Genomic DNA, 53,916 nt, shown 5'->3' with positions numbered 1-53,916 from the left:
CTCCTCCAGCGCTGCATTGAAGTCGAAGGCGAGCTGGTGGGCAGCGGCCCCGGCTTCGGCGATCAACTGCTCGCGCAGGGGCAGCAGGTCCCGGGCCTTGAGGGTGTCGGGCAGGCCCAGCACCGGCTTCAGCTCCTCGAGCAACCGCAGCTCCTCCTCCAGCAGGATCGGCCAGGCTCCCCGCTCACCCTCTGCCAGCCCCTGCTCCTGGGGGCTGCTGTTCATCGCCTCGAGGTGGAAGGCCAGCCAGCGGTAGTGGGATTTATCCGGCAGGGTCTTCTTCACCGACCCCTTGCCAGTGGTGCGCTTGGGGAGAACGGCCTCGGCTCTACGCAGGAAGGCCCTGTCCTCCGGTTCGAGGTTGATGGCCCCCCAGCGGTGGCGGTAGTCCCAGAGTTCGGCGTAACGACGCACGTCCTCCGGTACCCAGCCCAGGGTCTGCAGCTCGTCGGCTCTGCTGATTTCGTCCTTGGCCACCACTGGCGCTTGTGCAGCTCGCAGGCAGCGTAGGGGTCAGCCCAGGGCCTGCCCCAGGGCCGCCAGGCCGAACAGCAGGAACAGCCCGCCGCTGAGCCGGTACAGCAGGCGTTCGTCGACCCGCTGGCCGATCCAGCGGCCCGACCCCACCGCCAGGGCGGTGACCAGGGCATGGCCGGCCAGGGCTCCGGCCACCAGGCCGGAAAAGGTGAAGGTGGGGGCCGCCGCCAGCACGATCGTGGCGAACTGGGTGCGATCGCCCATCTCGGCCACAAACACCAGGCTGAAGGCTTCCCACGTCACCGGCAGGGGACGGCTGATCAGCCGCTGCCCCTCGGCCGCGTTCACGGCCTGTTCGGCCTCCTCGGCTTCGTCCTGAGCTGCATCGCGTGACAGGCCCCGGGCTTCCAGCAGCAGCTTGATGCCGAAGCCCAGGAACAGCAGCGCAGCCAGCCAGGGCAGCAGGCGCTCGGGCAGCAGTTCACGCAGCCCGAAACCCACCCCCAGGGACAGCAGGGTGACCAGGGCCAGGGCGGCGAAGCTGCCCAGGAACACCCAGCGCCGCTGGTGGCGTGCCGCCAGGATCAACGCCATGAAGAAGGTCTTGTCGCCCAGTTCCGCCAGGGTGATGGCCCCGAAGCTGGACCCGAAGGCCGTGAGGGCTGGATCACTCACCGGAGTTGCCCCGCTCCCTCAGCGCACCACCAGCACCGGAGTGCTGCTGCCGAGCAGCACCCGCTGGGTTTCGCTGCCGAGCAGCAGGCCCTCCAACCCACGGCGGCCATGGGATCCCATCACGATCAGGTCGGCACCGGTGGCGCTGGCCTCTTCCAGAATCGCCTTGTGCGGCAGCGGGTTCATCAGCACTGCCCGCTCGGCCAGCACACCGGCCTTGTCGGCCACGGCCACGGCCTCCTGAAGGATCGCCTCGGCCCGCTTGCCGGCCGCCTCCACCAGGGCCTCGATGGTGCTGGCCTCCACCAGTTCTCCCACCCCCACCAGGCTGATCGGGTAGTTGTTCTGTACGTGGAGGAAGCGCACCCGAGCCCCCAGGGCAGCGGCCAGATCCACGGCCTGGTGCACCGCCCGGGCGGAGATCTCCGAGCCATCGGTGGGCACCAGCAGAAGTTGAAAGGTCACCGCGGCTCCATCCACACACCCGGTTTAATCCACCCGGCCACGCTTGACAGCCACGCCCAGTGCAGGGGATCAGTGCAGGGGATCGCTGATCACCAGCACCGACCCCGTCAGCCTGCGCAGCAGCTGGCTGGTGAGATCACTGGCGGGAATCGGCAGGCCCGCCACCAGCCGCCGCTGGGAGCGCAGGATCACCAGGTCGTGGTTGTGGCTGGCGGCCAGGATCGCGCTCTCCACCCCCTGGTGGCTCTGCAGCACCACCTGCAGGGGCACGGCCGTGGCACTGGGCTGCCACTGCTGCAGCTCCGCCACCAGCGCCTGGCGCTCCACCCGGCTCAGCCGCGGATCGTGCAGGTGGAGCAGGGTGATCTCGCCCCCGAGGGCCAGGGCCAGGCGCTGGGCCAGCTGGAACTGCTCCATGGCGCCGGCCGTGAGGTCCTTGATCGGCACCAGCAGGCGACGCAGCTCCTCGGGCGGGCGGGGCAGGTGGGCCACCACCACCGGACAGGGGGCCTGGCGGCAGGTGGCATCCACGAGATCGCCGAACAGCCACCGCCCCAGGGGGCTGGGCGGGGTGAGTCCCATCAGCACCAGGTCGCTGGCCTGCTCCACGGCCACCAGGGCGATGCCGCCGGCCAGGTCTTGATCCACCCGCAGCAGGCTGCGGCAGGGCACCTGCCAGGGCTTGGAAATCGCTTCGGCCCGTTGCAACAGGCTCCGGGCCTGGACCATGGCGCTGGCCAGGGCGGGCAGGCTCGGGCCCCCGCCCTGGCCCTGGCGGGTGGAGACCACCGCCAGGGGCAGAAGCTCGCCGGGTTGGTCGGCCTCACCGCCCATCAGCAGATGGGCCAGCTGCAGCAGGGGGGCTTCGGTGTCGGGATTGGACACCGGCACCAGCACCCGCAGGGCCCGGCGGGCCAGGGCCCGCTGGCCGCTGGCCGACGCGTTGAGGCCGGCGGCCTTGGCCCGCCCCAGCCGCGGCATCGCCACGGCGGTGAGGTAGGGCCCCAGGGTGGCGGTGACCACCATCAGCGCCAGCACGCTGTTGAGCACCATTTCATCCAGCAGGCCGGCTCGATAGCCCACGAACGTGGCCGCCAGGGTGGCCGCCACCTGGGGAATCGACAGCGACCAGAGGGTGAGCACCTGGGGGGCGCTGTAGCCGTAGAGCCGTCCCGCCCACCAGGAGGCCAGGCCTTTGGCACCCACCAGTCCGGTGATCAGCAGCAGGGCGAACGGCGAACTGAACAGGGTGCTGGCGAAGGCGGGCAGATTCAGGAGCAGGCCGAGGCTGATGAAGAAGATCGGGATGAACAGGGCCGCGCCCACGAAGATCACCTGCTCCTTGACCCGGCCTTCGGGCAGCACGCCGTTCACCGCCAGGCCCGCCAGAAAGGCGCCCACGATCTTCTCCACCCCGGCCAGCTCGGCGCCCAGGGAGGCCAGGAACAGGGCCATCAGCACCACCACGAACAGCTGGGTGTCGTTGTTGACGCTGCGCCGCACCAGGGGTCGGCCCAGGCGACGGATCAGCACCAGCACCAGGGCTCCGAACAGCCCCACCCGCAGGGGCAGGGCCACCAGTTCCAGAGCCGAGGCCTCGCCCCGATGCAGCCCCATGCACAGGGCCAGCAGCACCAGAGCCGCGAGGTCGGTGAAGATCGTGCCGCCGATGGCCACCACCACCGACTCATCGCGCACCTCCCCGTAACTGCGCACGATCGGGTAGCCGAGCGGGGTGTGGGAGGAGAGGATCGAGCCCAGCAACACGCTGCTGAGCAGGGAATAGCCGAATCCCAGTCCCAGCAGCAGTCCGGTGAGCAGGGGCAACAGGAAGGTGAGCAGCCCGAAGCGGAACGAGCGCTGGCGGATGCGGGCGAATTCGGCCAGATCGATCTCCAGGCCGGCGATGAACAGCAGGTACACCACGCCCAGGTCGGAGAACAGGCGCACCACCTCGCCCTCGGCGCTGAGCCAGCCCAGCCCATGCGGACCGATGAGCACGCCCGCCGCCAGCAGACCCACCAGATCGGGCAGCCCCAGCCGCCGGATCAGCGGCGGCACCACCACGCTCAGCCCCAGCAGCAGGGCGAACAGCGCCAGGGGGTTGGTGGCGAGGAAGGCGGTCAAGCGCTGGTGGCGTTCAGGTCGGCCCAGCTTGGCTGCAGCGCCGCCGGCTGTCTGCGCGGTTCAGGGCCAGCCGGTTCAGCGCAGGCCGGTCCAGCCGGCCAGGTGGGAGGCCGCGGTGGATCGCGCCAGGGCCCGGGCCGAGGGCAGCGCCGGCTCCAGACGGGCGGAGCTGAAGGGCGGCAGGGGGCGCCGCCGCAGCCAGGCGCCCCAGCGGAATTCGTGGAAGGGAATCAGCGGTGCCGGCTGCACCACCCCCTCCCGCTTGAGCTTCCACACCAGGCTGCGGTAGGGGTCGTCCTGCAGCCCGAGCAGAGTGGCGGGCAGCACATGGGGATGGAGGGGCCCCAGGCCGCGGCCGTCGTAGAGGTACAGCCAGCCGCGACGCTGCAGCTCAGCCAGCACGGTGCTGCGGTCGTCGCTGTCGAGCTGGAGGGCGATGTAGCCGAAGGCCGTGGCCTGGGGCATCAGCTCCATCAGGGCCCGCAGCCGGTGATGGCGGTCCACCATCCACAGGGCGCCGTCGGCGCTGCGCACCAGGGGCACGGGTTTGCTGCCCAGATAGTCGCGCCGTTCCCGGTTGTTTTCGATGCGGAAATCCGCCTGCCGGCTGCGCACTTCCGCCAGGCCCACGCACAGTTGGGTGGGCTGCAGCTGGGCGATCGACACCTCCAGCAGGGGCTGGCCTTCCGGTGGCGGCGGCGGTGGCAGGGGCTGGAAGGGGGGAAGGCGTAGGGCCATCCCCCCATCCTCGCCTGGGCGTTGTGCTTTTGCAGCGCCCAGCGAACGCTGCTTCCAGGGGCGACCTGGCCGCTGGGCCGGGACACGGCGCCGGGGTCTCGCCTCCTGTCTTGTGGCGACTGCGACGCTGCGGATTTGGCTGTGATCAGGTTTGCTGATCGCTGCGCCGATTCCCCATGGGGCCGAGGTTTTCCCCGGATCTGTCCATGGTTTTCCACAGCCTGGCGTCAGCTCCAGCTGGCGCCGCCGTGCTGTCTGGGGAAAGTGTTCAGCTGGCCCTCGTCGTCTTGACAGCCCCACGCCTCGCCTTTGGCGCCCATCGGCTCGCTGCCGCCCTTCCCCGGAACCCAGTGGCTGGAAGCAGTCTCAGCGATGGCCGGGGTGATTCCGCCGGCGGCGGGTCGCTTTGACGCCACCCCCAACGCTGTGGCGTAGTGGGGGCTACCGAGCAGTACGGAGTGCCATGCCACAGGACCCCAGCGATGCGGCCATCAGCCTTGAGGCCGAGGTGCCGGAGGTGCTGTTTGACGGCATGCGCCAGTTCATCGAGCAGCATCCCCAGTGGGATCAGTACCGCCTGATCACCTCAGCGTTGGCCGGTTTTCTGTTCCAGCACGGCTGCAAGGACGCCTGCGTGCAGCAGCACTACCTCAATGGCCTCTTCCTGCGTTAAGGAGATGGCCTGCGCTGAGCAAGAAAAAAGCGGGGGAGCCATCCCCCGCTCGTGTTCTCCCTTGCCCGACCCGGTTACAGGTCGCCTCGCCATTGTGCGCAGCACCTCCGGGTGGGTTTGTGGCCTCCGACACCGGATCGGTGCTGGCGTCAGGGAGCGCTGACGCCCGCCGGCTGCGCCGTGCTGAGGCCATTGCCACGCCGCAGCCGCTCGGCCGCCCCCGCGCAGGCCCGCCAGGTGATCGCCATTGACGTGAGCGTGGGGCTCTGCCAGCCGGCACTGGGCCAGCAGGCCCCGTCCACCACCAGCAGGTTGGGAGCCTGCCAGCACTGATTCCAGGGGTTCAGCACCCCCTGCTCGGGGGTGGTGGCCATGCGGGCTCCCCCCAGTTCGTGGATGTAATACCCCGGTGGTGGCGCTGCGGCACTCATCGCGTGGCTGGAGCGGATCCAGGGCTCCAGCAACGGCAGCACAAACAGGTCCTCGATCGGCCGGATCGTGCCTCCCGCCGCCGCCACCACCACCGCCATGCGCTCCTGCATGTGCCGCACCATGGCGCGCTCGTTCTCGCCCCAGGCCATGGCGATGTGGGGGATGGGCAACCCCCAGGCATCCCGGCGCTCACGCTCGAGGGTCACCCGGTTGTCGGGGTGGGGCAGCACCTCGCCATGGCCGATCAGGAAGCCGCAGGCCTCGCCGGGCCGGCGGCGCAGCAGCCGGGGCGGATCGAAGCGCTGCACCGCGCTCCAGATTCCGTAGCCACGCTGGAATCCGGCGCCGCCGGGCTCATCCAGATTGCAGGTGTTGGGGATGAAGCAGCTGCCGGCGCCCGAGAGCTCCGCGGGCTGGTCCGGGGGCCGCACATCGCTCAGGGAGAAGAAGCGGCTGGTGGAGATGTGATCCATCAGGTAGCGGCCCAGGCATCCCGAGGGATCCACCAGCCCCCCCCGGCGCTCGCTCTCGGCCGAGTGCAGCAGGATGCGCAGGCTTTCGATCGTGGAGGCGCAGAGCACCACCAGCGGGGCCTCCAGCACCTCCCGCGCACCGCTGCGCGCGTCCACCACCTCCACTCCACGCACCCGGCGCTGATCGGGGTGGAGCAGCACGTGGCTCACCACCACCTCACTGCGCAGCTGGGTGCGGCCCGTGGCCAGAGCCCGGGTCAGGGTGCTGCCGGGGCTGGCGGAGCGTGGCCACCGCCGCCCGTGGGGCTTGGGCAGGCCGTCGTGCAGACGCACGCCGCGGGAGTGGATGAAGGGCAGGCCCAGGCGCTCGCGCACCGCTTGGGCCAGCTGGAGCTCCGCGGGGGTGAAGGGCAGCGGCGGGGCGTAGCGGCCATCCGGGAGCTGGGGCAGGCCATCGGCCTGGCCGTGCACCCCCAGCAACGGCTCCAGCCGGTCGTAGAAGGGGGCCAGATCGGCGCTGTTGATCGGCCAGCTGGGGCTGCGACCATCGCGCTCGCCGGCCTTGAATTCGTAGTCGCTCAGCCGCAGGGTGATGCCGCCCCAGGTGAGGCTGCGGCCGCCCACCTGGCGGCCCCGGGTCCACAGGAAGGGCTGATCCGCCGGCGTGCTGTAGGGGTTGCGGCGCTCATCGACGAACAGATCGGGGTTCTGCTTCCAGAAGCCGGGATGGTGGCGTTGCAGGCGCTGTTTGCCGCTGGCGAGGTTGGCGACGCGGCGCAGGCTGTTCAGAGGTTCGCCGCCATAGGCCTGGGCCGGCTGGAGCTGCGGACCAGCCTCCAGCACCAGCACCCGCAGCCCGGCTTCGGCCAGCACCATCGCCGCCACTCCGCCGGTGGCGCCGGAACCCACCACGATGGCGTCGGGAGCGGGGCCCTGTGCCGCGGCTGAATCTGGGGCCATGGCTGGCGAGGGATCAGCCCGAGAGGCTGGCATCGAGGCGGATCAGGCTGTGCAGCAGTACGTTCACACCCTGCTCGCACTGCTGGGGCGAGGTGAACTCATCGGCGGAGTGCGACACGCCGTCGCGGCTGGGCACGAAGATCATGCCCATGGCCGTGAGCCGCCCCAGTTCCTGGGCGTCGTGGCTGGCGCGGCTGGGCAGGTGGGTGTAGCTGAGGCCGAGGTCGGCGCAGGTCTCACTGATCACCTCCTGCACCATCGGATCGGCTGGGCTGGGATCCACCACGAACTGGGGCGTCATGGCGATGCGCGTGCGTCGGGCCACGGCGATCGTCTCGATGCGGCGCTCCAGCTGGGCCTTCATGTGGTCGATCACGTCATGGGAGAGATCGCGCATGTCGAGGCTGAACTCCACCTGGCCGGGCACGATGTTGGCCGCGTTGGGCCACACCGTGAGCTTGCCCACCGTGGCCACCGGATCGCCGGGGTAGTGCAGGGCCATGTCCTCGATCGCCAGGATGATCTGGGCGGCGGTGGTGAGGGCGTCGCGGCGCATCTCCATCGGCGTGGTGCCGGCGTGGTTGGCCTGGCCGCTGACGCGGATGATGTAGCGCTGCTGACCCACCACCCCCTCCACCACGCCGATCTGCTTGCCCACCGCCTCCAGCACGCCGCCCTGCTCCACATGCAGCTCCAGGAAGGCGGCAATCTCCTGGCGGCTGCGGCGGGCGCCGGGGCGCTGCTGCCAGTCGCCGCCGATGCTGGCCAGCCCCTCCTGGATCGGCACCCCCAGGGCTGTGGCGTAGCTGTCGGGATCCTCGGAGGCGTGCCCCACCATCGACTTGCAGCCCACCATGGTGCTCTCCTCGTCGGCGAAGGCGATCACCTCAATGGGGTGCTGCAGGCGCAGCTGGTGTTCGGCCAGCACCCGCACCACCTCGATACCGCCCAGCACGCCAAGGGCACCGTCATAGAGCCCCCCCTCCGGCACCGTGTCGATGTGCGATCCGGTGGCCATCACCGGGGCCCCGGGGCGGAGCCCGTCGTAGCGACCGATCAGGTTGCCGGCGGCGTCGACGCGCACCGCCATGCCCGCCTCCTCCATCCAGCCATGCACCAGGGCACGGGCAGCCCGGTCCTCCTCGCTGAAGGCCAGCCGCCGCACGGCTCCGGAGGGCAGGCGGCCGATCTGTCCGAGCTCCTCGAGGCTGCGGGCCAGGCGGGCACCGTCAGCGGCCAGGTCGGTGGGTGTGGCGGTGAGGAGCTGGCTCATGGGCGTTGGAGCGGCTGTGCGGGGTTGGGGGCGGAGAGCGAAGAGCGGTGGGTGGAGGAGGCGGAGCGATGGCCGCAGCGGTGTGGCCGGTTTTCCGCCCGTTCCAGCAATGGTGTGCTTGGTGACAGAAGCTGTCCAGGCGTTAGACAATCATCGGCCCTATTAACTTTGAACGGCGGAAGGCCCCGCTGAGCACACCGCGATGACCTTCTCGATCGTGGCCTGGGATGCGGCGAGCGGCATGACGGGCGTTGGGGTGGCCACCAAGCATCTGGCCGTGGGCTCCCTGGTGCCCCATGCCCGCCCCGGGGTGGGGGCTGTGGCCACCCAGGCCAACACCAACCCTTATTTCGGGCCCTGGGGGCTCGATCGCCTCGAGCAACTGCAGCGCCAGAGCGAGGGGGAGCAGGGGGCTGAGGAGGTGCTTGCCTCGCTGCTGCACGACGATCCGGGCCGCGATGGCCGCCAGGTCATGCTGGTGGATGCCGAGGGCCGCAGCGCCGCCTGGACCGGGCCTGACTGCGCTGGCATCGCCGCCCACCGCTGCTATCCCGGTTTCGCCGTGGCCGGCAACTTCCTGGCCTCCGACCTGGTGCTGCTGGCGATGGCCGAGGCCTACATGGCCGCCGAGCGCCAGGGGCTGAGCCTGGAGGAGCGGCTGCTGCTGGCCCTGGAGGCTGGCGAGTCCCACGGTGGTGACCATCGTGGCCGCCAGTCGGCAGCGCTGTTGGTGATGCACCGGGAGAGCTACCCCCACTGCGACTTCCGGGTGGATCACCACCCCGAGCCCCTGGTGGCCCTCCGCGAGATCCTCGACCACACCGAGCACGACTACTACACCGGCTTCCGGGCCGGCCTGCCCACCACCCTGGGCCTGGCTCAGCCGTGCGCTCCTCAACCTGCAGGCGACATGCCGATGCGGGCGTAGGCGGGCTCGGCCTGCTCCTCCTGGTGCAGGCGCCAGCCCAGGGCATCGGCCCGCTGCCGGGCCTGGGCCGGCAGGTCGGCGGCCACGAACAGCCGGTGCATGATCTGCACGCAGATCAGGTGGTTGATCACCGCATCGAGCTGCACCCGCTGGGCGGCGCTTGTGTCGGGGTGGTCGTGGCGCTCGAACAGGGCCTGCACACCGGCCGCATCGAGCAGGCCGGCCCGCTCGATTGCCTCGGTGTTGAGATAGCGATCGGCCAGGGTCTGCATCGCCGCCCGCTTCTGGGCGTCGGCATGGGCCGGGGGGGCCATGAAGGCGAATTTCTCGCGCTTGTAGAGCACCTCCGGCAGCAGGCCGCGCATGGCTTCGCGCAGCACGTATTTCTCGGTTTTGCCCTTGATGCGCAGCTCCGGCGGCACCTGCACGGCCACGGCGGCCAGGTGGTGGTCGAGGAAGGCCGGGCGGGCCTCCATGGCGTGGGCCATGTCGACCCGGTCGCCGCCCCAGGTGAGGATCTGGCCTTCGAGCATCGTCTTGATCCACACGTACTGGGCGCGGTCGAGGGCGTGGCGTCCCTCCAGCTGGGCCGGATCGAGGGTGGCGGCGATGGCGGCGCCGGGGTCGTAACCAGCGCAGGCCTCTCGGTGCTCGGGGGCCAACAGCTCGGGCACCAGCGGTGCGCAGGCCAGCCAGGGCTGCAGGCAGCTGGGGGTGAAGCCCACCACCTGCTCCAGGGCGGGATCGTGCACCTGCTCCTCGGCCAGCATCGCCCCCTGCACCAGGGCGTTGGCCTGCTGCAGCAGCTGCTCCCACTCCTGGCGCTCGGCTGCCGGCAGATCATCGAGGCCGTGCAGGAACATGTCGCGGCGGAAGGCCGGGTAGCCGCCGAACAGCTCGTCGGAGCCCTCACCCGTCATCACCACCTTGTAGTGGGAGCGGTTGACCTCCCGGCTCATCAGAAACTTGGCCACCGCCAGGGTGTTGTAGATGCTGCGCTCGGCGTGCCAGATGGTGTCCTCCAGGTGGCCGTAGAGCTCGTTGCCCGAGAGCCGCATCACCAGCTGCTCGGCGCCGGTGGCCTCGGCCATCTCCGTGGCGATCGGGGTCTCGTCGTAGCGGGCGTCGTCGAAGCCGATCGTGAAGGCCCGCACCGGGTTCTGGCTCACGGCCGCCGCCAATCCCAGGATTGAGCAGGAGTCGATGCCGCCGGAGAGGTAACAGCCCACCGGTACATCGGCCACCATGCGCACCTCCACCGCCTCCAGCAGGGCGGCGCGCACCGCCTCGATGTGGTGGGTTTCGCTCAGGGCCCCGTCCCGTTCCCCCTGGCGGGGGAAGTTCACGTCCCAGTAGGGGCGGTCGCTGATCTCGAAGTCGCCACCACGGCGCCGCACCGTGAGCACGTGGCCCGGCAGCAGCTGGTGCACCTCCTCGAACGCCGTGCTGCCGGGCACCACCGCCTGCATCAGTTGGTGGAACAGGCCCTCGGAGCTGAACTGCCGCTTCACGCCGGGGTGGGCGAACAGCACCTTGAGCTCTGAGCCGAACACCAGGCCCTCATCGGTGAGGGTCCAGTACTGGGGTTTGACCCCGAAGCGGTCGCGCACCAGCAGCAGCTCGTCCCGCGCTCGATCGAACAGGGCGAAGGCGAATTCACCGCGCAGCAGTGGCAGGGTGGCCTCCAGGCCCCGCTCCTGATACAGGCGCAGCAGGATCTCCGAATCGCTCTTGCTGGTGAAGCGCACGCCGCGGGCGCTGAGGTCGGCGCGGATGCGCTGGAAGTCGTAGAACTCGCCGTTGTGGGCCATCAGCACCTGCCCGTCCTCCGACACGAACGGCTGGCGGGCCCGGTTGGCGTCGAGGTCGATGATCGACAGCCGGGCATGGCAGAAGCCCACCCCCTGCCCCGGGAGGCTGCGCACGCCGAAGCCATCGGGGCCGCGATGCACCTGGATCGCCGCCATGTTCACGAGCAACTGCTCGTCGATGGGCTGATCACCGTTGCGTTGGAAGATTCCGCCGATGCCGCACATAGGCCTGGATTCGTGTCGGGTTTGCTGGTCAGATGATGTCCATCACCTGGTCAATGCGCTCCACCATGCAGGTGAGCAGGGCCATGCGGATGAACACCGCGCCCCGGGCCTGGGAGAAATACCAGTTGTGGGCCGTCTCATCCAGGCAGGTGCCCAGTTCGGGGCCACGGGCCAGGGGGTGGAGCACGATGGCGTCGTTGCGGTAGGGCAGATCGGCCGTGAGCCGGAAGCTGCGGCCGTGCACCTCATAGCTGTCGCCCACCCAGGCGATGGCGTTGATGTAGATCACATCGAGATCGGGCACGGCGCCGTGCAGGTCGTCGCTGGTGCTCACCCGCAGTCCGGCCGCCTCCAGCTCCTCACGCTGGCCCGGGTCGAAGTAGCCATCGCCCGGATCGCTGCCGGGATCGTGGAACAGCACCAGCTCCTCCACCATGGTGGGGAACTGGGCCAGGATGCGCAGCAGCGAGCGCACCGTGCGCATGCGGCTGGGAATGCCCACCACACCGATGCGGATGCGCTGGTCGGCGGGCACCTCCCGCTCCACGAGCTGGGGGCGCCACTTGAAGATCGTGTAGAGATCCGCCATCGCCTGGGTGGGATGCTCATCGATCCCGTTGCCGGCATTGATGATCGGGATCCGCAGCGACTGGGTCATCTCGTAGATGGCCTCGGCGTGGGTGTCGCGCAGCACCACACAGTCGCCGTAGTTGTTGAACATCTCGGCCACGTCACGCAGGGTTTCCCCCTTGGCGATGCCGGTGGTGCTGCGGTCGGTGATCGTGATCGTGTCGCCCCCGAGGCGGTGCCAGGCGCTGTCGAAGGACAGGCGCGTGCGGGTGCTGGGCTCGTAGAAGGCGTTGATCAGGATCTTGCCCCGCAGGGGGCTGTTGTGGCGGGTGTAGCGCTTCGGGTTGCTCTCGAACTTGGCCGCCAGGCGAAACAGCTGCAGCAGCGTCACGGCGCTGTACTGGCTGGTGGAGAGCACGTGCTGCTCGGTGAGCTCCCGCAGGGCGTCGCTGTCCTCCCGGATGGAGCGCAGCAGGGCCTGGGGATGGGCATTGCCGTAGACATCCGGCCCCAGGCGGGTGAAGCGGATTCTGGGCTGACAGGTTTGCGGGCTGAACGGCATGGGCAGTGACGTGGCCTCTGGCGGCGGCTGGCGGCGGCTGACGGCGGCGCATGGTGGGCAGCTCGTGGGCAGCTCAGGGTGTGGGCGCCTCCACCACAACCCTCTGTAGGTGCCAGCCATCAAGCCGCCGGAAAGATCTTGCTTTTATTCACCGAGTCAGCAGCTGTAGCCGGCTGACTCGGTGGCAATCGCTACCGAATTGGCTGGCCGGCGTCACCACACCTGCCCCTGCCGCAATTCCTTCAGCCAGATCAGCACGATCACCAGGGTGGCCACCACCAGCCCGATGATGCTGCCCACCACCAGCAGCCGAAACAGGCTGGCGGGCAGCAGCCACTGGGTGGTTGGGGCAGTTGTGGCGAAGGCTGGTCGGTTGGCGGTGATCAGCGCGGTGATCAGCAGGGGCATGGCGGGGGTGCGCAGGGAGAGCGGGCAGATGGAGCCGGGCCGGGGGGCAGTGCCGGGCTGGGGGTCAGCGATCGGCCAGCAGGCGCCACTCGAACCGCTCCGGGTTCCAGTGGCTGCCGAGCCCCATCACCCCGGCCGACACCGCCGCTGACACCAGGGCGGCGCAGTAGGGAGCCACCAGCCCATAGGCCAGCAGACCGGTGATCGAGCCCAGCACCATGGCGGCGGTGGCCGCCTGGCGGTTGGCCTGGGGCCAGTAGAGCCCCATGGCGATCGGCCAGATCGTGGAGGCCACCAGGGCGCCGGTGAACAGCAGCAGCTGGTACATCGAGGTGAAGTACTGCCAGGAGAGCAGCATCGTGAGCAGCCCCAGGCCCACCACCACCAGCCGCGCCGCCTGTCGGATCTGGGCATCGCTGATGCCGGGCCGCAGCCAGTGGGCCACCACGTCCTCGGCGATCAGGTCGGCGCTGGCGGCGAGCAGCGAATCGAGGGTGGAGGTGAGCGAAGCGAAGATGATGATGAACACCACGATCGCGCCGCCGCTGCCCAGCAGCTGGGCGGTGATCAGCGGAAACACCATGTTCACCTGGGGCACCTCCAGGTTCGTGGCCAGGGCCATCAGGGCGATGGCGCCGGTCACGATCGGCACGGTGGTCCAGGCCAGGCCACCGAGAATGAAGGAGCGGAACACCACCGAGGGCCGGCTGGCGAACACCCGGCTCCACCAGATGTTGTTGTGGAACACCTCACCCATGCTGAACAGGCCGGTGTTCCAGGCGAACAGCAGGCCAGCCGGCAACAGCATGTTGAGCCGCGACGGGTGCTCGGCCGCCAGGGCCCCGTAGACCTCATCCACGCTGATGCGCCCGTAGCCCAGCACCGCCACCAGCACCAGCAGGGCCATGATCAGCAGCGACTGGATGAAGTCGGTGCCCACCACGCCGCGCATGCCGCCGAACAGGGTGTAGGTGGTGGAGACACCGATCACGCTGACCATGCCCAGCCGGTAGTCGAAACCGGAGAGGGCCTGCAGCAGCAGGCCTGCCCCCATCCCCTGGGTGATCAGGAAGCCGAGGGTGTAGGCCATGGTGATCAGCAGAAACACCGCCCAGCACACCCGGCCATAGCGGAGGCGCACGAAGTCGCCGCTGGTGCGGGCCGTGGGCATCAGCCGCTTGATGCGGATCGCCAGCGGCGCGAACAGGAACAGCCCCAGGCCCGCCAGGGCGTAGCCGAGCATGCCCCAGAGGCCCAGGGTGTAACCCACCTCCGGTGCCGCCAGGGTGGTGTTGCCGGTGACCCAGCTGGCCATCAGGGTGGCCGTGCTCAGGGCCAGGCCGATGTTGCGGCCGGCCAGCAGGTAGTCGTCGGCATCGCCCTTGCCGCGCTTGCCCCACCACACCCCCAGGGCGATCCAGAGCACCGAGAAGGCCACCAGCAGGAACCAGGCGATGCCGGCGTCGAGCAGCGGAGCGTCAGTCATGGCCAGCGGCTCGGTTGGGGTCGTCGTAGGGATCGCGGCCGTGCCAGCGGGCATGGCCCCGGGCGATCATGATCACCGTGGCCAGGGTGACCAAGGCACCGATCGCGAAGATCAACAGGGCCTGTTGCAGCTCGGTCATGCAGCACTCGATCTGCACGACGCTTAGCAGCGGACCCGGGCCCGTTCAGCGATCGCTCCGCAGATTGCAGCAAAAACCCCAGCAAAACGCTGGCAGCAAAAAACCCCGGCAAGGTGACTGCCGGGGTTGGACGCAATTGGTGGCGGGGGCGAGATTTGAACTCGCGACCTTCGGGTTATGAGCCCGACGAGCTACCAGGCTGCTCTACCCCGCGCTGGTGGGGTAATCATACCAGCGCGGTGTCCCCCGCTACCGATCGCCCCCCGGCGGGTCAGTCGAAGCGCAGCTCGCCGAGCACCTCCAGGCGCAGGTGGGGGGCCGGGTTGAGAAAGCGCTGGCGCAGCTCCTCAATGGTCATCGGGGTGAGCCAGTCGAGCTGCTCCAGCAGCTGCAGGGCCACCGCGTGCTTGGCCCGGGCGGATCCGTCCTCCACCTTGATCGCCAGCCCCAGCCCCTCACCCACCCGGGTGAGGCACTGGATGCCCTCGGCGCCGCCCTTGCTGATCACCTGGCCGTGGCCGCGGCGCATCAGTTCGGTGTCGAAGCGTCCTTCGCCGGCCACCAGGTGGGGGTGGGCAAGCATGGCGCGGTTCAGGCGCTCCAGGTGGGCCTGCTCGCCGGCGCCCAGGTGGGCGAACAGCAGGGCCATCTGCGCCAGGCGCAGGCGCAGGGTGGGAACGCCGCAGTCGTCACGGGCTGTCACCAGCTCAGCTGCCGGCAGGGCCAGGAGTTCGGCCACCCGCTTGAGCACCTCCTGCTGCAGGGGGTGATCGGCGTGCATGTAGCTCTCGGTGCTCCAGCCCATCCGCCGACAGGTGGCCAGGAAGGCCGCGTGCTTGCCCGAGCAGTTGTGCTCCAGCGGGCTGCTGCGGCCCTCGGGCACCGGACACAGGAGCTGGGCGGCGTCCAGTTCAGCGCTCCAGAGCAGCTTGAAGGCCTCGCGCGCGTGCTCCGGCGTGCCGGCGTGGGAAGCACAGGCGATCGCCAGCCCGCGCTCGCCCACCTGCCCCTGATCGGCACTGCCACTGGCCACGAACACCGAGGCCTGGAAGGGTTTGAGGGCCGAGCGCACGAAGGTCAGCCGTTGCGGGTCGCCGGCCCGCATCAGCACCCGACCGCGGGCGTCGCTCACCGCCGCGTGCACGCGATGGTGCGATTCGGCGATGCCCTCGCGCAGCAGCCGTACCTCCAGGGGCGGGATGTCGGTGCGGGTGGCGGCACCGAAGCTGGAGGAGAGGCTCATGGGCAGGGCCTGGGTCCGACGTTCACTGAGCCTGCCAGAGCCCCGCCGCCAGCAGAGCGATGCTGGCCAGCAGCACCAGGGCGATGCAACCGCTCACCGCCTGGCGCAGACGGTTGAGCACCGGCCGCACCTGGTGGCGGGCCACCAGCAGATCCTGCTGGCGCCAGCTCAGGGGTTTTTCCCACACCTGGCCGTCGTACCAGCCGGATTCCTCGTATTCCACCCGCTCGCTCATCAGGCGCTGGTGGATGCTGCGCCATCCCAGCCACTGGCGCAGCAGCAGCAGCATGGGCAGGGCGATGGCTGCCATCGCTCCGGCCAGCAGCAACTGCAGCGGATGGTGGCGCAGTACCCAGCTGCCGCTGCTCACCAGCATCGTGATGGGCAGGATCAACAGCCAGCTCAGGGCCAGGGGCCGGAGCAGGCCACCGAGGCACTCGCGGGGCCAGGCGAAGAACCAGGAATCGCGCAGCTCCTGATACTGCTCCAGGGGGCGCTGGGCGGGCGGCACGGGACAGGACACGGTGGGAGGACCGGGAAAATCGCCGGTGGCGCCTGGGGCGTCGCCCATGGCTCAGCTGCTGGGGGCCGGGGCGGAGCCCAGGTAGCGCACCTGCTGGCCGTGGCCCCAGAACGACTCCAGGTCGTAGTACTCGCGCTCCTTTGGCATGAGCACATGCACGATCAGCTCGCCGTAGTCGAGCAGCACCCAGCGGCCTTCCGCCTGGCCCTCGCGGCGCAGCGGCAGCCTGCCGATCTCGGCCTCCAGCCTGTCCTCCACCGAGCGGGCGATGGCCCGCACCTGCACATCGGAGAGGCCGCTGCAGATCAGGAACCAGTCGGCCAGGGTGGTCACCTCATCCACCCGGATCAGGCGGATGTCCACGGCCTTGCGGTCGTCGCAGGCCTCGGCCGCCAGCCGGGCCAGGGCTTCGCTGGCCGGATCGCCCTGGCTGGCTGGGCTTGCTGGGATGAGGTCAGCCATACACGTTCTCGCTGGTGACCGACTCGCGTGATCCCTGCTGCTGGGCCATTTCGGCCCGGGCCCGGCTGGCACTCTTGCGCAGGGCTTCGAGGCGGTCGTCGTAGAAGGTGCGCTTCTTTTTTTTGCGGGTCTGCTCGGCCAGTTCCTTGAGGGCACCGCCCAGGCTCTTGTAGGCGTTGGGGAGGGTGTAGCCGAAACGACAGGCCAGATCGATCGCCCGCTCGTCGGCAGCGATGGCATCGGCCAGGCGCTTCTCGGTGTTGTTCTTGAGGTAGAGGCGGTAACCGGCGAAGCCCGAAAGCCCCAGGGCCATCAGCAGCAGCAGGCCGTCCTGAACCCAGAGCTCGCCGATGGCACCGCCCAGGCCGATGGCCAGGGCAGCCATCTCCCAGCCATCGCGGGGCACGGCGTCGTTCTGGATGCGGCCCACCTCATGCCAGAACAGCAGGTTGCGGTGGTCGAGTGCCAGGGCATCCCATTTCTCCAGGTCCACCTGGATCTCGATCTCATCCCGCCCGATCTCTTCGATCGCAACCAGGGGTGGATCGATCGAGGCCGCGGCTTCCACGAACACCCAGCTCTGCATTTCCGGCGGCAGCAGCCCCTTGAGGCGCTGGAGTTCGCTCATGGACGCGTGGGAACAATGGGACCCAGGTTAGCGATACGGATCGGGGTCCCCGGGTCGATCGTCACCGCCGCGGGCGGTGGATCGTGCAAGGCTGGCCGCGTTTGGCCGGTTCAACCCATGCCCCGCCGCACGGACCTGCGTCGCATCCTGCTGCTGGGCTCGGGGCCGATCGTGATCGGCCAGGCCTGCGAGTTCGACTATTCCGGCACTCAGGCCTGCAAGGCACTGCGGGCCGAGGGGTTCGAGGTGGTGCTGGTGAACAGCAACCCGGCCTCGATCATGACCGATCCGGACATGGCGGATCGCACCTACATCGAGCCGCTCACCCCCGAGGTGGTGACGCGGGTGATCGAGATCGAGCAGCCCGACGCCCTGCTGCCGACCATGGGCGGCCAGACGGCCCTCAACCTGGCGGTGACCCTGGCGGAGAACGGCACGCTCGACAAGCACGGGGTGGAACTGATCGGCGCCAACCTGGCGGCGATCCAGAAGGCCGAGGACCGGCTGCTGTTCAAGGAAGCGATGGAGCGCATCGGCGTGGCCGTGTGTCCCTCGGGCATCGCCAACACCATGGCCGAGGCCGAGGCGGTGGGGGAGAGCATCGGCGGCTATCCGCGGATCATCCGCCCCGCTTTCACCCTGGGCGGCAGTGGCGGTGGCATCGCCTACAACCCGGAGGAATTCGAGGCGATCTGCAAGAGCGGCCTGGAGGCCAGCCCGGTGAGCCAGATCCTGATCGAGCAGTCGCTGCTGGGCTGGAAGGAGTTTGAGCTGGAGGTGATGCGCGACAGCGCCGACAATGTGGTGATCGTGTGCTCGATCGAGAACCTCGATCCGATGGGGGTGCATACGGGCGACTCGATCACCGTGGCGCCGGCCCAGACCCTCACCGACCGGGAGTATCAGCGCCTGCGCGATCAGGCGATCGCCATCATCCGCGAGATCGGCGTGGACACTGGTGGCAGCAACATCCAGTTCGCGATCAACCCCGCCAACGGCGACGCGATCGTGATCGAGATGAACCCGCGCGTCAGCCGTAGCTCGGCCCTGGCCAGCAAGGCCACCGGCTTCCCGATCGCCAAGATCGCCGCCCGCCTGGCGGTGGGCTACACACTCGACGAGATCGTCAACGACATCACCGGCGCCACACCGGCCTGTTTCGAGCCCACGATCGACTATGTGGTCACCAAGATCCCGCGCTTCGCCTTCGAGAAGTTCAAGGGCAGCCCGCCCCTGCTCACCACCTCGATGAAGTCGGTGGGCGAGGCGATGGCAATCGGCCGCTGCTTCGAGGAGTCGTTCCAGAAGGCCATGCGCTCGCTGGAAACCGGCCATGCCGGCTGGGGCTGTGATCGCCCCGATGGCGCCATCCCCGCAGGCGACCTGGACCGGGCCCTGCGCACCGCCACCCCGGAACGCATCTTCGCCGTGCGCGAGGCGATGGTGGCTGGCCGCTCCGACGCCGAGATCCATGCTCTGAGTGCCATCGATCCCTGGTTCCTGGCCAAGCTGCGGCGCATCCTCCACGCCGAACAGCGGTTGCTGCGGGGCAGGGGGCTGGCCGATCTCGATGCCGCGGCCCTGCTGGCGCTCAAGCAACTGGGCTTCTCCGATCGCCAGATCGCCTGGGCCACCGGGAGCGATGAACTCAGCGTGCGCCGCCACCGCCAGGGCCTGGGGGTGCGGGCGGTCTTCAAGACCGTGGACACCTGCGCTGCTGAGTTCGCCTCCCAGACGCCCTATCACTACTCCACCTATGAGCGGCCGCTGGAGCGCCTCAACGCCGCTGGGGAGCTGGAGCTGGTGCCGCCGGAGGACGAGGTGCAGCCCGAGGGCCGGCGCAAGGTGATGATCCTGGGCGGCGGGCCCAACCGCATCGGCCAGGGCATCGAATTCGACTACTGCTGCTGCCACGCGTCGTTTTCCCTGCGTGAGGCCGGCTTCGCCACGGTGATGGTGAACAGCAATCCGGAAACGGTGTCGACCGACTACGACACCAGCGACCGGCTCTACTTCGAGCCGCTCACCCTCGAGGACGTGCTCAACGTGATCGAGGCCGAGCAGCCCGAGGGGGTGATCGTGCAGTTCGGCGGCCAGACGCCCCTGAAGCTGGCGATCCCGCTGCTGAACTGGCTGGATTCCCCCGAGGGCAAGGCCACCGGCACGCGCATCTGGGGCACGTCGCCAGAATCCATTGACACCGCCGAGGATCGGGAGCAGTTCGAGGCGATCCTGCGACGCCTGGAGATCCGCCAGCCCCGCAACGGTCTGGCCCGCAGCGAGGCGGAGGCCCTGGCGGTGGCCGAGCGGATCGGCTACCCCGTGGTGGTGCGGCCCAGCTACGTGCTGGGGGGGCGTGCCATGGAGGTGGTGTATGGCGAGGCGGAGCTCAACCGCTACATGGCCGAGGCGGTGAACGTGGAGCCCGACCACCCGGTGCTGATCGATCAGTACCTGGAGAACGCCACCGAGGTGGACGTGGATGCTCTCTGCGATGCCACCGGCACGGTGGTGATCGGCGGGCTGATGGAGCACATCGAGCCGGCGGGCATTCACTCGGGCGACTCGGCCTGCTGCCTGCCCAGCGTTAGCCTGGGGGAGGCGGCTTTGGCCACGATCCGCCAGTGGAGCAAGGACCTGGCCCTGGCCCTGGAGGTGCGCGGCCTGATCAACCTGCAGTTCGCCGTGCAGCGGGGTGCCGACGGCCAGGAGCGCGTGTTCATCATCGAGGCCAACCCCCGCGCCTCGCGCACGGTGCCGTTCGTGGCCAAGGCCACCGGCGTGCCCCTGGCCAAGCTGGCCAGCCTGGTGATGGCCGGCCGCAGCCTGGCGGAGCTGGGCCTGACGGCCGAGCCCCGGCCACCGCTGCAGACGGTGAAGGAGGCGGTGCTGCCGTTCAAGCGCTTTCCCGGTTCAGACACGCTCCTGGGGCCGGAGATGCGCAGCACCGGTGAGGTGATGGGCATCGCCGCCGGCTTCGGCATGGCCTTCGCCAAGGCGGAGCTGGCGGCCAACGAGGCCCTGCCCGCATCCGGCACCGTGTTTCTCTCCACCCATGACCGCGACAAGCAGGCCCTGGTGCCGGTGGCCCGGCGCCTGGCCGAGCAGGGCTTCTCTCTGATCGCCACCAGCGGCACGGCCGCCCTGTTGCAGGCCGAGGGCCTCAGCGTGGAGTCGATCCTCAAGGTGCATGAGGGCCGGCCCAACATTGAGGACGCGATCCGCTCCGGCCGCATCCAGCTGATCATCAACACCCCCATCGGCCGGCAGGCCGCCCACGACGATCGCTACCTGCGCCGCGCCGCCCTCGACTACGCCGTGCCCACGGTGACCACCCTGGCCGGCGCCCGCGCCGCGGTGGAGGCGATCACCGCGCTGCAGAGCAACGGCCTGCTGCCGGTGCATGCCCTGCAGGACATCCATCCCGGCGGTGCTGGTTAGGGTTTGGATCCCTTTCCCCGACCGCCCTTGACCGCCACCAGCACCGCTGCAACCAGCACCACCGCCCTCAGCTCAACCCCCACCGGAGCGGCTTCCACCACCGCATCCCAGGCACCTCTGGCCCCCGGCAGCGACTGCCGCGATGCCTTTCGCTCCGCCTACGAGAACCGCTACACCTGGGACCCCGGCTTCGGCGGCTACCGCGGCCGCTGCGTGTGGGAGCAGGCCGCTGACGCCGGCCAGCCGGTCCGCCGCCTGGAGGGTCGCTTCCAGGTGGGTGCCGATCTCAAGGCCCAGGTGGAGGGGATCGACGATGCCGAGGTGCACAAGGCGCTTGCTTCCCAGCTCTGGGAGGTGGCGATCCACCGCGTGCGCCGTGGCTTCGAGCAGACCCACGGTGAGAACACCTTCGCCGCCGGTGACACCGACGCCGTGGGCAGCGAGGTGATCGTGGGTGGGAAAAACGCCGGTGACCGCTATCGCATCAAGGACGACGTGGTGACGATGGTGCACCGACACATCCACGGCACGGTGGTGACGATCTTCACCGAGAGCGTCACCCACACCGGCGCTGGTTATCTCAGCCACAGCTACACCAGCCGCTACACCGACCCCGCCAGCGGCGCACCGCGGGGCGGGATGAGCCGCTTCACCGACACCTTCGTGCCCCTGGTGGGCGGTGGCCCCTGGGTGCTGGCCGAGCGGGTGGTGGACACCGAGGCCTGTGGCGATACCCCCGCCAGCCGCCAGCTGTTCCGCTTCGAGGCGCTCGAGCCCCTGGGCTGAGACTGGCTGGGGCGCCGCTGCCATGGCACCATCGGCGCCAATCACGACGGCCTGCCTTGGAGCTCCTCGACCGGATCAATGGTGTGGTGTGGGGTCCGCTCACCCTCTGGTTGATCAGCCTCACGGGCCTCTACCTGATGGTGGGGCTGCGCTTCATGCCCCTGCGCAAGCTGGGCTACGGGATGCGCCAGGCCATCGCTTCGATTCGCTCCAGCAAGGGCGAGGGCGATGTGACCGCCTTCGAGAGCCTGGCCACCGCCCTGGCCGCCACCATCGGCACCGGCAACGTGGCCGGGGTGGCCAGCGCCATCGCCGTGGGCGGTCCGGGGGCTGTGTTCTGGATGTGGCTGATCGCCATTGTGGGGCTGGCCACCAAGTACGCCGAATCGCTGCTGGCGGTGCACTACCGGGAGGTGGATTCCCTTGGTGAGCATGTGGGCGGTCCGATGTACTTCATCCGCAATGGCCTTGGTCCGCGCTGGGCCTGGCTGGGCACCCTGTTCGCCATCTTCGGCACCCTGGCCGGCTTCGGCATCGGCAACGGCGTGCAGGCCAACCAGCTGGCCCTGGCGCTGCGCACCTCCCTGGGGGTGCCCGAACTGCTCACGGGCCTGGTGATGGGGGCGATCGCCTTCGCCGTGCTGATCGGTGGCATCGAGCGCATTGGCAAGGTGTCTGAGGTGGTGGTGCCGGTGATGGCGGCGATCTACGTGGGCGGGGCCCTGATCATCCTGGCGCTTCACCTGCCGGAAATCCCCGCCGCCTTCGGCGTGATCTTCGGCAATGCCTTCAGTGGCCAGGCCGCCGTGGGCGGCACCCTGGGGATGGTGATCCGCCAGGGCATCGCCCGCGGGGTGTTCTCCAATGAGTCGGGCCTGGGCACGGCTCCGATCGCCCAGGCGGCGGCCCGCCCCGGTGACCCCGTGCTTCAGGGCAGTGTGGCCATGATCGGCACCTTCATCGACACGATCGTGATCTGCACGATGACCGCGTTGGTGATCGTGCTCAGCGGCCTCTACGGCGGCGAGAGCACCGGCGTGGACCTGACGATCAGCGCCTTCAACGCCGAACTGCCCGGTTCCGGCTGGCTGGTGACCTTCGCCACCGTGACCTTCACCGCCACCACGATCCTGGGCTGGGGCTACTACAGCGAGCGCTGCCTGGAGTTCCTGGCGGGCACCGCGGCCATCACCCCCTTCCGCCTGCTGTGGGTGGTGGTGGTGGTGATCGGTGCCGTGGTGAGCGGCGGCGTGATCTGGACCATTGCCGACATCCTCAACGGCCTGATGGCGATCCCCAACCTGGTGGGCGTGCTGCTGCTCTCGGGCACCGTGTTCCGGCTGACCCGCCAGTACAACTTCAGGGCAGGGAAGCAATCTGCTGGAGCTTCTCGTTGAGCTGCATCGCCATCGACTGCCGGCCCACCGCCAGCACCTTGAGGGTGTCCTCGTGCATGCGCAGCTGGGCGTCGGCCACCTGCATGCCCCGCACCAGCTCCTTCACCTCATCGGGCAGGGAGTTGAGGTCGTAGCGCTTGCCCTCGAAGGTGAGCACGGGTGGCTGCTGGGCGTTGACGTCCATGGCGGGAATCGGCAGGGCCCGCTCAGGATACGGATCCCCGCTCACCACCTCCGGGCGGCAGCTGGGGCAGATCGAGGGCGGGCCGCTTGAACACGAACATCAAGAGCCGCCCCAGCTGGGGGGCCTCTACCAGCTCCCAGTTTTCCCGCCCGAGGGCGTTGAGGAAGAACTGCAGCTGCTCGGCCGGGTGGCGGGGTCGCGCGTTGGCGCCGCGGTACTGCTGGGGAAATTCCCGCTCCAGGAATTCCGGGCTGAGGGCGCCGTCCAGGCGCCGGCTGTCGGCCTCCGGCGACGGTGGCTCCGGCGGTGAGCCGCTGCTCACATCGATGTGGATCACCCGGTATTCCCAGGCCATGGCTGCGGTGTCCCCCTGCGGGATCAAGACTCAAGCTGAATGAACTGGCGCCGGCAGAGGTCGCGGTAGCGCCCGCCGTGGGCCATCAGCTGATTGTGGCTGCCCTGCTCCACAATGCGACCGCCGGCGAGCACCACGATGCGCTCGGCCTGCTGCACCGTGGCCAGGCGGTGGGCGATCACCAGCACGGTGCGGCCGGCCATGGCCTGGCTCAGGCCCCGCTGCACCGCATCCTCGGCCTCGGCATCGAGGGCGCTGGTGGCTTCATCGAGCAGCAGCAGGGCCGGATCGCCCAGCACCGCCCGGGCGATGGCCAGACGCTGCAGCTGGCCGCCGGAGAAGTTGCGGCCCCGCTCCTCCACCCGGCTGCCATAGCCGCTCGGCAGGGCCTCGATGAAACCGTCGGCGTTGGCCAGCCGCGCCGCCCGCTGGATCTGTTCGGGCGTGGCGGGCCGGCCGAAGGCGATCGCCTCGGCCACCGTGCCCGAGAACACCTGGCTCTGCTGGGGCACCAGGGCCACGGCGCGGCGCAGCTCGGCGGCGCGCAGGTCGGCCAGGTCGCGGCCATCGAGCAGCACGCGGCCGCGCTGGGCCACGTTGAAGCGCAGCAGCAGGGAGAACAGCGTGCTCTTGCCCGCCCCCGATGGCCCCACCAGGGCCACCACCTGGCCTGGCTCCACCCGCAGATCGAGCCCGTTCAGCACCGGCTGGCCAGGGTCGTAGCCGAAGGCGATCGCCTCCAGCACCAGCTCGCCACGCACCGCACCGAGGTCGCTGGCGCCTGGATGGTCGGGCGGTTCCACCGGCTCGCGCTCGATCGCCCGCAGGCGCTGCAGAGAGGCCTGGCCCTGCTGCAGTTCGTTGAAGTTCGTGGTGAGGTGGGCGATGGGATCGATCAGCATCAGCAACGCCGCCACATAGCTGCTGAAGCCCTGGGCATCGAGCTGGCCGGTCTGAATCCGCCAGGCGCCGATCAGCAGCACGGTGAGGATGCCGCCGGCCTCCAGAAAGCCCACCACCGGATGCTGCAGCGCCAGCAGCCGCAGGGTTCGGTAGCGGGCCCGGCGGTGCTGTTCCACCTCGGCGTCGAAGCGCCGCTGCAGCCAGGCCTCGGCGGCATAGGCCCGCACCAGGGGAAGGCCGGCGATGGCCTCGGCCAGCAGTCCGGCCAGCTCGCTCACCTGGCGTTGGCTCTGCTCGGCCGCTGTCATCACCCGCGCCCCGAAGGCGCTCACCAGCAGCGCCACCAGCGGCGCCAGCAGCAGGGTGGCCAGGGCCAGGGGCCAGTCGAGCCAGAGCATGTAGCCCAGCACCGCCAGCAGCTGCAGGGCGCTGGGGGTGGTGTCCTGGATCGTCTTGTAGATCACCTCACCCACCCGGTCGGCATCCTCGGTGAGGCGGTAGGTGAGATCGCCGGCCGAGAGCTTGTCGAGGGAGGCGAACTCCAGCCGTTGCAGGCGGGCGAACAGCTGCTGGCGGAGGGTTCGGCTCACGCCCAGTGCCGGCCCGGCCAGCAGGGTGTCCTGGCCGAACTGAGCCGCTTTCTGCACCAGGAACACCAGCAGGGCCAGCAGCACCGCCTGCAGGGTGGTGGCCAGATCGCCGGCGCCGATGGCAGGGATCAGCCGGCCGGCGAGGGCCGCCAGCAGGGGCCAGCAGAGCACGTAGATCACGATGCACACCCCACCGGCGGTGAGCCGGCGCCGGTGGGGCCGCATCAGGGGCCACAGCCTGCGCACGCTGTCCCGCAGGCTGTCGCGGCCTGCCGCCTGTGAGGGTGCGAGCATCGCGGCACGCTAAGGGTCGTGGGGTTCAACTCCCGGTGAAGCTCGATCAGTTCCTCAAGTTCCACGGCCTTGTGGCCACCGGCGGTGAAGCCAAGCTGCGCATCCAGCGTGGCGATGTGCGGGTGAACGGAACCATTGAGCTGCGTCGCGGTCGTCAGCTGGTCCGGGGCGATGCGGTGCTCCTCGATGGCCGCGAACTGGTGTTTGGCGGCCTGGCGGGCGGCTGGCCGGCGGCCCATTAGCGTTTGGCCCTGGAGATCAGCAAGCTCATGGTGCGTAAGTCCGTCATTGCAGGCAACTGGAAGATGCACATGACCTGCGCCGAGACGCGGGCCTTTGCCGCCACCTTCCGGCCGCTGATCGCCGAGCTTCCAGATGATCGCGAGGTGGTGATCGCGCCGCCGTTCACCGCCATTCCCACCCTCAGTCGCCACCTGGCCGGCACCGGTGTGGCCATTGCCGCCCAGAACGTGCACTGGGATGAGAAGGGCGCCTACACCGGCATGATCTCAGCGACGATGCTGGCGGAGCACGGCGTCAGCCACACCATCGTGGGCCACAGCGAGCCGCGCAAGTATTTCTGTGAGAGCGACGAACAGATCAACCTGCGCGCCCGCACCGCCCAGCGCCATGGCCTGATCCCGATCCTGTGCGTGGGCGAGAGCCTCGATCAGCGCGAGGCGGGAGAAACCGAGCGGGTGATTCACCGCCAGATCGAGCAGGGGCTGGAGGATGTGGATCCCGGCCAGCTGATCGTGGCCTACGAGCCGATCTGGGCCATCGGCACCGGCAAGACCTGTCCGGCCCAGGAGGCCAACCGCGTCTGCGCGCTGATCCGGGGCTGGGTGGGCCATGGGGATGTGATCGTGCAGTACGGCGGCTCGGTGAATCCGGCCACGATCGACGACCTGATGGCCCAGAGCGACATCGACGGCGTGCTGGTGGGCGGCGCTTCGCTGGATGCCGAGGGCTTTGCCCGCATCGCCAACTACCAGGTGCCGGCGCGGGTGTGAACGGGCCGCTGCGGAGTGATCCCGGCTTTCGCTGGGGTCACCGTCCGCTGGTGATGGGGGTGATCAACCTCACCCCCGATTCCTTCAGCGATGGGGGCCGCATCGCCGGCATGGAGCAGGCCGTGCGGGTGGCGGCCCGGATGGTGAGCCAGGGGGCGGAGGTGCTCGATCTCGGCGGCCAGAGCACCCGGCCCGGTGCCGAGGTGGTGGGACCCCAGCGGGAGCTGGAGCGGCTGTTGCCGCCCCTGGAGGCGATCCGCGCCGCCCAGCCGGCGATCACCCTCTCGGTGGACACCTTCCATGGCGCGGTGGCCGAGGCGGCTCTGGCAGCCGGTGCCGACTGGATCAACGATGTGCGCGGCTGCAGCTTGCGTGATCCGGCGATGCTGCCCCTGATCGCGGCCCGCGGTTGCCCCTATGTGCTCATGCACAGCCGCGGCGACAGCCATTCCATGGACGATCTGGCGGTGTATGGCGATGTGGTGGTCGAGGTGCGGCGGGAGCTGCAGGCGGCCACTGCCCAAGCCCTGGCGGCCGGGGTGGCGCCCGGGCAGATCGTGTGGGATCCGGGCCTGGGCTTCGCCAAGACCACCGAGCAGAACCTGGAGCTGCTGCGGCGGTTGCCGGAACTGAGCGGCCACGGTCCAGGCCGGACTCCGGTGGCCTATCCGCTGCTGGTGGGCCCCTCGCGCAAGCGCTTCATCGGCGCGGTGCTCCAGGAGCCCCGCCCGAGGGCGCGCCTGTGGGGCACCGCCGCCGTGTGCGCCCTGGCGGTGGCCCGCGGCGCCGCGGTGCTGCGGGTGCACGACGTGGGCCCGATCGCTCAGGTGGCACGGATGGCGGCGGCGGTGGGCTAGGAGTTTGTTGCCGATAGGGCACCAGCCCACTGGATCTCGGCGAATTTTCACCCGAGCTGAACAACCGCAGCTCTGTTCTTCTGCCTTGTGGGCCCAGTCGGTGTGGAGTTCAGTCAGCCCTGGCACCTCCGGCCAGGGCTACTGCCCTCATCCCGACGCCGCCAGCAGCGCCTGCTGCTGTGATCGCCTGTGTCTGAATAGCTTCAGCAGGTTGTGGGTGGCGGCGATCAGGTGCCACTCGCCGTTCACCTTCTCCAGGCCCCGCAGCAGGAAGCGCCGCAGACCCCGGCCTTCCTTGATCTGGCCATTCACCGGCTCCACGATCGCCTTGCGTTGGGCGTAGATCCTTGATCCTTTCTTGCTTCTGAGTTTGCGGGCCATGCGGGTCTTGGTATCGGCATCTCTGGGCAGCGGTCCGCGTTTCGCTGGTGGCGGCTGCCCGTGCTGTAGCCGCCCGGTGGCGATGTAGGCGTCAATGCCGAGCCCCTCGCAGTGTCCTGAGTGGTCATCGCTCCAGTAGCCCGCATCCATCGTCATCACATCCGGCAGTGCTCCGGCGCTTGCAACGATGCGCTCCAGCATGGGTTCGAGGTGCTCGACATCCGGCGGTTGGTTGCTCACGCCCACCGCCACGATCACCTGATGGTCGCTGTCCACCGCCAGCTGGCAGTTGTAGCCCTGCAGGTACGACCCACCTGACTGCATGAGGTGGCTGTCGGGATCCGTGAAATTGCGCTGGGTCTTGGCCGTCGGGGTGCCATCAGCCTTCCTGGCCAGTCCACGCCTGGGCATCGCGTCACAGGCCAGGGGCTCCAGATCCGGTGGTTGCAGGCCTGCATCCTCGGCAGCTTCGTTCGCCTTCTCCCGTGTCGCCTTGGCTTTGGCTGCTGCCGCCTCCGCCTTTCTGGTCAGCTCGGTCTGCTCATCAGCCGGTGCATCGGCACCACGCGCGGAAGCCGCCTCGGCCTGGGCTTCCTCAGCGTGCTCCTGCCGCTGACGTGCAGCTGCTGCTGCGGTCTCCGCTTCCATCTCCTTGCGGGCCTGACGAATCCTGGCCAGGCGGTCCTGCCGTCTCCTCAGCTCATCCGGCAACTCGCTGCCCAGCTTGCCTTTGCCATAGCGGCGATCCTCCTGGGCATCGAGGATCTCGGCCTTGCGCATCAAGGCGTTGATCTCCTTCGCCAGCTCCTTCTCGGCCCTGAGCATCCGCTCGTGGCTCATGGCTTTGCGCTTGGAGGCGTTGGCCTGCACCTTGGTGCCATCCAGGGCGACATGACCCAGGCTCACCATGCCCGCCTTCTGGCACAGCCGCAGGATCTGAACAAACAGATCTTTGAGGGCATCGAGATTGCGGCGCCGGAATTCACTGATGCGGCTGTGGTCGGGCTGCTGATTCCCGGTCAGCACCCGGAAGGCCAGGTCCTCGTAGCAGGCCCGCTCGATCTTGCGGGATGACACCGTGCCCACGCAGTAGGCGTAGAGCAAGAGCATCGTCATCATCCGCGGGTCAAAGCCCTTCTCGCCGCGGGGATCCTTGGCTTGAGCGGGGATCAGGATCTCGGAGAGATCCAGCTCATCCACCAGATCCAGCAGGAAATACACCTGGTGGTCTTCTGAGAGCCACTCACGAGGTGACGGCGGCAGCAGGGTGGTCTGCTCCGGCTGCCAGGGGCGGAAGGACTTGGGCTTCTGCATGCCCCAGTTTATCGCCAAGATCCATTGCTGTCACTGGGATCTTGGCAGATCTCAGGGCGTCTGTGGAGAGACGGGGTGCTGATCTATGCGCGACAGGCTCCTAGCCACCACTCCTGGACATCGCTGAACGAACAGCGGCGAGGGCCAGGTTGAGGTCGATGGGCAGGTCCGCAATCCTGTTGCAGCCCTGCAGCGTTAACCGACCCCCTCGATCTTGTCTTCGATCTCCTGATACAGCTCCTGGAGCTGGGCGATGTTCTCATCGCTGGTGTCCCAGTAGCCGCGGCCGTTCACCTCCAGCAGGGTGCCCACGATGCGGCGGAAGCTGTGGGGGTTGAGGTCCATCAGCCGCTGGCGCATCTCGGGATCGTTGATGAAGGTGTCGTTGGCTTCCTCATACACGAAGTTGTCCACGGCGCCGCTGGTGGCACTCCAGCCCAGGGTGAAGTTGAGCCGCTTGGCCACCTCCCGCACCCCCTCGTAGCCGGAATCGAGCATGCCCTCATACCACTTGGGGTTGAGCAGCTTGGTGCGTGAGTCGAGGCGGATGGTTTCGCTCAACGATCGCACCTGAGCATTGGCGGTAGTGGTATCGGCGATGTAACTGGTGGGCGCCTTGCCATCGTCACGCAAGCCTTTGATGAGCTTTGTGGGGTCGGAGTCGAAGTAGTGGCTTACATCGGTAAGCGAGATTTCTGCTGAATCCAGATTCTGGAAGGTGACATCGGCAGTTTTCATGGCCGCCTCGAATACTTCGCGGTTCTGGTTCATCTCACCGGGGTTGTCGGCGTTGAAGGCGAAGGTTTTGCGGGAGAGATACATCTCCTGCAGTTCGCCCTCCTCCTCCCAGGTGCTGTTCTCAACCGCCAGGTTCACATTCGAAGAATAGCTGCCGCTGGCATTGGAGAACACCCGGGTGGCGGCATCGCGCAGGGAGATACCCTCCTTGGCGGCCTGCTCCTGGGCATGTTTGCGCACAAAATTCATCTCCAGAGGCTCATCGGCCTCGGCGGCCATCTTCACGCCCTGGTCGATCAGGCCCATCTGGTTGATGAACAGGTCGCGGAACACGCCGCTGCAGTTCACCACCACATCGATGCGCGGCCGGCCCAGCTCCTCCAGGGAGAGCAACTCCAGCTTGTTCACCCGGCCGAGGGAATCGGGCACGGGCTTGACGCCGATGAACCAGAGGATCTGGGCCAGGGATTCGCCGTAGGTTTTGATGTTGTCGGTGCCCCAGAGCACACAGGCGATCGTTTCCGGCCAGGTGCCCTGCTCCGCCTTCTGGCGCTCGATCAGTTTGTCCACCACGCCCTTGGCTGCGGCAATGGCGGCGCGGGTGGGGATGGCCTGGGGATCGAGGGCGTGGATGTTCTTGCCGCTGGGCAGCACACCCGGGTTGCGGATCGGGTCGCCGCCGGGGCCCGGCAGCACATATTCGCCGTCGAGTGCCTTGAGCAGGCTCTCCATCTCCTGATCGGCGCAGATCTGCTCGAGGCAGAATTGCAGGTAGGCGAACAGCTTGTCGAGCTCGCTGGAATCCACGCTCACAAAGCCGGCGCCGCAGCAGGCCCGCAGCCAGGGGCTGGGCAGCTTGAAGCCGAAGCGTGTGAGCAGATCAAACAGCCAGCCGAAGTTGCGGCGCAGGGTCACCCGGCCGTCGCTGCCGGTCACCGAGCGCACCATCGCCCCCACCGCCGCACGGCTGGTTTCGGTGATGCGGCGGTTGAGCTCCACATCGGCGAGCACGCCCTCGTCGTTGCCCCTGTACACCTCGGCAATCGAGCGGCCCAGGCTCTCGGCCAGCAGGCCTGGCAACGAGCGGATGCCCTCCTCCTCACGCTCGAGAGCGGCGATGTTCACCAGGGTGGCGATCGCCTCCTCGGCGGTGGGGGGCTTGCCGATCGTGTGCAGGCCACAGGGCAGCAGCCGGCTTTCGATCTCCATCAGCTGCCGGTACACCGCGCCGATCACCCCATCGCGGGCGTCGAGATCGAGTTCCGAGGCATCCAGCTCCGGCAGGGCCACGTCCTTGTCGAGGTTGCACTGGCGGGCCGTCTCCACCACGGCGTTCACGATCTGCACGCCCCGGCTGCTCTCGCGCAGCTGCTGATAGCTGCCCACCAGCTCGCCCAGCTCCTTGAGGCCCTTGTAGAGGCCGGCATTTTCAGCAGGCGGCGTGAGGTAGGAGATCGTTTCGGCGTAACCGCGGCGCTTGGCGATCGTGGCCTCGCTGGGGTTGTTGGCGGCGTAGTAGTAGAGGTTGGGCAGGGCGCCGATCAGGGAATCGGGGTAGCAGGTGTCGCTCATGCCCATCTGCTTGCCGGGCATGAACTCCAGCGAGCCGTGGGTGCCGAAGTGCAGCACCGCATCAGCGCCCCATACCTTTTCCAGGTAGGTGTAGTAAGCGGCGAAGCCGTGGTGGGGGCTGGCACTGCGGGAATAGAGCAGCCGCATCGGGTCGCCCTCATAGCCAAAGGTGGGCTGCACGCCCACAAACACATTGCCGAAGTGGCACCCGTAGATCAGCAGGTTGGTGCCGTCGCTGTTGAGATTGCCGGGAGGCTTGCCCCAGTTCTCTTCCAGCCGCTCGGAATAGGGGGTGAGCCGCTCATACTCCGCCACGCTCATGCGGTGGGCGATCGCCAGCTCCGGAGACCCCTCAATCACCTCGGGATCCTTCAGCACCGCCTCCATCAGCGCCTTGGGCGTGCGCGGCATGTTCTGCACGTCGTAGCCCTTGGCCATCATCTCCTCCAGCACCCGGAAGATCGAGCCGAACACATCCAGATAGGCGGCGGTGCCCACGTTGCCCTTGTCGGGCGGGAAGCTGAACACGGTGATCGCCAGCTTCTTGTGGGTGCGCGGCTTGATGCGCAGCGAAGCCCAGCGGATCGAGCGCTCGGCGATCGCCTCGACGCGGTCCTGCAGGGTGTGGGCCTTGCCGGTGGCGTCGTCGCGGCCGGAGAGCACGATCGGCTCGATGGCGCCGTCGAGTTCGGGGATGGCGATCTGCAGGGCCACCTGCACCGGGTGCAGCCCCAGGTCGCTCTCCTCCCATTCCTGGGTGGTCTGGAACACCAGCGGCAGGGCCACCATGTAAGGACGGTTGAGCTTCTTGAGCACCTCGATCGCCCGGGGATGGTCCTGGCGGGCCGGTCCGCCCACCAGGGCGAAGCCGGTGAGGCTCACCACCCCGTCCACCAGCGGGGTTTCGGGGTTGAGGGGGTCGTAGAAGAAGGCGTTCACCGGCTTGGTGAAGTCGAGCCCACCGCAGAACACCGGGATCACGGTGGCGCCGCGATATTCCATCTCCTGGATCACGGCCACGTAGTGGGCCTCATCGCCGGTGACGATGTGGCTGCGCTGCAGCACCAGGCCGATCACCGGCCCCTTGCGGGCCTTGTCGCTGAGGTCGGTGCGGCTGGAGCTCCAGTTCAGATATTCCTTGAGGTCTTCGAACATCCCCGGGGCCATGGGATGCCAGATGCCCAGGTCGGGGAACACCACCGGCTCGGCTACCTGCAGCTCGGGCCGGTCGGAACCCTCGTTGTCGCCGCCGCGGGGGAACACGTATTTATCGGCCAGCATCAACAGGAAATTCCTGAGGTTGTCCGGCGTGCCGCCCAGCCAGTACTGGAAGCTGAGCATGAAGGAGCGGGCATCCTGAGCCTTCTCCACCGGCAGATACTTCAACACCGTGGGCAGGGTGTTGAGCAGCTTGAGCATGGCGTCCTGGAACCCGGCGCCACCGGCCTCCTTGCGCTTTTTCATGAAGCTGGCGATCGCGCTCTTGCTCTGGCCCAGCTGGGCCATCGAGAAGCTGCCGAGCTTGTTCAGGCGCATCACCTCCGGCATGGAGGGGAACACCACCACCGCCCTGAGATGATCGCGGTGGGGGGCCACAGCCTCCACCACCTTCTGGGCCAGGTCCTCGATGAAGATCAGCGAGGCGATGAACACATCGGCCGCCGCCACGTCGGCGCAGAACTGGGCGTAGTTCTCCGGATCGCGCAGCTCCTCGATCAGATAGCCGCTCAGCTCGATCGCCAGGGGGCCGTTCTGGTCGTTGAGGGAGGTGGCCGCCAGGGTGAGGGCGTTCTGGTACTGGGGCTCGAGCACCACGTACACGGCCTTCATCACCGCTCCGTTGTGGTCGCCGGCAGGGCTGACACGACGGTTGGCGGAGCGGACCTGCGTGAACATGCGCTCGAACGGGCGGTGAGGGCCTGAGCTTACGAACCTTGAAGCCCGGCTCGAGCGGGCTGCATAGGCTCTGCAGCAATGCTCCGCGCGCCATGACCAGCTCCACCGCTGCCGCCCCGCCCGCTGCACCCACCGCCGTCCCCCCGATCGCGGTGGTGGTGGCCGGTGCCCTCGGCCGCATGGGCGCCGAGGTGGTGAAGGCGGTGACGGCGGCGCCCGACTGCCGGCTGGTGGGCGCCATCGACTCCACCCCCGGCAAGGAGGGGGCTGATGTGGGCCTCGAGCTGGGGCTGGGTGAACTGGAGGTGGCGGTCACGGCCGACTTCGAGGGCTGTCTCTGCCAGGCCAGCCAGGCGGTGCGCAGCGCCGGCCCGGGCCAGGGCGCCGTGCTGGTGGATTTCACCCATCCCAAGGTGGTGTTCGAGCACACCCGTGGCGCCATCGCCTACGGCGTGCATCCGGTGATCGGCACCACGGGCCTGCGTCCTGAGCAGCTGGCCGATCTGGCCACCTTCGCCGACAAGGCGTCGGTGGGAGGGGCTGTGATTCCCAACTTTTCAGTCGGCATGGTGCTGTTGCAGCAGGCCGCCGCCGCCGCCGCCCGCTTCTACGACTGTGCCGAGCTCACCGAACTGCATCACAACCGCAAGGCCGACGCCCCCAGCGGCACCTGCATCAAGACCGCCGAGCTGATGGAGGACCTGGGCAAGGCCTTCAATCCAGCCGAGGTGGAGGAGCAGGAAACCCTGGCCGGCTGCCGCGGCGGGCTGCGCGAGAGCGGCCTGCGCCTGCACTCGGTGCGTCTGCCCGGCCTGGTAGCCCACCAGGAGGTGATGTTCGGCGCGGCGGGCGAAACCTATACCCTCCGCCACGACACGATTGATCGCTCGGCCTACATGCCGGGAGTGCTGCTCACCGTGCGCCGGGTGCGCCAGCTGCCTGGCCTGGTGTATGGGCTGGAGAGGCTGCTCTGACCGCAGAGGCTGCTCTGAATGGAACCCACCTGATGCTCATCCCCCTGCGCCCCGGAGAACTGCCGCGCCTGATTCCGGCGGTGGCCACCGGGCCCCAGTTCAATGCCTGCAACGGCACCCCCCGCACGCTGCTGCAACGGGTGCTGATCTCAGTGATCGTGGGGGTGATCAGCCTGCTGGTGAGCCAGACCCTGGCCTTCCGCAGCCAGTTCGCGCCGATCCTGCTGGTGGTGGGTGTGGTGGCGCTGCTCTACGTGCTCTGGGGGCCGATCATCGAGGCCGGACGGCGCAACGCCACCCTGCGCCGGTATCCGGCCGCCGCCATCTTTGAAGGGCAGGTGGCCGATCTGTTCACCCGCGAGGTGGTGGAGGACACGCGCGAGCAGGCTGACCGCAGCGGTCGCCTGCAGACGGTGGAGAACCGCCGCACCTGGCTCACCCTGGAGCTGGAGGACGAGGACGGCTATCTGGGTCGGGTGCGCTTTCCGATGGACAAGAAGCACCAGCAGATCCGCCGCGGGATGGTGGTGCGCACCCTGGTGCTCAGCGACCGCAAGGACTTCTCCCGCGTCGCCGCCCTCACCGACGCCTGGCTGCCGCAGCTGAAGCTGTGGGTGGGCGACTATCCCTATCTGCTGCGGCCGGCCTTCGAGGAGCTCTGCCTGCGCCGCCTGCGCTGACGCCGCTCGGGGGTGGGGGGATGGGTCACTGGCGGGGGCAACCCGGCGAAAATGTTGAAGGGCTTGTCATAGACCGCAACAATGCGTTACAATTCGCTCACACCAGACACAGGAACCCCATGACCCAAGCCAATCCCGCTGTGATCCGCGGCGCCACCGTGACCACCGAAGACGGCGGTCGCCTCAACGCCTTCGCCGCCGAGCCCCGCATGGAAGTGGTGAGCCCCGAGAGTGGCTGGGGGTTCCACGAGCGCGCCGAGAAGCTCAACGGCCGCATGGCCATGCTCGGCTTCATCGCCCTGCTGGCCACCGAATTCGCCCTCGGCGGTGAGGCCTTCACCCGCGGTCTGCTCGGCATCGGCTGACCCCATCCCGCGGCCATCCGCACCCCAGGGCACTCTCCCTGCCCGCTCCAGCCGCAGCAGACTTGCTGCGGCTTTGTTGTAGTCAGCTGACCACCGCTCCTCCCCGCACCGCCCCCAGGCCGCCAGCCCCAACGCCCGCAGCCCAGCCGCCGGCCACCGCGTTGCGGGCCGGCGTCCTGGGGGCCGGGCCCACGGGGGCCCTCAGCGCTCTGGCTCTCGCCGATGCCGGCTGGACAGTGACGCTCTGCGACCCCCTCAGTGCTGCCCAGCTCAGTGGGCGCAGCCGCGCCTACGCCTTCAACCATTCCAGCCGTCAGCTGCTCGAGCGCCTGGGGCTGTGGGCTGAGCTCGTTGAGGTGATGGTGCCCTTCCGTCGTCTGGAGCTGTGCGATCTCGTCGTTGGTGCCGCCGTGCCCTTCGGCATCGACGACCTGCCGGGGCGCTGCCGCCGTTCCAGCGGCCCGGCCGTGGGCTGGATCGCCCTGCACGCTCCGCTGATGGCGGTGCTGCTGCGTCGACTGCGGGCCCATCCCGCCATTCACCTCTGCCTGGGCACAGCCCAGCCGGGCGATGATGCCGGCGAGCCGGATCTGCTGGTCGCGGCCGACGGTCCCCACTCCAGCCGCCGCGAGGCCCTGGGCATCGGCCTCTGGCAGCTGGCCTACCGGCAGAGCTGCCTCACGGCCCAGGTGGAGCTGCGCGGCAGTGATGACGACCAGGCCTGGGAGCTGTTCCGGGCGGAGGGCCCGTTCGCGGTGCTGCCCCTCGGCCAGGGGCGCTTCCAGCTGGTGTGGAGCGCTCCCTCCAGCCGCTGCCGACAGCTGGAGAGCCTGCCCCCCGGGGCCTTCCTCGATGGTCTGGCCGGCGCCCTGCCCGATCGCTTCCAGCCCGACGCCCTGCTCGATGAGCCCCGCGCCTTCCCGCTGGCCGTGCAGCTGGCCAGGCGGCTGGCCCGGGGGCGCACGCTGCTGGTGGGCGAAAGTGCCCACCGCTGCCATCCGGTGGGTGGCCAGGGTCTCAACCTCTGCTGGCGCGATGTGGCCGAACTGCACCGCCAGGCGCGCCGGGTGGTGGCGGGCCGGCTGCCGGCCGAGCGCCTGCCGGCCGCCTACGCCTGGCGTCGCTGGCCCGATCTGCTGCTCACCCTGCTGGCCACCGATTTGCTGATGCGGCTGTTCTCCAACCGTGCCCTGGCGCTTCTGCCCCTGCGCCGCCTGGGCCTGGCCCTTCTGGCGGCCCTGGCCCCCCTGCGCCGCCTCAGCCTCGGGGCCATGACCCAGGGCCCCTGCCGTCCCCTCTAGACCCTGGCCATGGTGCACAGCTCCAGCCCCCTGCCGCTCCCTCCCCAGGCCCTGCTGCGCTTCCTGCGCCAGGATCTGGGGCTGAGCGAGAACGCCCTGGCCCTGGGGCTGCGCCAGGCTGCGCAGGAGCGGGCACCGCTGCCGGTGGTGCTGTGGCGCTATGGCCTGCTCAGCCTGGAGCAGCTGGAGCAGGTGCTGCAGTGGCAGGACAGCGATGGCTGAAACGCCGCATTGCGATGGACGGCCCCCTAGGGCCTGGACGCCACCCGTGGATCCTCTCAGCTGTAGATGATCAGCGACTCCACGGGCTGCTCGGGGGGCAGGCGCCGGCGGCCTTCGAGAGCCGCCAGTTCGGCCACGAATCCGAAGCCGCAGAGGCTGCCGCCGGCGGCAGCCACCAGCTGGGCGCAGGCCGCGGCGGTGCCGCCGGTGGCCAGCAGGTCGTCCACCACCAGCACCCGCTCGCCGCCCGCCAGGGCATCGCTGTGGATCTCCAGCCGGTCGCTGCCGTACTCGAGGGCGTAGTCGACGCCGGTGACGGCCCCGGGCAGCTTGCCGGGTTTGCGTACCGGCACAAACCCCAGCTGCACGCTGGTGGCCAGGGCGGTGCCCACGATGAAGCCCCGGGATTCGATGCCCACGATCAGGTCGGGCTGCAGCTGCTCACACAGGCTGGCCAGGCGCCGGATCACCTCCTGCCAGCCGGCCGGATCCCGCATCAGCGGGGTGAGATCGCGGAAGAGGATGCCGGGCTTGGGGAAATCGGGCACGTCGCGCACCAGCCCGCGAAGATCCAGTGTGCTGGCCAGATCCACCGCACCGGCCGGATTCACCGCGCTGTTCACGGCCTGCGGGTCCGGAGGTTGGGGCATCGAGGTGACGGTGGGAGGCGCTGGCTGGCATCATCGCAGCCATGCCCGAAGTCCCTGCCGCGCCCGAAGCACCAGCCGCGTCGCACGCCCCCCCGCTCTCGCGGCGTGGCCTGGAGCGCCTCGACCTGTTGCTGCTCAGCGCCGAGGCGCTCGACCTCAATGGGGGCGAGGCGATGGTGTGGATGAGCGAAGAGATGGGGTTCACCGGTCTGTTCGCCAACCGGGTGGAGCTGTGGAAGCGTCGCTGCCACAACCCCCTGCGCCGCGCCACCCGCCGCGGCGATCTCAGCCCGGCGGAAACCGATGCCCTGATCCGCATCCTCTGCGCCCTGGCCGATCGCCTCTACCCCCTGCTGCGGGCCCTGCTCTCCAACGCCGAGCCCGAGCCGGTGCGCCGCCAGCGCTGGCAACTGTTCGAGGGGCGGCTGGCCGAACTGGTGCGCGAACGCATGAATCCCCGCCGGGTGGGCGTGCAGACGCTGCTCGATCCCCAGCGGGGTGAGCGCCAGCGGCACCAGCTGATCCGTGCCCTGGCCTACGGCGCCGGCAACGGTGGCTACGGGCGGCTGCGCGCCAGCCTGCACGATCCGGTGGTTTGAACCCGATGAATCTGAGCCCGGTGAAACAGACGCTCCGCTACGACCAGGTGAGCTGCCGGCTGCAGGTGGAGGGCCTCCCCGATGTGTCCGTCGGCCAGGGCAACGAGGCCGTGGGGATCATCACCGGCTGGAACCTGCGCTGGTCTGGGCGACCGGAACTGGAGGGCCGGAAGGACCATCTGCTGGCCCTGATGGCCGTGGTGCTCCCCTACGCCCGCCACCTGATCAGTGGTGTGGCCCGGCCCTTTGGCGGCGGTGATTCCCCGGTGAGCATCGCCCCGCGCGAGCAGGGCGGCCACAGCCTCGAGCTGCGCAGCAGCCAGCCCGACACGGCGCCCCTGACCCTGGAGCTCGACGACGCCGAGCTGGCCGATCTGGTGCGGGTGCTCGACCAGCTGCGCCTCGATCCCCGCCTGCAGCTGAAGCTGGAGCTGCCGGAGCCCCAGCCCCTGCATCCGCGGGAGGTGCTGGAGCGGGTGCCGTTGCGGCGACGGCTGGTGGCCCCGCTGGGCGGTGCCCTGGCCGTGGCTGCGGCGGCCGCTTTCGGTCTGCTGCTGCCGGAGCCGCGCCCGCAGCAGCCGCCTCCGGGGGCAGTGGAGCTGCGCGGCGAACCCTGACCGCCGCTTGACGCCCGCCAGCTGCGGCCCAGACTGACTCCCATGACCCAGACGACCTGGTCGGAACTGCGCATCCGTGTGGCGCGCCTCGGAGCGGCCCTCGACGTGGTGGTGCGCAGCGACCCCGAGGTCTGTGGCCTCAGCGGCACCGGCTTTCACCTCTCCCTCCACCACGGCGGCCAGGGCGATTGCACCGTGGGTCGTCTCAGCCTGATCGACTGCCCCAACGACCTGGTGCTGATGGAGTTCGAGCGCTGGATGCGTGGCGAGGGCCATGTGCTGGAGGCATGAGCGAGTCCCGGCGCCGATCTCTGCAGCTGCCCCACACCGGATCCGTTGATCGGCCCGGTGGCAGGCGGCCGCGGCGCCTCACCCGCTGGCGCCTGTTCTGGACTGGCCTGCTGTATCTGAGCCTGGGCTCGGCGATGCTGGTGGGGCTGATGCAGTTGCCGGAACGCCTGGACGCATTTCTGCTTCTCAGCACATCCATTGCCAAATTGATCGGCGGTCTGCAGGGTGTGGTAGCGGGGTTGCTGCAGCTGCTGGCCGTTGCGCTGGTGGTTCTGGTGGCACTGCTGGCCTTGGTGCTGCTCGTGGGCGGCATCGTGAGGCTGGTGCGCTGCCTGCTCCCCCGCCCAAGGCGCCCCCGGGTGTCCTGATCACACCGTTCCCGGGTTCCAGCCATGAGCAAGAGCGACACCAAGGACAAGGGCAAGAAGGCCAAGGCCGGGCCCGATGCCGCAGCGGAGGCCGCTGACGGCTCGGTGGGCAGTGCCATCGCCGCCGCCTTCGGCGTGAAGGAGAAGAGCAAGGACAAGAGCAAGCAGGCCAAGGCCGGCAAGGGCAAGAAGGCCGGCAAGGAGCAGCAGCTGGTGCGGGTGGTGCCTCGCTATGGCCCCCTCAGCGATCGCTACTACCCCTCGGCTCTGATGGATGACATGAAAGGTGACAACGGCAATGGGGACGGCTACCCGGGGAATGACACCACGCTCAGCAAGCTGGACCGCAAGCTCTACGAGAAGGAGCTCATCCGGCTCCAGGTGGAACTGGTGAAGATGCAGTACTGGATCAAGGCCACCGGCTTTCGCCTGATGGTGTTGTTCGAGGGCCGGGATGCCGCCGGCAAGGGGGGCACGATCAAGCGCGTCACAGAACCGCTCAACCCCCGCGGCTGCCGCGTGGTGGCCCTCGGCACCCCCAGCGACCAGCAGAAATCCCAGTGGTATTTCCAGCGCTATGTGGAGCATTTCCCCAGCGCCGGGGAGATCGTGATCTTTGATCGCAGCTGGTACAACCGCGCCGGTGTGGAGCGGGTGATGGGTTTTTGCACCCCGGAGCAGGTGGAGGAGTACATGCAGAGCTGCCCGCAGTTTGAGCGGATGCTCGTGCGCTCCGGGATTGTGCTGCTCAAGTACTGGTTCTCGGTGAGCGATTCGGAGCAGGAAGCCCGCTTCCAGTCACGCACCGAAGATCCCACCCGGCGTTGGAAACTCAGCCCGATGGATCTTCAGGCGCGGGAGAAGTGGGCGGAATTCTCCAAGGCCAAGGACGACATGTTCGCCCACACCAACATCCCCGAGGCGCCCTGGTTCACGGTGGAGGCCGACGACAAGCGCCGGGCCCGGCTGAACTGCATCTCCCACCTGCTCAGCAAGGTGCCTTACACCGACATGACACCGCCTGCGATCGAGCTCCCCGCTCGCCCCAAGCACCCGGAGCTGGAGCGGCCCCCCCGCTGGGAGCAGTTCTTCGTGCCCAACCGCTACCCCTCCTGAGGGGCTGCGCCGCCGAGGGCTTCAGCTCCCCAGGCGCTCGAACCACAGGCCCGTCAGCTGCCAGCTGCTCCACAGGAAGATGGCCAGGAACAGCCAGTTCAGCCAGGCGGGTCGCTGGGGACCATCGGGAGCCATGGGAGTCTTCGGGGCGAAGGTGCCGATCCACACCAGGCTGCACCATCGCCCCGGTGGCCGTGGGCGGGCCGCTTGACATTCCTTGACACGGGGCGGTGCGGCGCTGGGTTCGCCGTAGTCTCCGGCCATGGGCAGTCCGATTGGCAAGGAGGAGTTCCTGCGCCGTGCGTACGAGCGCTTTGGTGATAAGTATGATTACGCGGAAATCGTGTACAAGAGCTATAAAACGCCGGTCAAGATCCGATGTCAGTTGCATCCGGTGAAGCAGATCTCGATCACCCCTGAAAAGCATCTGCAGACCACCGGCGGTTGCAAGTTCTGTCTGCGCCAGATGCGGGTGCGCATGCTTGAGCGCGAACTCAACCGCGACAGTGTCGAACGCCCCGCACTCGAGCCCGCACCCCGCCCATCAGGGTGAACCGGCGCCGAGCACCGGCCGCCGGTGACCCCCGGCTGATGGTTCGGCGGCCCCCCCCCCACGCCGGGGGGAGAGGGCATGATTTCAGATGGTCGTTGCTCGCCGCCGATGCCAAACCCAGCTTCCGTCTCCGAGCCCAACCACCTCCCCCAGCCGGTGCATCTTTACCGGCTCGATGCCCCGGAGCACCACTGCGCCTATGGCGAGCGAGCCCGGCACTTGCTGGAGGATCGCGGCATTCCCTTCCACGACCACCGTCTCACCAGCCAGGAGGAGGCCGAACAGTTTCAGGCCGCCCATGGGGTGACCTCCACTCCCCAGGTGTTCGCCGGCACCGAGCGCATCGGTGGCTACAGCGACCTGGCTGTCCGCCTGGGCGCTGCCTCCGCCCCCCAGGAACCCGCTGCCGGCGCCGATTCCCGCAGCTACCGGCCTGTGCTGGTGGTGTTCGGGGTGGCGGCCCTGGCGGCCTGGGTGTTGGCCGCGGGTGTGGTGGGCTTCATGGGGCTGGCTGTGACCTTTCTGGCCACCCTGAAACTCATGGATCCGCCGGCCTTCCGCGGGGGGTTTCGCCTCTACGACCTGCTGATGGGCCGCTGGAAGGGCTACGGGGTCGTCTACCCGTGGCTGGAACTGCTGGTGGGCCTGGCGATTCTGGGCCGCTGGGCCCTGCCTCCGCTGGGCGTGCTCGCCATCGCCATCGGCCTGGAGGGCGGACTGTCGGTGGTGCGGGCGGTGTGGATCGAGAAGCGGGATCTGGACTGCGCCTGCATCGGCGGTAACAACCGCACCCCTCTGGGGGCCCTGAGCCTGCTGGAGAACGGGGCCATGGCGGCCATGGGCGTTGCCATGCTCCTGCCCGGCTGGTGATCGCCGGGGCCGGCTGCAGGCGATCAGGCGTCAGGCAATCACGGTGCCGCCCTGGTTGCCGCTGAGGAAGCGGCGCAGGTTCACGCCGGCTTCCATCGAGGCGGCGAGCAGCTCGGCGCGCTGGGTTTCATCGAGGCCATCCCAGAAGGCATGGAAGAGATCCAGGGAGGCCTTGCCGGCTCCCACCACCCCCAGCACCGAGAGCGGCAGGCCCATCCAGGGAAACACCAGCAGCACCACACCCAGCAGCAGGCTCACGGCCGCCCCCTGCTTGGTGGACTCCCATACGGTGCTGGTCACCATCTGGATCTGCACGCTGCGGTTGATGGCACCCCGCTTGCGCAGGGCCTCGGTGCGCAGGCCTGCGAGCAGGGCCTGATACACGGCGTACACCACCACGCCGCCAAGGGCCGATTCGGCCACGAATTCCACGGAGCTGAGGCTGCCGCCGTTGACGTTCACATCCAGGCTCGCCAGTCCGGCCAGAGGGGCCATCTCCACGCCGGCCTGGGGGATACGGAAGGGATCACGTTCGCGCGTCATGGCCTGTCCGGCGGATGTCTCGGGGTGGTTGCATCAGGCTAAGACGGGTTCTGTGGCCAGTCGGGCTGGCTCAGTCCACAATCGGGTGGCGTGCCACCACCTGCGATGCCCCGTCTGTTCGCCGCCCTGCTGATGGGGCTGATGCTCTCCACCGGTGCCGCCCGCGCCCACTGCGATCAACAGGGCAGCCACCAGCACAGCGACAGCGACATCCCTGCCCAGCGGCAGCGCTGAGCTTCCTGCTCAGGCGGCTGTAGGGATGTCTCCCGGCGCCGCTGTCGCCCCTGTGCGGCTACCGGCTGCATGGCGCAACAGGTCGGCCAGCGGGTCGGGCTTGGCCACGGCATCCACCCCCCCACCGGAGCGGCCCAGGAGCTCGGGATGGCGGCAGAGGCCCTCAATCAACCGGCCCAGAAACGCGCCACCGTCGTCGATGGCCTCCAGGTGGCCACTGCGGCCCCCCAGGCACCAATGCATCGTTCCTTGGGCGTCGTGGATCACCACGGCGGGACGCTGGGGGGAGGCGTTGTGGATGGCAATCGGATCGGTGTTCCCGAAGAACCACTCAGCCTCCTTTTCGCATGCGCTGATCAGGGCCGCGGCCTCCGCCAGGGTGCGGAATCGCCGCAGCACTTCGGCAGTGGGTGGAGAACCGGGGCTGAGCCCCCAGTGCTGGGGCTGCCAGTTCAGGTTCAGGGCGATCGATACACCCTGGGAGCTGGCCCGGTCCTGGATCATGCGCAGGCTCATGGCTTCATCGTCGCCGGCCACGATGTTGCTGTCCACCAGCAGCCAGGACACCTCGCCGAGTGCAGACGCCACCATTTCGGTGACCCCTGCCGGCGTGTGGCGTCTGAGCTCGGCGCTAAGGGCGGTGGTGAGATCGAGAACGGAACCGGCCTGGGAGGGGGTGGCCGGGGTTTCGGTTGTGCTGGTCATGGGGTTGGATACGCAACGTTGAGCAGATCTGGGCGTGGGCCAATGCCTGGATCAGGTGTTGTTCTCCACCAGGTTGTGGAAGCGGTCGGCCAGGTTCTGGAAGGTGGCGTCGCTCTGTTGGAGCAGGGTCTCCCAATTGCTCCGGGTGGCCTGGCGAAGATGCTGCAGTTGCTCCATCCCCTCCTCACGGGCCTGCACCAGTTGATCCAGGCGCTTCTGGGCTTCCTGCCGGGCCTCCTCGGAGAGCTGGTTGAGGCTGCCCTTGAGCTGCTCGATCTGGTGGTTCCAGGCGTCGATCTCGGCCTGGCGCTTATCCAGAATCGCCTGCTTGAGGCGCTCGTCCACAGCGGCTCTGTCGTCGTGGGCGCCGGGGCTCTGGGCTCCAGTGGTCTGGTCTCCAGTGGGCATCGCTTGATTGGTGGTGGTCATGGAATCTCTCCTTAGGGTCAACAACGGACATCAGAACTGTGAGGATCTGATCTCCTGCTCAGCGCTCTGAGCTCTGGAAGCTGTAGGTACGCTCGGCTGACGTGTTGCCGGATCGGTGTCGTCAGGTCGGTGTCGTCAGATCGGTCAGGCCTGCATATGGCTTCACTGCCTTGGCTTGAGAACGTCGGCTTGAAAACCTTGGCTTGAGAGTTGGCTTGAGAGCCTCGAACCAAAACTGCCTCAACCACTCACAGCCTTGGGCCCAGGCACTGTGTGGGCATGGGACGGCTGGTGCGGGAGTGATGCCTGACGGATGTCCGTTAGAACTACTATACAACATGTATGCCGCGTCGTAGGCACTGATCTTGTCAAAGATCTCCTGTCTGGATGTGCAGAATCCTGCGGATCTACTGCCTCGGAAGGAATCCCGGCGGATCGGCAAGCACGCATCAGCAATCCCAATGCACACCCAATGCACAGGGGATCCCTGCTTTCCCGCAAGGGATGCTTCACCACAGCAGCGATTGTTCGCCAAAGTGGATCGGGCTCACAAGGCCCCTCCCTCCACTCCGCTCGCTGCACCTGGCCATGGTCCCGCTCCATGTCCCCGTTTTTGTCCTGGCCCCAGCTGGGGAACTGCCGCTGGAGCCCGACGGCTGGGCTGCCCTGCTCAACCTCCAGTGCCGCTGCGTGGATGCGGCCGAGCGGGTGCGACTGTTCACGCTCGCCGATGGCTGGCCGGGGTCGCTCGATGACCTCCTCCAACCCGGGGCGGCCATGATGCGGCCGTTCTGTGATGCCCTGGTGCCGGGCTGGGCCGTCGACTCCCTCAGCCTCGGGGTGTATGAGCTGATGGGTACCCCTGCCGGCCCCGGAGGCGAGGATCCAACGGCCGGGATGCAGGTGGAGGCGATCCGCTGCCTCGACCAGGTGCCCCTGCGGGACGTGCAGAACGAAGCCTGTTGGTTTTATCCCACTGAGGATGGTTCCTATCTGAGTTCCCGTGGCCCGCGGGCGGTGCGCTTCCGGCCGGGCTACCTGCCCGATCGCCCGCCCACCACCGACCCCCTCGATTACCACCGCAGTCACCTGCGGCTGCTGTGGTCGCTGCTGGCCGACGACGCCGAGATGACCTGTGTGGGACTCACCTACAACAACCGGCGGATTGACTGGCCCCTGGAGCGGGAGGACCCCCAGCCCAGTTGCGACTGGGCCTGGTTCACGGTGAATTCCGCAGCCGAATGCCCCTACCGGGAGATCGAGAGGCGGCGGGTTAGCGAGGCTCAGCCCCGCTGAGCAACTGGGCCTGGATGGCGGTGATGGCGATGGTGCTGACGATGTCCTCGAGGCTGCAGCCCCGGCTGAGGTCGTTCACCGGTTTGTTCAGCCCCTGCAGGATCGGGCCGATGGCGATCGCCCCGGTTTCCCGCTGAACGGCCTTGTAGGTGTTGTTGCCGGTGTTGAGGTCTGGGAACACCAGCACCGTGGCCCTGCCTCCCACCGCCGATCCCGGCAGTTTCTGCAGGGCCACCTCCGGGCTCACGGCGGCGTCGTACTGAATCGGACCCTCGATCGGCAGCTCCGGCCAGCGCTCCCGCACCTGGGCGGTGGCCTGCCGCACCTTCTCCACCTCCTCCCCCTTGCCGGAGGCGCCGGAGGAGTAGGAGAGCATGGCCACCCGCGGCTCCAGGCCCAGGGCCCGCGCCGTTTCGGCGGAGCTGATGGCGATCTGGGCCAGCTGGGCGGCGTCCGGGCGGGGGTTCACGGCGCAGTCGCCGTAGATCACCACCCGATCCTCGAGCAGCATCACGAACACCGAGGAGATCAGCGACACCCCTGGCCGGGAGCGGATCAGCTGCAGGGCAGGCCGGATGGTGTGCTGGGTGGTGTGGGTGGCGCCCGACACCATGCCATCGGCGTCGCCACTGAGCACCATCATCGTGGCGAAGGTGGTGGCATCCAGCAGGTGATCGCGGGCGATGGCGGCCGTGCCGCCCTTGTGCCGCCGCAGCTCCACAAACGTTTGGATGTAGCGCTCCAGGTGACGGCTGGTGTGGGGGGACACCACGCTCACGGTTTCAAGATCGAGGTCGATCCCCTCCTGGCGGAGCACCCGTTCGATCTCCTCCGGCTCCCCCAGAAGGATCGGAGCGGCCAGCCCCTGGGCCTGCACCTGGGCCGCGGCCCTGAGGATGCGGGGCACGAGGGCCTCCGGCAGCACGATGCGCTGCGGCCTGCGGCTGGCCCGCAGGCTGATGGTGTGATGGAACATCCGCGGCGTGGGCTCCGGCGGCGGGGCCAGGTTCACCGTGCGCAGCAGTCGCTCCACCTGGCCGTGGCGCTCGAAGGCCTCGATGCTGAGGGCGATCTTCTCCCGGTCATCGCCCTTGAGGCTGATGTGAATGTCCCGCAGGCGCGAGACGGTGGTGAAGGTGTCGCTGGCCACCGCCAGGATCGGCAGGGGGTTCGGCAGTCCCTGGATCAGCCGGTCGATCGCCGGTTCCGGGGCCATGCCGGTGAGCAGGAGCCCGGAGAGGTTGGGGTAGTTGTGCGACTGGTGGGCCTGCAACATGCCCATGATCACGTCGCCCCGATCGCCGGGGGTGATCACCAGGCTGCCCTCCTGCAGCCACTCCAGGGCATGCTGCATCTGCATCGCCGCCACGATCTGATGCAGGGCCAGGCGCTCCAGCCCCTCGTGGCCGTAGAGCACCTCGGCCTGCAGATGCTGGGCGATGTCAAGCAGCCGGGGGCTGCTCAGCCGGCGGTCGTAGGGGATCACGCTCAGCACCCAGTCGCGGCCGCCGAAATCCTTCTCCAGGGCGTCGCGCAGGGCATCGGCCCCGGCGGGATCCGCCTTGTTCAGCACGATGCCCACGATCCGGCAGCCATGACGCCGGTAGGTTTCCACCGCCAGTCGCACCGGCCGCAGGGCTTCATCGCCATGGCGCTGATGGGCGTTGCCCAGAATCAGGATCGGACAGCCCAGGTTGCGGGCGATCTCCTGGTTGAGGTTGAACTCGAAGGCGGAACCCTCGCCGAGGTAGTCGGAGCTCTCGCAGAGCATGAAGCGATTGGCTGCTGCCAGCGCCTGGTAACGGCTGATGATGCGCTCCAGCCCCTCATTGATGCGGTTGGCGGCGATCAGGTCGTTCATCTCCCCCGTGGTGAGGCCAAAGGAGGCCTCCACGCTCTGGGGCAGAGCGAAATGGCGCGTGATCAGGTCGATGTCCTCGTCCGGGGTGGTTTGGATCACGGGCCGGAAGAAGCGCACCCCGGCCGTGCGGCGCAGCAGCTGATGGCCCAGACCGAGGGCCACCAGGGCCTTGCCGCTGCCGGCCTCGGTGGTGCTGATGTACAGCGCGTTGCTCATGGCGTGCCAGCTCCTGGGCCCAGCATCGGGCCGACCCACCGAATTGGCATGGTTCGCGGCGCCGCCAGGACAAAGGCCAGCCAGGGTGCCCCGGCTGGCCTGTTGAACCCTGCCCGCAAGGGCTGCTGGCTACGGAGCCTGCGGGAGGCAGTGGGCCGCCTCAGTGGTCGTAGCTCTGGCCCCGGTAGGTGAGATGTTTGGTCTTGGCCTGCTGGGGGGGGTCGTCGTGGTGGGCGTCCACGTAGGGCACGCCGCGGTACGACTTGGCCATCAGGAATTGGGCGTCATTGAGACGCTTCTGCTTGATGAGCTTGGTTCTGATCAGATCGAGAACGTTCATCAGGGTCTCCACAGTGCCCGCGTCCCCGTTGCCTGACGTGGATCTGACTGCGTCCACCCGCTTGAAGGTGGATCAACGTGAAGCCAATCTAGCTAATCTGTAGCGGTTGCTACGGCGGCTGGCGGGTTTTACGGCACAGAAAAATTTGTTGGATCCGTGCCGGTGGGGCGGCGGGGCCGGGATGCTTCTGGTGGAGTCGCTTGCGCCGGCCCTGCCCAGCCGCGAGAGTGACGCACAGTGGTCGGTTTTCACCGGGTTCCAGCTGATGGGTGCTTCAGCCGATGTCAAGGCGGCCCTGGCGGTTTTGGGCCTGGGGGTGGTGCCCGTCAGCCGTGACGACCTGGCGCGCAGGGTCGCAGCACGCCATCCGGCCTCCCGTCCCTGGAGTGCCCTGCACACGGCGGCCTACCGCAAGCTCTGGGAAGCGCTGGAGCCCGCTGACACCGCCATTCCGCCCATGGCGGCCTGATCGCCCGCCTCTTCAGGGGCAGGTGAGCCTCACCCCATCAGGCTCCTGGGCCCGCTCCACACGGAAGTCCCCGTGTTGGCGCTGGGATCCATCCCGGAGCAAGGTGCTGAGGCGGTCCTCAGGGGCGGCCGGCAGCGTGATGGCGAAGAACCGCTCCAACTCGCCCACCGTGCTGGCTCCCCTGAACACCATCGCCACCCCGGCGGGCAGGGATGGTGGTGTGCTGTCCTGCTGCTCAAACAGGCGATCAATCAGCGGCTGTAGCCGGCTGCGCAGGGCCATGAACACGTGGTCACCAGGCAGCAGGGCGGTGGAGCCGCGGGGCATGATCAGGCTCCTGCCGCGCAGGATCAGCGACACCAGCACGCCGTTGGGGAGCGGCAGGTCGCACAGCTGCTGGCCCGCCACCCGCGCCTGGGGCTGCACGGTGTAGTCCACGATGTCGCCGTCCACCTGGCGCAGGGCGTTGATCTCCACCGAGAGCGCCGGCGTGGGGTCGGCCGGCCGCCCGAGCCGGAGCCAGCGGGCCACCACCGGAAGTGACCATCCCTGCGTGATGGCGGAGATGAGCACCACGAAGAACACAGCGTTGAAGATGATCTGGCTCTGGGGTACCCCCGCCATCAGCGGAAAGGTGGCCAGGGTGATCGGCACGGCCCCCTTCAGCCCCACCCAGGAGAGGAGGGTGAGTTCCCGGGGCCGGAAGCGAAACGGCAGCAGCGACACGGCCACGGCGAGGGGGCGTCCCAGAACGGTCAGCACCAGGGCGATCAGCAGCCCTTCCCCCGCCACAGCCAGCAGACGGCTGGGGAAGCTGAGCAGGCCGAGCATCACGAACAGCGCAATCTGGCTGAGCCAGGCGACGGCGTCGTGAAACAGAAAGATCCCGGCGCGGAACACGATCGTGCTGTTCCCCAGCACGATTCCGGCCAGGTACACCGCCAGAAAGCCGCTGCCCTGGAGCACCGCCGCCAGCCCGAAGGCCAGCAGCGCGAAGGAGAGCGCCAGCAGGGGATAGAGCCCCGGATAGTTGAGGTTGATCCGGTTGATGGCCCGGGCCGCCAGCCGGCCCACGCCCACCCCCACCAGGCCTCCCACCCCGAACTGCACCAGGAAGAGCAGCGCCAGGTCCGTCAGGGAGCCGGTGTCTCCCACGATCATGCCCACCAGGGCGAGGGTGAGGAAGATCGCCATCGGATCATTCGATCCGCTCTCCACCTCGAGCGTGGCCGTGAGCCGATCCGGCAGTTTCAGGCCACTGGTGCGCAGCACCGAGAACACGGCGGCGGCGTCCGTGGAGCCCACGATGCTGCCGAGCAGCAGTCCCTGGGGGAGCGGCAGCCCAAGCACCCAGGACGCCGCCAGGCCCGTGAGTGCCGAGGTGAGCAGCACCCCCACGGTGGAGAGCGCCAGGGCCGGCCGCCAGGCCAGCGCCAGGGCGTCGAGCGGGGTACGCAACCCGCCATCGAACAGGATCAACGCCAGCGCCACGCTCCCCAGGCTGTTGGCGAGGGCATAGTTCTCAAACGGGATGCGGGCCAGCCCCTCCGATCCAGCCAGCATGCCAACGCCGAGGAACAGCACCAGCACGGGCATCCCCAGGCGGGCCGCAAACTTGCTCGATGCGATCCCCAGCAGCAGCAGCAGCGCCGCCGCCAGGATCAGCGCGTTGATGGACATCACTGGCTGCCCGTGATCGGATTTCTGCTCAACGTTCTGTGGTTTGTGCTGGGTGGCTTTGTGATGGGCCTGGGCTGGTGGCTGGCCGGCCTGGTGGCGGCGATCACAATCGTGGGCCTTCCCTGGGCGCGCGCCTGCTTTGTGATCGGCAACTTCTCCTTCTGGCCGGTGGGCTATGAGGCGGTGAGCCGGCGTGAGCTCACGGGCCACGGTGATTTCGGCACCGGACCCCTCGGCCTGATCGGCAACGTGGTGTGGTTTCTACTGGCGGGCTGGTGGCTGGCGATCGGCCATCTCGGCTCTGCCCTGGCCTGTTTCGTGACCATCGTGGGAATTCCCTTCGGCATCCAGCACATCAAGCTGGCCCTGATCGCCCTGGCTCCTATCGGCCTGAAGGTGGTGCCGGTGCGCCGCTGACCGGTGCGCCACTGACCGGAGCACCGCTGAGGCGATGGGAGCAGAGTGGGCCGAGAGCACCATGGCCCCGATGCCTGATCACACCGCTGATCACACCCCTGATCACACCGCTGCACCGTCGCTGCTGAACCGCATCGCCCGGGTGCTGTTGTGTCTGGTGTTCATCCAGTCGCTGATCGGCAAACTCACCGCCTTTGCCGGACCTGCCCGCGCCATCGCCGCCAAGGGACTGCCACTGGCCCCGGTGCTGCTGGTGATGGCGATGGCGCTGATGGCCGTTGGTTCCGCGCTGGTGATCAGTGGTTGGAAGGCACGGCTCGGGGCGGTGTTGCTGCTGCTGTTCCTGGTGCCCACGAGCTTCCTCTTCCACGGAGATGTGGGCGATCCGGCCGAGCGCATTCAGCTGCTCAAGAACCTGGCGATCGTGGGCGGTCTGCTGCTGGTGGCCGATCAGAGTCGCTGAGCTTCGACGACCTGCTGAGTCGCGAGCCCTCCAGCCGCCAGCAACTGGCCAGCAGGCTGCCGAGCACGGCGTGCACCACCGCAGAGATGGCGCCGGGCAGCGCCGTGAGCGGAGAGGCGGCGAACGCCGAGCGGGCCAGCACCACCGCCAGGCCAGAGTTCTGCATGCCCACCTCGATGCTCAGCGTGCGCCGTACCGCGGCCGGCTGGCCCGCCGCCGCCGGGATCAGCCAGCCGAGCAGGAAACCGCAGCCGTGCAGCAGCAGGGCCGCCAGCAGCAGCAGGGGGCCCTGGTCCAGCAGGGCCTGCCGCTGGCTGCCGACGATGCTGGCCACGATCAGCACGATCGCCAGCACCGCCAGCGCTGGCATCACGGGTGCCAGCGAGCGGGCCAGGCGCGGCGCACCCCGCTTGAGGGCAATGCCGGCGGCCACCGGCAGCAGCACCACCTGCAACACGTCAAGCAACAGCCTCCAGCCGTCCACGGGCACGTAGCGACCGGCCAGCAGGCCGGTGAGCGCCGGGGTGAGCAGTACCGCCGCCAGGGTGCTCACGGTGGTCATCACCACCGAGAGGGCCACATCGGCCCGGGCGATCAGGCTCACCACGTTGCTGGCGGTTCCGCCAGGACAGCAGCCCACCAGGATCAGCCCCACCGCCAGGGGCGGCTCGAGGCGTAGCCCCCAGGCCACACCCGCGGCCAGGGCCGGCATCACGGCGAACTGAGCGACCACGCCCAGGGCGGCCGGCTGGGGATTGCCCAGCACCCGCCGGAAATCGGCTGTCTTCAGCTCCAGGCCCATGCCGAGCATGACAACCGCCAGGGCCAGCACGATCAGCGGGCCCTGCATCCAGGTGAACAGCCAGGGAAATGGCAGCGCCAGAGCCACCCCCACCACGGTCCAGAGGGGGAACAGCACGGTGAACCGCTCCAGCACTCTTCAGCCCCCGTCTGGCGGGAACGTACCGCACCGATCCACAAGCCCTTCAGGACACTGCCCGTGAAGCGCCCCAGATTGCATCGGGTCACCGTGCGTCTGGCCTGCAACTGCAACGGCAGAGCCTTCACACAAGTCTGATGGCTGCAGCGTGGCGGCCGTGTTCCGGGAGGGTAACATCGGCCTGGCGATGGTGGAGGACGGCCAGGCGTTTGCCTATCGCCGTGACCTGGATCGCTGTGGCTACTGGGCGTATCCGCAGACGGAGGATCGACCCAGCCGCCGGCAGGTGGTGCCGTGGCGCAACAACGGTGCAGCGCCATCCTTCCACCACCTGTGGCGCATGCAGCGTTGCAGACCTGCCGCTGAGAGCCCACAGCAGGGGGCCTCCATTGCACACAAGCAGCTATGCGTTAAGGTACGCACAGTTTTTCCAAAGTCCATGCTCACTGGCTCTGATCTGCTCGCCAAGGTCAAGGAACTCGGCGACGCCACCAAGTCTGAACTGGTGCGCGAATGCGGCTATGTGAGCACCAAGAAGGACGGCAGCGAACGGCTGAACTTCACCGCCTTCTATGAGGCCCTGCTGGAAGCCAAGGGCGTGAGCCTCGGAGAGAGCGGCCAGGGCCGCGGCAAGGGTGGCCGCAAGCTCAGCTTCGTTACCAAGGTGCAGTTCAACGGCAATCTGCTGGTGGGCAAGGCCTACACCGCCCAGCTGGGTCTTGAGCCGGGCGATGAGTTCGAGATCAAGCTGGGCCGCAAGCAGATCAAGCTCCTTCCCATCGGCGGCACCGACGAAGACGAGTGAGTCGTCAGCGGCCGCCAACCCACCTGGGGGCGCCCTTGAAGGGGCGCCCTTTTTTGATGGCGATGTAACGGAGCACATGCGACTGGTGGCGAGCGCCACGGGTCTCTGCGGGCGGTCAAGGGGTTGCGGTTGTCCCCCCTGCCGGCGCGGCCCCGTGGTGGTCAGGTGAGTCTTGCCTGGAGGGCTTGGGGAACCCTGCGGACAAGGTCCGCCGGCCGGGGCAGCAATGGGCCCTTCAGGGGTGCTGATCAGTCGCAGCCGAAACCCCGGCAAGGCCGCCATGGGGGTGAGGAGATCCTGATCGTCCCCAGGGAAGCCATGGCCAGCGGAAAGATCGTGGAACCGCAGACAAACCTGCGGATGAACCTGTGGACATCTCTAGATTCGATGGCCCTAGCTTCCGCCGACAGGTGATCCCCTATGGAAATCGAACGTCCGAATGCGCAACAGCAGCCCAACCCCGAAGAGCTCAAGGATCTTGAACAACTGAGGGCTGTTCTGGAGCGGGCGATCGCCGACGGCGTGATTTCAAGCTCTGAGATTGAGGCCTACAAGATGCAAGCCTGGGCGGATGGAAAGATCACTCCTCAGGAGCTGGCTCTCTACCAGGAGTTGGTGCTCTCGAAGATCACCGCTGGAGAGCTCAGCTGGGATCTCACCTGAATCACACCCTCATCGCCCCACCCACTCCTCGCCAGTCTCACCGCTCTGCCCTCTGCCGTCCAGCTCGTTGGGGCCCTGCAGCAGCCGCTGATCGCCTGTCCGAGAGCCCATCACCTCCGGGGCCAGCATTGGGATATGGTGCAACACGTCGATTGACCTTGGCGGCTCGATGCGTCAGCCGGTGATGGAGACGCCATCCGAAGCACCCCCAGCCGAGGCACCCCCAGCCGAAGCTCCCAGTTCTACCGGCTCGCTGCGTCGGGCCGATACGGGTGGCGACAAGACTCCGCGCCGGGAGCCGGCTGTGAAGGGTTTCGCCGCTCCCGGTGGCAATCGAGATTCAGCCGGCCGGCGGCGCAAGCGCCGCAGCAAAGGTCTCAGCCGTGCCGACTGGGGAGCGCTGGGCAAGCATCCCGATCTGAAGGCAATCCTCGCCCGGCAGCGACTGCACCTGCCCCTCTCAGGACGTCTCACTGCAGATCAGGTGAACCGGGCCTGGAAGGACGCGGCGGCAGAGTATCATCCCGACCGTGGCGGTGCCCACGACACGATGCAGGCGATCAACGCAGCCCGGGATCTGCTGCTGGGCCGGGGCGAGGGCTGAGGGGTCATCCCCACCACTGCCACCTGATCCGGCGCACCGGCGTGTCATGGCTGCCGTCGCAGAGGGGGTAGCGGCGGGAGTGGCCGCAACCGCACAGCAGCACCGTGGCGGGTGCGCTCAGGCGCAGTTCGTAGGACACCCGGCCGGTGCCCAGGTGGGCGCCATCACAGAACCAGCCGTGGCGGCTGCGGCCGCAGCTGCACAGCTGATGCACCCCGGCGGGCAGATCCAGCGGCTGGGGGCCGGCAGCAGGGGAATGGGGATCCGGCATCGCTGCCCAGTCCACAGGTCATGGCAGATGAACAGTCTGGGTGGTTCAGCCGCAGAGCGCAGGCGGGCGCCGCAGCGGCCGGATGGCGCTCACGGGCTGGCTCTGGTTGCGGCGGATCCGCACGCGGTAGGTGCAATGGGCCGGTCCGATGTGCTCGATCAGGGCCTCGCGGGCCTCGTGCTGCAGATCCTCCAGGGTGGGAGCAGCGATGAAGATGGGGAGGCTTTCGGCCTGGGCTTCCAGGTGGCTAGGTGTGCTTTCCCACCAGGTTGTTCATGCCTGCAGCTGAGCAAGACGCTGCTGGGGGGTGAGGCCACCCAGGGCCATGTGGCACCTGCGGCCGTTATAGATCCGCAGGTAGGCCGGCAGCAGCTC

General features: G+C 68.4%; 59 protein-coding genes and 1 tRNA gene (1 of these 60 only partly in view). 28 read left to right on the top strand and 32 right to left on the bottom strand.

Annotation, left to right across the window (positions count from 1 at the left end):
- The 5 genes from KBY96_RS00300 to KBY96_RS00280 form a co-directional block, all read right to left on the bottom strand.
- Positions 1–477 carry the 5' portion of a hypothetical protein gene (locus KBY96_RS00300; RefSeq protein ID WP_254977214.1) on the bottom strand. Its footprint begins 165 nt before the window's first position, so 477 of the gene's 642 nt are visible here — the first part of the coding sequence; it begins with the start codon at positions 475–477; the stop codon falls past the left edge of the window.
- 36 nt (positions 478–513) lie between these two features.
- Positions 514–1,152 carry a TMEM165/GDT1 family protein gene (locus tag KBY96_RS16345; protein ID WP_254977213.1) on the bottom strand — a complete coding sequence of 213 codons (639 nt, stop codon included), beginning with the start codon at positions 1,150–1,152 and terminating at the stop codon, positions 514–516.
- A gap of 18 nt (positions 1,153–1,170) precedes the next feature.
- Positions 1,171–1,617: a universal stress protein gene (locus KBY96_RS00290; protein ID WP_254977212.1), complete on the bottom strand. Its 447-nt coding sequence runs from the start codon at positions 1,615–1,617 to the stop codon at positions 1,171–1,173.
- Positions 1,618–1,686: 69 nt separating this feature from the next.
- Positions 1,687–3,744 (bottom strand): cation:proton antiporter, encoded by a 2,058-nt coding sequence (locus KBY96_RS00285; RefSeq protein WP_254977211.1) that lies wholly within the window; start codon positions 3,742–3,744, stop codon positions 1,687–1,689.
- A gap of 75 nt (positions 3,745–3,819) precedes the next feature.
- Entirely contained in the window at positions 3,820–4,482 is a 663-nt protein-coding gene (locus KBY96_RS00280) for a ParB-like protein (protein WP_254977210.1), read from the bottom strand.
- Positions 4,483–4,945: 463 nt separating this feature from the next.
- On the opposite strand from KBY96_RS00280, the gene KBY96_RS00275 reads away from it, so the two are divergent.
- Positions 4,946–5,155: a DUF2811 domain-containing protein gene (locus KBY96_RS00275; protein WP_254977209.1), complete on the top strand. Its 210-nt coding sequence runs from the start codon at positions 4,946–4,948 to the stop codon at positions 5,153–5,155.
- Between the two features lie 149 nt (positions 5,156–5,304).
- On the opposite strand, the gene KBY96_RS00270 is transcribed toward KBY96_RS00275, so the two are convergent.
- On the bottom strand, positions 5,305–7,020 hold the full coding sequence (locus KBY96_RS00270; RefSeq protein ID WP_254977208.1) for a GMC oxidoreductase: 1,716 nt from the start codon (positions 7,018–7,020) through the stop codon (positions 5,305–5,307).
- A 13-nt stretch (positions 7,021–7,033) separates the two neighbouring features.
- Positions 7,034–8,293 (bottom strand): Zn-dependent hydrolase, encoded by a 1,260-nt coding sequence (locus KBY96_RS00265; protein WP_254977207.1) that lies wholly within the window; start codon positions 8,291–8,293, stop codon positions 7,034–7,036.
- A 202-nt stretch (positions 8,294–8,495) separates the two neighbouring features.
- Here KBY96_RS00265 and KBY96_RS00260 point away from each other — a divergent pair, with 202 nt between their 5' ends.
- The gene (locus tag KBY96_RS00260) at positions 8,496–9,221 is read left to right on the top strand and encodes a DUF1028 domain-containing protein (protein WP_254977206.1); all 726 of its coding nucleotides are present in this window, start codon (positions 8,496–8,498) and stop codon (positions 9,219–9,221) included.
- Here KBY96_RS00260 and asnB read toward each other — a convergent pair.
- The 10 genes from asnB to KBY96_RS00210 form a co-directional block, all read right to left on the bottom strand.
- A complete protein-coding gene (gene asnB, locus KBY96_RS00255; protein WP_254977205.1) occupies positions 9,188–11,257 on the bottom strand; it encodes an asparagine synthase (glutamine-hydrolyzing) in 2,070 nt (689 codons plus the stop codon). The genes KBY96_RS00260 and asnB overlap by 34 nt on opposite strands.
- A gap of 28 nt (positions 11,258–11,285) precedes the next feature.
- On the bottom strand, positions 11,286–12,389 hold the full coding sequence (locus KBY96_RS00250) for an aspartate carbamoyltransferase (RefSeq protein WP_254977204.1): 1,104 nt from the start codon (positions 12,387–12,389) through the stop codon (positions 11,286–11,288).
- A 213-nt stretch (positions 12,390–12,602) separates the two neighbouring features.
- Positions 12,603–12,797 (bottom strand): hypothetical protein, encoded by a 195-nt coding sequence (locus KBY96_RS00245; protein WP_254977203.1) that lies wholly within the window; start codon positions 12,795–12,797, stop codon positions 12,603–12,605.
- A gap of 64 nt (positions 12,798–12,861) precedes the next feature.
- Positions 12,862–14,283, bottom strand: coding sequence for a sodium:solute symporter family transporter (locus tag KBY96_RS00240; RefSeq protein ID WP_254977202.1), 1,422 nt, complete (start codon positions 14,281–14,283; stop codon positions 12,862–12,864).
- Positions 14,276–14,422: a hypothetical protein gene (locus tag KBY96_RS00235; RefSeq protein WP_254977201.1), complete on the bottom strand. Its 147-nt coding sequence runs from the start codon at positions 14,420–14,422 to the stop codon at positions 14,276–14,278. The genes KBY96_RS00240 and KBY96_RS00235 overlap by 8 nt, the downstream gene beginning before the upstream one ends.
- 137 nt (positions 14,423–14,559) lie before the next feature.
- A tRNA-Met gene (locus KBY96_RS00230) sits at positions 14,560–14,636 on the bottom strand.
- 57 nt (positions 14,637–14,693) lie between these two features.
- Complete coding sequence (locus KBY96_RS00225; protein WP_254977200.1) at positions 14,694–15,665, bottom strand: asparaginase; 972 nt, start codon at positions 15,663–15,665, stop codon at positions 14,694–14,696.
- Between the two features lie 22 nt (positions 15,666–15,687).
- Positions 15,688–16,236: a CGLD27 family protein gene (locus tag KBY96_RS00220; protein WP_254977199.1), complete on the bottom strand. Its 549-nt coding sequence runs from the start codon at positions 16,234–16,236 to the stop codon at positions 15,688–15,690.
- Between the two features lie 3 nt (positions 16,237–16,239).
- The gene (rsfS, locus tag KBY96_RS00215; protein ID WP_254977198.1) at positions 16,240–16,650 is read right to left on the bottom strand and encodes a ribosome silencing factor; all 411 of its coding nucleotides are present in this window, start codon (positions 16,648–16,650) and stop codon (positions 16,240–16,242) included.
- Positions 16,643–17,278 carry a DUF3318 domain-containing protein gene (locus tag KBY96_RS00210; RefSeq protein ID WP_254977197.1) on the bottom strand — a complete coding sequence of 212 codons (636 nt, stop codon included), beginning with the start codon at positions 17,276–17,278 and terminating at the stop codon, positions 16,643–16,645. The genes rsfS and KBY96_RS00210 overlap by 8 nt, the downstream gene beginning before the upstream one ends.
- Before the next feature lie 117 nt (positions 17,279–17,395).
- Here KBY96_RS00210 and carB point away from each other — a divergent pair, with 117 nt between their 5' ends.
- The 3 genes from carB to KBY96_RS00195 all read left to right on the top strand — a co-directional run bounded on the left by carB (position 17,396) and on the right by KBY96_RS00195 (position 22,902).
- Complete coding sequence (gene carB, locus KBY96_RS00205; protein ID WP_254977196.1) at positions 17,396–20,719, top strand: carbamoyl-phosphate synthase large subunit; 3,324 nt, start codon at positions 17,396–17,398, stop codon at positions 20,717–20,719.
- 117 nt (positions 20,720–20,836) lie between these two features.
- The gene (locus tag KBY96_RS00200) at positions 20,837–21,505 is read left to right on the top strand and encodes a DUF3386 domain-containing protein (protein ID WP_254977621.1); all 669 of its coding nucleotides are present in this window, start codon (positions 20,837–20,839) and stop codon (positions 21,503–21,505) included.
- A 56-nt stretch (positions 21,506–21,561) separates the two neighbouring features.
- The gene (locus KBY96_RS00195; RefSeq protein WP_254977195.1) at positions 21,562–22,902 is read left to right on the top strand and encodes a sodium:alanine symporter family protein; all 1,341 of its coding nucleotides are present in this window, start codon (positions 21,562–21,564) and stop codon (positions 22,900–22,902) included.
- Here the strand turns inward: KBY96_RS00195 and KBY96_RS00190 are convergent.
- Genes KBY96_RS00190 through KBY96_RS00180 form a run of 3 tightly spaced genes read right to left on the bottom strand, consistent with a single transcriptional unit; the run spans position 22,865 to position 25,228 of the window.
- A complete protein-coding gene (locus tag KBY96_RS00190; protein WP_254977620.1) occupies positions 22,865–23,086 on the bottom strand; it encodes a DUF6447 family protein in 222 nt (73 codons plus the stop codon). The two genes, KBY96_RS00195 and KBY96_RS00190, sit on opposite strands and share 38 nt — an antisense overlap.
- Before the next feature lie 22 nt (positions 23,087–23,108).
- Entirely contained in the window at positions 23,109–23,441 is a 333-nt protein-coding gene (locus KBY96_RS00185; protein WP_254977194.1) for a hypothetical protein, read from the bottom strand.
- 23 nt (positions 23,442–23,464) lie between these two features.
- On the bottom strand, positions 23,465–25,228 hold the full coding sequence (locus KBY96_RS00180; RefSeq protein WP_254977193.1) for an ABC transporter ATP-binding protein: 1,764 nt from the start codon (positions 25,226–25,228) through the stop codon (positions 23,465–23,467).
- A gap of 35 nt (positions 25,229–25,263) precedes the next feature.
- Between KBY96_RS00180 and KBY96_RS00175 the strand changes: the two genes are divergently transcribed.
- The 3 genes from KBY96_RS00175 to folP are packed head-to-tail and all read left to right on the top strand — an operon-like array spanning position 25,264 to position 27,098.
- A complete protein-coding gene (locus KBY96_RS00175) occupies positions 25,264–25,470 on the top strand; it encodes an RNA-binding S4 domain-containing protein (RefSeq protein ID WP_254977192.1) in 207 nt (68 codons plus the stop codon).
- A gap of 30 nt (positions 25,471–25,500) precedes the next feature.
- Positions 25,501–26,241, top strand: coding sequence for a triose-phosphate isomerase (tpiA, locus tag KBY96_RS00170; protein WP_254977619.1), 741 nt, complete (start codon positions 25,501–25,503; stop codon positions 26,239–26,241).
- 53 nt (positions 26,242–26,294) lie between these two features.
- Positions 26,295–27,098 (top strand): dihydropteroate synthase, encoded by an 804-nt coding sequence (gene folP, locus KBY96_RS00165; RefSeq protein WP_254977618.1) that lies wholly within the window; start codon positions 26,295–26,297, stop codon positions 27,096–27,098.
- Between the two features lie 147 nt (positions 27,099–27,245).
- Here folP and KBY96_RS00160 read toward each other — a convergent pair whose 3' ends face one another.
- Together KBY96_RS00160 and KBY96_RS00155 are read right to left on the bottom strand one after the other, a co-directional pair.
- Positions 27,246–28,793, bottom strand: coding sequence for an IS1182 family transposase (locus KBY96_RS00160; protein ID WP_254977191.1), 1,548 nt, complete (start codon positions 28,791–28,793; stop codon positions 27,246–27,248).
- A 195-nt stretch (positions 28,794–28,988) separates the two neighbouring features.
- Complete coding sequence (locus tag KBY96_RS00155) at positions 28,989–32,999, bottom strand: magnesium chelatase subunit H (protein ID WP_254977190.1); 4,011 nt, start codon at positions 32,997–32,999, stop codon at positions 28,989–28,991.
- A 92-nt stretch (positions 33,000–33,091) separates the two neighbouring features.
- Between KBY96_RS00155 and dapB the strand changes: the two genes are divergently transcribed.
- The 5 genes from dapB to KBY96_RS00130 all read left to right on the top strand — a co-directional run bounded on the left by dapB (position 33,092) and on the right by KBY96_RS00130 (position 36,541).
- Complete coding sequence (gene dapB / locus KBY96_RS00150) at positions 33,092–33,973, top strand: 4-hydroxy-tetrahydrodipicolinate reductase (RefSeq protein ID WP_254977189.1); 882 nt, start codon at positions 33,092–33,094, stop codon at positions 33,971–33,973.
- 32 nt (positions 33,974–34,005) lie between these two features.
- The gene (locus tag KBY96_RS00145; RefSeq protein WP_254977188.1) at positions 34,006–34,653 is read left to right on the top strand and encodes a hypothetical protein; all 648 of its coding nucleotides are present in this window, start codon (positions 34,006–34,008) and stop codon (positions 34,651–34,653) included.
- Positions 34,654–34,772: 119 nt separating this feature from the next.
- Positions 34,773–35,018 (top strand): high light inducible protein, encoded by a 246-nt coding sequence (locus KBY96_RS00140; protein WP_254977187.1) that lies wholly within the window; start codon positions 34,773–34,775, stop codon positions 35,016–35,018.
- A gap of 161 nt (positions 35,019–35,179) precedes the next feature.
- The gene (locus KBY96_RS00135; RefSeq protein ID WP_254977186.1) at positions 35,180–36,319 is read left to right on the top strand and encodes an FAD-dependent monooxygenase; all 1,140 of its coding nucleotides are present in this window, start codon (positions 35,180–35,182) and stop codon (positions 36,317–36,319) included.
- Positions 36,320–36,328: 9 nt separating this feature from the next.
- Complete coding sequence (locus KBY96_RS00130) at positions 36,329–36,541, top strand: DUF2949 domain-containing protein (RefSeq protein WP_254977185.1); 213 nt, start codon at positions 36,329–36,331, stop codon at positions 36,539–36,541.
- A gap of 56 nt (positions 36,542–36,597) precedes the next feature.
- Here the strand turns inward: KBY96_RS00130 and KBY96_RS00125 are convergent, their stop codons facing one another.
- Positions 36,598–37,116, bottom strand: coding sequence for an adenine phosphoribosyltransferase (locus KBY96_RS00125; RefSeq protein WP_254977617.1), 519 nt, complete (start codon positions 37,114–37,116; stop codon positions 36,598–36,600).
- Positions 37,117–37,232: 116 nt separating this feature from the next.
- Between KBY96_RS00125 and KBY96_RS00120 the strand changes: the two genes are divergently transcribed.
- The 5 genes from KBY96_RS00120 (at position 37,233) to ppk2 (ending at position 40,182) form a co-directional block, all read left to right on the top strand.
- Positions 37,233–37,790, top strand: a complete 558-nt coding sequence (locus KBY96_RS00120) for a DUF3038 domain-containing protein (protein WP_254977184.1) — start codon at positions 37,233–37,235, stop codon at positions 37,788–37,790.
- A 5-nt stretch (positions 37,791–37,795) separates the two neighbouring features.
- Positions 37,796–38,407, top strand: coding sequence for a DUF4335 domain-containing protein (locus KBY96_RS00115; RefSeq protein ID WP_254977183.1), 612 nt, complete (start codon positions 37,796–37,798; stop codon positions 38,405–38,407).
- A gap of 42 nt (positions 38,408–38,449) precedes the next feature.
- Positions 38,450–38,698 (top strand): hypothetical protein, encoded by a 249-nt coding sequence (locus KBY96_RS00110; protein ID WP_254977182.1) that lies wholly within the window; start codon positions 38,450–38,452, stop codon positions 38,696–38,698.
- Positions 38,695–39,066, top strand: a complete 372-nt coding sequence (locus KBY96_RS00105; protein ID WP_254977181.1) for a hypothetical protein — start codon at positions 38,695–38,697, stop codon at positions 39,064–39,066. The genes KBY96_RS00110 and KBY96_RS00105 overlap by 4 nt, the downstream gene beginning before the upstream one ends.
- A gap of 279 nt (positions 39,067–39,345) precedes the next feature.
- Positions 39,346–40,182, top strand: a complete 837-nt coding sequence (gene ppk2, locus KBY96_RS00100) for a polyphosphate kinase 2 (protein ID WP_254977616.1) — start codon at positions 39,346–39,348, stop codon at positions 40,180–40,182.
- Positions 40,183–40,203: 21 nt separating this feature from the next.
- Here the strand turns inward: ppk2 and KBY96_RS00095 are convergent, their stop codons facing one another.
- The gene (locus tag KBY96_RS00095) at positions 40,204–40,446 is read right to left on the bottom strand and encodes a hypothetical protein (RefSeq protein WP_254977662.1); all 243 of its coding nucleotides are present in this window, start codon (positions 40,444–40,446) and stop codon (positions 40,204–40,206) included.
- Between KBY96_RS00095 and KBY96_RS00090 the strand changes: the two genes are divergently transcribed.
- Together KBY96_RS00090 and KBY96_RS00085 are read left to right on the top strand one after the other, a co-directional pair.
- On the top strand, positions 40,445–40,735 hold the full coding sequence (locus KBY96_RS00090) for a hypothetical protein (protein ID WP_254977180.1): 291 nt from the start codon (positions 40,445–40,447) through the stop codon (positions 40,733–40,735). The two genes, KBY96_RS00095 and KBY96_RS00090, sit on opposite strands and share 2 nt — an antisense overlap.
- A gap of 108 nt (positions 40,736–40,843) precedes the next feature.
- Positions 40,844–41,605 (top strand): glutaredoxin, encoded by a 762-nt coding sequence (locus KBY96_RS00085; RefSeq protein WP_254977179.1) that lies wholly within the window; start codon positions 40,844–40,846, stop codon positions 41,603–41,605.
- Positions 41,606–41,635: 30 nt separating this feature from the next.
- Here the strand turns inward: KBY96_RS00085 and KBY96_RS00080 are convergent, their stop codons facing one another.
- Entirely contained in the window at positions 41,636–42,148 is a 513-nt protein-coding gene (locus tag KBY96_RS00080; RefSeq protein WP_254977178.1) for a hypothetical protein, read from the bottom strand.
- Between the two features lie 105 nt (positions 42,149–42,253).
- Between KBY96_RS00080 and KBY96_RS00075 the strand changes: the two genes are divergently transcribed.
- A complete protein-coding gene (locus KBY96_RS00075) occupies positions 42,254–42,382 on the top strand; it encodes a hypothetical protein (RefSeq protein ID WP_254977177.1) in 129 nt (42 codons plus the stop codon).
- Positions 42,383–42,391: 9 nt separating this feature from the next.
- Here the strand turns inward: KBY96_RS00075 and KBY96_RS00070 are convergent, their stop codons facing one another.
- Together KBY96_RS00070 and KBY96_RS00065 are read right to left on the bottom strand one after the other, a co-directional pair.
- Entirely contained in the window at positions 42,392–43,087 is a 696-nt protein-coding gene (locus KBY96_RS00070; protein WP_254977176.1) for a fructokinase, read from the bottom strand.
- A 51-nt stretch (positions 43,088–43,138) separates the two neighbouring features.
- Positions 43,139–43,516, bottom strand: coding sequence for a hypothetical protein (locus KBY96_RS00065; protein ID WP_254977175.1), 378 nt, complete (start codon positions 43,514–43,516; stop codon positions 43,139–43,141).
- A gap of 588 nt (positions 43,517–44,104) precedes the next feature.
- Between KBY96_RS00065 and KBY96_RS00060 the strand changes: the two genes are divergently transcribed.
- The gene (locus tag KBY96_RS00060) at positions 44,105–44,812 is read left to right on the top strand and encodes a hypothetical protein (RefSeq protein WP_254977174.1); all 708 of its coding nucleotides are present in this window, start codon (positions 44,105–44,107) and stop codon (positions 44,810–44,812) included.
- On the opposite strand, the gene pta is transcribed toward KBY96_RS00060, so the two are convergent.
- Both pta and KBY96_RS00050 read right to left on the bottom strand, forming a co-directional pair.
- Positions 44,790–46,889: a phosphate acetyltransferase gene (gene pta / locus KBY96_RS00055; protein WP_254977173.1), complete on the bottom strand. Its 2,100-nt coding sequence runs from the start codon at positions 46,887–46,889 to the stop codon at positions 44,790–44,792. The genes KBY96_RS00060 and pta overlap by 23 nt on opposite strands.
- Positions 46,890–47,049: 160 nt before the next feature.
- Complete coding sequence (locus tag KBY96_RS00050) at positions 47,050–47,229, bottom strand: DUF4278 domain-containing protein (RefSeq protein WP_254977172.1); 180 nt, start codon at positions 47,227–47,229, stop codon at positions 47,050–47,052.
- 265 nt (positions 47,230–47,494) lie between these two features.
- Here KBY96_RS00050 and KBY96_RS00045 point away from each other — a divergent pair, with 265 nt between their 5' ends.
- Complete coding sequence (locus KBY96_RS00045; RefSeq protein ID WP_254977171.1) at positions 47,495–47,698, top strand: hypothetical protein; 204 nt, start codon at positions 47,495–47,497, stop codon at positions 47,696–47,698.
- Positions 47,699–47,710: 12 nt separating this feature from the next.
- Here the strand turns inward: KBY96_RS00045 and KBY96_RS00040 are convergent, their stop codons facing one another.
- Positions 47,711–49,378 (bottom strand): potassium/proton antiporter, encoded by a 1,668-nt coding sequence (locus KBY96_RS00040; protein ID WP_254977170.1) that lies wholly within the window; start codon positions 49,376–49,378, stop codon positions 47,711–47,713.
- Between the two features lie 12 nt (positions 49,379–49,390).
- On the opposite strand from KBY96_RS00040, the gene KBY96_RS00035 reads away from it, so the two are divergent.
- Both KBY96_RS00035 and KBY96_RS00030 read left to right on the top strand, forming a co-directional pair.
- Entirely contained in the window at positions 49,391–49,795 is a 405-nt protein-coding gene (locus KBY96_RS00035; RefSeq protein ID WP_254977169.1) for a YccF domain-containing protein, read from the top strand.
- A 34-nt stretch (positions 49,796–49,829) separates the two neighbouring features.
- A complete protein-coding gene (locus KBY96_RS00030) occupies positions 49,830–50,258 on the top strand; it encodes a DoxX family protein (protein WP_254977168.1) in 429 nt (142 codons plus the stop codon).
- On the opposite strand, the gene KBY96_RS00025 is transcribed toward KBY96_RS00030, so the two are convergent.
- Complete coding sequence (locus KBY96_RS00025) at positions 50,203–51,177, bottom strand: bile acid:sodium symporter family protein (protein WP_315859449.1); 975 nt, start codon at positions 51,175–51,177, stop codon at positions 50,203–50,205. The genes KBY96_RS00030 and KBY96_RS00025 overlap by 56 nt on opposite strands.
- A gap of 460 nt (positions 51,178–51,637) precedes the next feature.
- On the opposite strand from KBY96_RS00025, the gene KBY96_RS00020 reads away from it, so the two are divergent.
- The 3 genes from KBY96_RS00020 (at position 51,638) to KBY96_RS00010 (ending at position 53,270) form a co-directional block, all read left to right on the top strand.
- The gene (locus tag KBY96_RS00020; protein ID WP_254977166.1) at positions 51,638–52,003 is read left to right on the top strand and encodes an AbrB family transcriptional regulator; all 366 of its coding nucleotides are present in this window, start codon (positions 51,638–51,640) and stop codon (positions 52,001–52,003) included.
- A 420-nt stretch (positions 52,004–52,423) separates the two neighbouring features.
- Positions 52,424–52,666 (top strand): hypothetical protein, encoded by a 243-nt coding sequence (locus KBY96_RS00015; RefSeq protein ID WP_254977165.1) that lies wholly within the window; start codon positions 52,424–52,426, stop codon positions 52,664–52,666.
- Positions 52,667–52,850: 184 nt separating this feature from the next.
- Positions 52,851–53,270, top strand: a complete 420-nt coding sequence (locus KBY96_RS00010; RefSeq protein ID WP_254977164.1) for a J domain-containing protein — start codon at positions 52,851–52,853, stop codon at positions 53,268–53,270.
- A 4-nt stretch (positions 53,271–53,274) separates the two neighbouring features.
- On the opposite strand, the gene KBY96_RS00005 is transcribed toward KBY96_RS00010, so the two are convergent.
- A complete protein-coding gene (locus KBY96_RS00005; RefSeq protein WP_254977163.1) occupies positions 53,275–53,541 on the bottom strand; it encodes a CDGSH iron-sulfur domain-containing protein in 267 nt (88 codons plus the stop codon).
- Positions 53,542–53,916: the final 375 nt, after the last annotated feature.

Origin of the sequence: Cyanobium sp. ATX 6A2 (genome assembly GCF_024346355.1) — a bacterium.
GTDB lineage: Bacteria > Cyanobacteriota > Cyanobacteriia > PCC-6307 > Cyanobiaceae > NIES-981.
The sequence above is the reverse complement of the archived record's forward strand: the minus strand, read 5'-3'. Positions and strand labels throughout refer to the sequence as shown.

Bases quoted from the DNA above. Each gene is read 5' to 3' on its own strand.
- KBY96_RS00280 (WP_254977210.1), bottom strand. From the start codon at position 4,482: ATGGCCCTACGCCTTCCCCCCTTCCAGCCCCTGCCACCGCCGCCGCCA.
- KBY96_RS00275 (WP_254977209.1), top strand. From the start codon at position 4,946: ATGCCACAGGACCCCAGCGATGCGGCCATCAGCCTTGAGGCCGAGGTG.
- KBY96_RS00270 (WP_254977208.1), bottom strand. From the start codon at position 7,020: ATGGCCCCAGATTCAGCCGCGGCACAGGGCCCCGCTCCCGACGCCATC.
- KBY96_RS00265 (WP_254977207.1), bottom strand. From the start codon at position 8,293: ATGAGCCAGCTCCTCACCGCCACACCCACCGACCTGGCCGCTGACGGT.
- KBY96_RS00260 (WP_254977206.1), top strand. From the start codon at position 8,496: ATGACCTTCTCGATCGTGGCCTGGGATGCGGCGAGCGGCATGACGGGC.
- asnB (WP_254977205.1), bottom strand. From the start codon at position 11,257: ATGTGCGGCATCGGCGGAATCTTCCAACGCAACGGTGATCAGCCCATC.
- KBY96_RS00250 (WP_254977204.1), bottom strand. From the start codon at position 12,389: ATGCCGTTCAGCCCGCAAACCTGTCAGCCCAGAATCCGCTTCACCCGC.
- KBY96_RS00245 (WP_254977203.1), bottom strand. From the start codon at position 12,797: ATGCCCCTGCTGATCACCGCGCTGATCACCGCCAACCGACCAGCCTTC.
- KBY96_RS00240 (WP_254977202.1), bottom strand. From the start codon at position 14,283: ATGACTGACGCTCCGCTGCTCGACGCCGGCATCGCCTGGTTCCTGCTG.
- KBY96_RS00235 (WP_254977201.1), bottom strand. From the start codon at position 14,422: ATGACCGAGCTGCAACAGGCCCTGTTGATCTTCGCGATCGGTGCCTTG.
- KBY96_RS00225 (WP_254977200.1), bottom strand. From the start codon at position 15,665: ATGAGCCTCTCCTCCAGCTTCGGTGCCGCCACCCGCACCGACATCCCG.
- KBY96_RS00220 (WP_254977199.1), bottom strand. From the start codon at position 16,236: ATGGGCGACGCCCCAGGCGCCACCGGCGATTTTCCCGGTCCTCCCACC.
- rsfS (WP_254977198.1), bottom strand. From the start codon at position 16,650: ATGGCTGACCTCATCCCAGCAAGCCCAGCCAGCCAGGGCGATCCGGCC.
- KBY96_RS00210 (WP_254977197.1), bottom strand. From the start codon at position 17,278: ATGAGCGAACTCCAGCGCCTCAAGGGGCTGCTGCCGCCGGAAATGCAG.
- carB (WP_254977196.1), top strand. From the start codon at position 17,396: ATGCCCCGCCGCACGGACCTGCGTCGCATCCTGCTGCTGGGCTCGGGG.
- KBY96_RS00190 (WP_254977620.1), bottom strand. From the start codon at position 23,086: ATGGACGTCAACGCCCAGCAGCCACCCGTGCTCACCTTCGAGGGCAAG.
- KBY96_RS00185 (WP_254977194.1), bottom strand. From the start codon at position 23,441: ATGGCCTGGGAATACCGGGTGATCCACATCGATGTGAGCAGCGGCTCA.
- KBY96_RS00180 (WP_254977193.1), bottom strand. From the start codon at position 25,228: ATGCTCGCACCCTCACAGGCGGCAGGCCGCGACAGCCTGCGGGACAGC.
- folP (WP_254977618.1), top strand. From the start codon at position 26,295: ATGGGGGTGATCAACCTCACCCCCGATTCCTTCAGCGATGGGGGCCGC.
- KBY96_RS00160 (WP_254977191.1), bottom strand. From the start codon at position 28,793: ATGCAGAAGCCCAAGTCCTTCCGCCCCTGGCAGCCGGAGCAGACCACC.
- KBY96_RS00155 (WP_254977190.1), bottom strand. From the start codon at position 32,999: ATGTTCACGCAGGTCCGCTCCGCCAACCGTCGTGTCAGCCCTGCCGGC.
- dapB (WP_254977189.1), top strand. From the start codon at position 33,092: ATGACCAGCTCCACCGCTGCCGCCCCGCCCGCTGCACCCACCGCCGTC.
- KBY96_RS00145 (WP_254977188.1), top strand. From the start codon at position 34,006: ATGCTCATCCCCCTGCGCCCCGGAGAACTGCCGCGCCTGATTCCGGCG.
- KBY96_RS00140 (WP_254977187.1), top strand. From the start codon at position 34,773: ATGACCCAAGCCAATCCCGCTGTGATCCGCGGCGCCACCGTGACCACC.
- KBY96_RS00130 (WP_254977185.1), top strand. From the start codon at position 36,329: ATGGTGCACAGCTCCAGCCCCCTGCCGCTCCCTCCCCAGGCCCTGCTG.
- KBY96_RS00120 (WP_254977184.1), top strand. From the start codon at position 37,233: ATGCCCGAAGTCCCTGCCGCGCCCGAAGCACCAGCCGCGTCGCACGCC.
- KBY96_RS00115 (WP_254977183.1), top strand. From the start codon at position 37,796: ATGAATCTGAGCCCGGTGAAACAGACGCTCCGCTACGACCAGGTGAGC.
- KBY96_RS00110 (WP_254977182.1), top strand. From the start codon at position 38,450: ATGACCCAGACGACCTGGTCGGAACTGCGCATCCGTGTGGCGCGCCTC.
- KBY96_RS00105 (WP_254977181.1), top strand. From the start codon at position 38,695: ATGAGCGAGTCCCGGCGCCGATCTCTGCAGCTGCCCCACACCGGATCC.
- ppk2 (WP_254977616.1), top strand. From the start codon at position 39,346: ATGAAAGGTGACAACGGCAATGGGGACGGCTACCCGGGGAATGACACC.
- KBY96_RS00090 (WP_254977180.1), top strand. From the start codon at position 40,445: ATGGGCAGTCCGATTGGCAAGGAGGAGTTCCTGCGCCGTGCGTACGAG.
- KBY96_RS00095 (WP_254977662.1), bottom strand. From the start codon at position 40,446: ATGGCCGGAGACTACGGCGAACCCAGCGCCGCACCGCCCCGTGTCAAG.
- KBY96_RS00085 (WP_254977179.1), top strand. From the start codon at position 40,844: ATGCCAAACCCAGCTTCCGTCTCCGAGCCCAACCACCTCCCCCAGCCG.
- KBY96_RS00080 (WP_254977178.1), bottom strand. From the start codon at position 42,148: ATGACGCGCGAACGTGATCCCTTCCGTATCCCCCAGGCCGGCGTGGAG.
- KBY96_RS00075 (WP_254977177.1), top strand. From the start codon at position 42,254: ATGCCCCGTCTGTTCGCCGCCCTGCTGATGGGGCTGATGCTCTCCACC.
- KBY96_RS00070 (WP_254977176.1), bottom strand. From the start codon at position 43,087: ATGACCAGCACAACCGAAACCCCGGCCACCCCCTCCCAGGCCGGTTCC.
- KBY96_RS00065 (WP_254977175.1), bottom strand. From the start codon at position 43,516: ATGACCACCACCAATCAAGCGATGCCCACTGGAGACCAGACCACTGGA.
- KBY96_RS00060 (WP_254977174.1), top strand. From the start codon at position 44,105: ATGGTCCCGCTCCATGTCCCCGTTTTTGTCCTGGCCCCAGCTGGGGAA.
- pta (WP_254977173.1), bottom strand. From the start codon at position 46,889: ATGAGCAACGCGCTGTACATCAGCACCACCGAGGCCGGCAGCGGCAAG.
- KBY96_RS00050 (WP_254977172.1), bottom strand. From the start codon at position 47,229: ATGAACGTTCTCGATCTGATCAGAACCAAGCTCATCAAGCAGAAGCGT.
- KBY96_RS00045 (WP_254977171.1), top strand. From the start codon at position 47,495: ATGGGTGCTTCAGCCGATGTCAAGGCGGCCCTGGCGGTTTTGGGCCTG.
- KBY96_RS00040 (WP_254977170.1), bottom strand. From the start codon at position 49,378: ATGTCCATCAACGCGCTGATCCTGGCGGCGGCGCTGCTGCTGCTGCTG.
- KBY96_RS00030 (WP_254977168.1), top strand. From the start codon at position 49,830: ATGGGAGCAGAGTGGGCCGAGAGCACCATGGCCCCGATGCCTGATCAC.
- KBY96_RS00020 (WP_254977166.1), top strand. From the start codon at position 51,638: ATGCTCACTGGCTCTGATCTGCTCGCCAAGGTCAAGGAACTCGGCGAC.
- KBY96_RS00015 (WP_254977165.1), top strand. From the start codon at position 52,424: ATGGAAATCGAACGTCCGAATGCGCAACAGCAGCCCAACCCCGAAGAG.
- KBY96_RS00010 (WP_254977164.1), top strand. From the start codon at position 52,851: ATGGAGACGCCATCCGAAGCACCCCCAGCCGAGGCACCCCCAGCCGAA.
- KBY96_RS00005 (WP_254977163.1), bottom strand. From the start codon at position 53,541: ATGCCGGATCCCCATTCCCCTGCTGCCGGCCCCCAGCCGCTGGATCTG.